This is a genomic window from Liquorilactobacillus sucicola DSM 21376 = JCM 15457 (genome assembly GCF_000612445.1).
Taxonomy (GTDB): domain Bacteria; phylum Bacillota; class Bacilli; order Lactobacillales; family Lactobacillaceae; genus Liquorilactobacillus; species Liquorilactobacillus sucicola.
The window spans coordinates 115,343-166,223 of record NZ_BALC01000005.1 but is presented as its reverse complement, the minus strand read 5'-3'; the positions used below and the strand labels follow the sequence as shown (position 1 = coordinate 166,223).

38 protein-coding genes and 4 pseudogenes (1 of these 42 only partly in view) are annotated in these 50,881 nt (G+C 40.1%); 8 read left to right on the top strand and 34 right to left on the bottom strand.

The genetic code is table 11. The features are described from left to right. Positions 1-189: 189 nt before the first annotated feature. Positions 190-1,065 carry a beta-1,6-N-acetylglucosaminyltransferase gene (locus JCM15457_RS09220; protein ID WP_034989522.1) on the bottom strand — a complete coding sequence of 292 codons (876 nt, stop codon included), beginning with the start codon at positions 1,063-1,065 and terminating at the stop codon, positions 190-192. Positions 1,066-1,176: 111 nt separating this feature from the next. Then, positions 1,177-2,421, bottom strand: a complete 1,245-nt coding sequence (locus tag JCM15457_RS09215) for a nucleotide sugar dehydrogenase (protein WP_034989521.1) — start codon at positions 2,419-2,421, stop codon at positions 1,177-1,179. A gap of 217 nt (positions 2,422-2,638) precedes the next feature. Here JCM15457_RS09215 and JCM15457_RS09210 point away from each other — a divergent pair, with 217 nt between their 5' ends. Continuing rightward, positions 2,639-3,688: a glycosyltransferase family 2 protein gene (locus JCM15457_RS09210; protein ID WP_034989520.1), complete on the top strand. Its 1,050-nt coding sequence runs from the start codon at positions 2,639-2,641 to the stop codon at positions 3,686-3,688. 140 nt (positions 3,689-3,828) lie between these two features. Further along, positions 3,829-4,281 (top strand): Lrp/AsnC family transcriptional regulator, encoded by a 453-nt coding sequence (locus tag JCM15457_RS09205; RefSeq protein WP_034989518.1) that lies wholly within the window; start codon positions 3,829-3,831, stop codon positions 4,279-4,281. Positions 4,282-4,562: 281 nt separating this feature from the next. On the opposite strand, the pseudogene JCM15457_RS09200 reads toward JCM15457_RS09205, so the two are convergent. The 5 genes and pseudogenes from JCM15457_RS09200 to JCM15457_RS09180 all read right to left on the bottom strand — a co-directional run bounded on the left by JCM15457_RS09200 (position 4,563) and on the right by JCM15457_RS09180 (position 10,204). Next, a pseudogene (locus JCM15457_RS09200) lies at positions 4,563-6,523 on the bottom strand (PTS fructose transporter subunit IIABC). A gap of 17 nt (positions 6,524-6,540) precedes the next feature. Beyond that, positions 6,541-7,458 carry a 1-phosphofructokinase gene (gene pfkB, locus JCM15457_RS09195; RefSeq protein ID WP_034989516.1) on the bottom strand — a complete coding sequence of 306 codons (918 nt, stop codon included), beginning with the start codon at positions 7,456-7,458 and terminating at the stop codon, positions 6,541-6,543. Then, entirely contained in the window at positions 7,455-8,210 is a 756-nt protein-coding gene (locus JCM15457_RS09190) for a DeoR/GlpR family DNA-binding transcription regulator (protein WP_034989514.1), read from the bottom strand. Before JCM15457_RS09190 ends, pfkB begins: the two co-directional genes overlap by 4 nt. A 370-nt stretch (positions 8,211-8,580) precedes the next feature. Further along, entirely contained in the window at positions 8,581-9,924 is a 1,344-nt protein-coding gene (locus JCM15457_RS09185) for a PFL family protein (protein ID WP_034989510.1), read from the bottom strand. Positions 9,925-9,934: 10 nt separating this feature from the next. After that, positions 9,935-10,204 carry an ACT domain-containing protein gene (locus tag JCM15457_RS09180; protein ID WP_034989508.1) on the bottom strand — a complete coding sequence of 90 codons (270 nt, stop codon included), beginning with the start codon at positions 10,202-10,204 and terminating at the stop codon, positions 9,935-9,937. 351 nt (positions 10,205-10,555) lie between these two features. Here JCM15457_RS09180 and JCM15457_RS09175 point away from each other — a divergent pair, with 351 nt between their 5' ends. Further along, positions 10,556-11,911: an MFS transporter gene (locus JCM15457_RS09175; RefSeq protein WP_034989506.1), complete on the top strand. Its 1,356-nt coding sequence runs from the start codon at positions 10,556-10,558 to the stop codon at positions 11,909-11,911. 390 nt (positions 11,912-12,301) lie between these two features. On the opposite strand, the gene JCM15457_RS09170 is transcribed toward JCM15457_RS09175, so the two are convergent. The 18 genes and pseudogenes from JCM15457_RS09170 to JCM15457_RS09100 all read right to left on the bottom strand — a co-directional run bounded on the left by JCM15457_RS09170 (position 12,302) and on the right by JCM15457_RS09100 (position 30,407). Continuing rightward, entirely contained in the window at positions 12,302-13,450 is a 1,149-nt protein-coding gene (locus JCM15457_RS09170) for a M20 metallopeptidase family protein (protein WP_034989504.1), read from the bottom strand. 26 nt (positions 13,451-13,476) lie between these two features. Next, positions 13,477-13,860 (bottom strand): uroporphyrinogen decarboxylase/cobalamine-independent methonine synthase family protein, encoded by a 384-nt coding sequence (locus tag JCM15457_RS09165; protein ID WP_051993425.1) that lies wholly within the window; start codon positions 13,858-13,860, stop codon positions 13,477-13,479. 1 nt (position 13,861) lies between these two features. Continuing rightward, positions 13,862-14,011, bottom strand: a complete 150-nt coding sequence (locus tag JCM15457_RS12180) for a hypothetical protein (protein WP_156406574.1) — start codon at positions 14,009-14,011, stop codon at positions 13,862-13,864. Between the two features lie 17 nt (positions 14,012-14,028). Continuing rightward, positions 14,029-14,802 carry a VOC family protein gene (locus JCM15457_RS09160; protein WP_034989502.1) on the bottom strand — a complete coding sequence of 258 codons (774 nt, stop codon included), beginning with the start codon at positions 14,800-14,802 and terminating at the stop codon, positions 14,029-14,031. Continuing rightward, entirely contained in the window at positions 14,802-15,179 is a 378-nt protein-coding gene (locus tag JCM15457_RS12425; RefSeq protein WP_235725661.1) for a pyrroline-5-carboxylate reductase family protein, read from the bottom strand. Before JCM15457_RS12425 ends, JCM15457_RS09160 begins: the two co-directional genes overlap by 1 nt. Then, positions 15,179-15,610: a pyrroline-5-carboxylate reductase family protein gene (locus JCM15457_RS12420; protein WP_235725660.1), complete on the bottom strand. Its 432-nt coding sequence runs from the start codon at positions 15,608-15,610 to the stop codon at positions 15,179-15,181. The genes JCM15457_RS12425 and JCM15457_RS12420 overlap by 1 nt, the downstream gene beginning before the upstream one ends. A 368-nt stretch (positions 15,611-15,978) precedes the next feature. Next, positions 15,979-17,109, bottom strand: a complete 1,131-nt coding sequence (locus JCM15457_RS09150; RefSeq protein ID WP_034989500.1) for a PLP-dependent transferase — start codon at positions 17,107-17,109, stop codon at positions 15,979-15,981. A gap of 62 nt (positions 17,110-17,171) precedes the next feature. Further along, entirely contained in the window at positions 17,172-17,942 is a 771-nt protein-coding gene (locus tag JCM15457_RS09145) for an epoxyqueuosine reductase QueH (RefSeq protein WP_034989498.1), read from the bottom strand. Between the two features lie 171 nt (positions 17,943-18,113). After that, a complete protein-coding gene (lplA, locus tag JCM15457_RS09140; protein WP_034989542.1) occupies positions 18,114-19,130 on the bottom strand; it encodes a lipoate--protein ligase in 1,017 nt (338 codons plus the stop codon). Between the two features lie 22 nt (positions 19,131-19,152). After that, a complete protein-coding gene (locus JCM15457_RS11745; protein ID WP_051993423.1) occupies positions 19,153-19,857 on the bottom strand; it encodes an SGNH/GDSL hydrolase family protein in 705 nt (234 codons plus the stop codon). A 23-nt stretch (positions 19,858-19,880) separates the two neighbouring features. Then, complete coding sequence (locus JCM15457_RS11740) at positions 19,881-20,315, bottom strand: hypothetical protein (RefSeq protein ID WP_152537306.1); 435 nt, start codon at positions 20,313-20,315, stop codon at positions 19,881-19,883. 97 nt (positions 20,316-20,412) lie between these two features. Then, positions 20,413-21,425 (bottom strand): annotated as a pseudogene (lplA, locus tag JCM15457_RS09130) (lipoate--protein ligase). A 21-nt stretch (positions 21,426-21,446) separates the two neighbouring features. Further along, positions 21,447-22,854 (bottom strand): annotated as a pseudogene (gene lpdA, locus JCM15457_RS09125) (dihydrolipoyl dehydrogenase). 7 nt (positions 22,855-22,861) lie between these two features. Then, positions 22,862-24,178, bottom strand: a complete 1,317-nt coding sequence (locus JCM15457_RS09120) for a dihydrolipoamide acetyltransferase family protein (protein ID WP_034989494.1) — start codon at positions 24,176-24,178, stop codon at positions 22,862-22,864. 11 nt (positions 24,179-24,189) lie between these two features. After that, positions 24,190-25,167: an alpha-ketoacid dehydrogenase subunit beta gene (locus JCM15457_RS09115; RefSeq protein WP_034989492.1), complete on the bottom strand. Its 978-nt coding sequence runs from the start codon at positions 25,165-25,167 to the stop codon at positions 24,190-24,192. A gap of 2 nt (positions 25,168-25,169) precedes the next feature. Next, complete coding sequence (pdhA, locus tag JCM15457_RS09110; protein WP_034989490.1) at positions 25,170-26,273, bottom strand: pyruvate dehydrogenase (acetyl-transferring) E1 component subunit alpha; 1,104 nt, start codon at positions 26,271-26,273, stop codon at positions 25,170-25,172. A gap of 476 nt (positions 26,274-26,749) precedes the next feature. Next, a complete protein-coding gene (locus JCM15457_RS09105; RefSeq protein WP_034989488.1) occupies positions 26,750-27,682 on the bottom strand; it encodes a glycosyltransferase family 2 protein in 933 nt (310 codons plus the stop codon). A gap of 13 nt (positions 27,683-27,695) precedes the next feature. Beyond that, positions 27,696-30,407, bottom strand: a complete 2,712-nt coding sequence (locus JCM15457_RS09100; RefSeq protein WP_034989485.1) for a YfhO family protein — start codon at positions 30,405-30,407, stop codon at positions 27,696-27,698. A gap of 227 nt (positions 30,408-30,634) precedes the next feature. Here JCM15457_RS09100 and JCM15457_RS09095 point away from each other — a divergent pair, with 227 nt between their 5' ends. Next, positions 30,635-30,865 (top strand): hypothetical protein, encoded by a 231-nt coding sequence (locus tag JCM15457_RS09095; RefSeq protein WP_034989484.1) that lies wholly within the window; start codon positions 30,635-30,637, stop codon positions 30,863-30,865. 63 nt (positions 30,866-30,928) lie between these two features. Here JCM15457_RS09095 and mnmG read toward each other — a convergent pair. Next, positions 30,929-32,830, bottom strand: a pseudogene (mnmG, locus tag JCM15457_RS09090) (tRNA uridine-5-carboxymethylaminomethyl(34) synthesis enzyme MnmG). A gap of 32 nt (positions 32,831-32,862) precedes the next feature. Further along, complete coding sequence (mnmE, locus tag JCM15457_RS09085; RefSeq protein ID WP_034989483.1) at positions 32,863-34,251, bottom strand: tRNA uridine-5-carboxymethylaminomethyl(34) synthesis GTPase MnmE; 1,389 nt, start codon at positions 34,249-34,251, stop codon at positions 32,863-32,865. Positions 34,252-35,136: 885 nt separating this feature from the next. Between mnmE and JCM15457_RS09080 the strand changes: the two genes are divergently transcribed. Genes JCM15457_RS09080 through JCM15457_RS09070 form a run of 3 tightly spaced genes read left to right on the top strand, consistent with a single transcriptional unit; the run spans position 35,137 to position 38,264 of the window. Next, on the top strand, positions 35,137-36,180 hold the full coding sequence (locus JCM15457_RS09080; RefSeq protein WP_034989481.1) for a branched-chain amino acid aminotransferase: 1,044 nt from the start codon (positions 35,137-35,139) through the stop codon (positions 36,178-36,180). Between the two features lie 30 nt (positions 36,181-36,210). Continuing rightward, positions 36,211-37,293 (top strand): PTS sugar transporter subunit IIC, encoded by a 1,083-nt coding sequence (locus tag JCM15457_RS09075; protein WP_034989478.1) that lies wholly within the window; start codon positions 36,211-36,213, stop codon positions 37,291-37,293. A gap of 53 nt (positions 37,294-37,346) precedes the next feature. Further along, complete coding sequence (locus JCM15457_RS09070) at positions 37,347-38,264, top strand: L-lactate dehydrogenase (RefSeq protein ID WP_034989477.1); 918 nt, start codon at positions 37,347-37,349, stop codon at positions 38,262-38,264. A 446-nt stretch (positions 38,265-38,710) separates the two neighbouring features. Here the strand turns inward: JCM15457_RS09070 and JCM15457_RS09065 are convergent, their stop codons facing one another. From JCM15457_RS09065 to JCM15457_RS09055, 3 genes are all read right to left on the bottom strand, one after another. After that, positions 38,711-40,135 carry a glutamate synthase subunit beta gene (locus JCM15457_RS09065; RefSeq protein WP_034989475.1) on the bottom strand — a complete coding sequence of 475 codons (1,425 nt, stop codon included), beginning with the start codon at positions 40,133-40,135 and terminating at the stop codon, positions 38,711-38,713. An 18-nt stretch (positions 40,136-40,153) separates the two neighbouring features. Next, entirely contained in the window at positions 40,154-44,623 is a 4,470-nt protein-coding gene (gene gltB, locus JCM15457_RS09060; protein ID WP_034989474.1) for a glutamate synthase large subunit, read from the bottom strand. Positions 44,624-45,250: 627 nt separating this feature from the next. Further along, positions 45,251-45,853 (bottom strand): PepSY domain-containing protein, encoded by a 603-nt coding sequence (locus tag JCM15457_RS09055; protein WP_034989472.1) that lies wholly within the window; start codon positions 45,851-45,853, stop codon positions 45,251-45,253. A gap of 165 nt (positions 45,854-46,018) precedes the next feature. On the opposite strand from JCM15457_RS09055, the gene JCM15457_RS09050 reads away from it, so the two are divergent. Beyond that, positions 46,019-46,879: a S66 peptidase family protein gene (locus JCM15457_RS09050; protein WP_034989470.1), complete on the top strand. Its 861-nt coding sequence runs from the start codon at positions 46,019-46,021 to the stop codon at positions 46,877-46,879. Between the two features lie 121 nt (positions 46,880-47,000). On the opposite strand, the gene JCM15457_RS09045 is transcribed toward JCM15457_RS09050, so the two are convergent. From JCM15457_RS09045 to JCM15457_RS09030, 4 genes are all read right to left on the bottom strand, one after another. Continuing rightward, positions 47,001-47,588, bottom strand: a complete 588-nt coding sequence (locus JCM15457_RS09045; RefSeq protein WP_051993418.1) for a methylated-DNA--[protein]-cysteine S-methyltransferase — start codon at positions 47,586-47,588, stop codon at positions 47,001-47,003. 137 nt (positions 47,589-47,725) lie between these two features. Then, positions 47,726-48,883 (bottom strand): baeRF6 domain-containing protein, encoded by a 1,158-nt coding sequence (locus JCM15457_RS09040; RefSeq protein ID WP_034989468.1) that lies wholly within the window; start codon positions 48,881-48,883, stop codon positions 47,726-47,728. Positions 48,884-49,151: 268 nt separating this feature from the next. After that, positions 49,152-50,111: an ABC transporter permease gene (locus JCM15457_RS09035; RefSeq protein ID WP_034989467.1), complete on the bottom strand. Its 960-nt coding sequence runs from the start codon at positions 50,109-50,111 to the stop codon at positions 49,152-49,154. Next, positions 50,108-50,881 carry the 3' portion of an ABC transporter permease gene (locus tag JCM15457_RS09030; RefSeq protein ID WP_034989465.1) on the bottom strand. It continues 312 nt past the right edge of the window, so the window shows 774 of its 1,086 coding nt (coding positions 313-1,086); the start codon falls outside the window, past its right edge — the gene reads right to left on this strand; the stop codon is at positions 50,108-50,110. The genes JCM15457_RS09035 and JCM15457_RS09030 overlap by 4 nt, the downstream gene beginning before the upstream one ends.

The window sequence follows — 50,881 nt, the reverse complement described above, 5'->3', positions numbered from 1 at the left end:
ATACGGAATAAGAAGTAGAGCTAAGTTCAAATTTAATTGACCTAGCTCTATTTGTTTTAAATTAAAATATACGTATTAATATCTTTTAAATAGTCATTTTTTTATTTTACCCTGAAGTTACTCATAGTCAAAAACAAACTATTGCTACACTTTCATCCTAAATTCGATAACAAAAAAACATAGCACATCTTAGCTAGTATATTCATTGTTCAAGAAATCAATTAGTTTTTTTGAATACTTAGCATCAAATTTTCTTGCGAAGTGGCACTCACTATTCACAATATCTTCAAAGTCGCGCTCATCCAACACTGCAGGATAACTTCCATTCTGCTTTTGCCACTTTATATAACGATGACAATTTGCTATTACTCTCTTCTTGAATTCTGGGGAATTTATTAGTATGGTTTGCATCCAAAATTCGTCCGAAAAACATCCTGTTTGAAATACTTTTAATAGTTTAGGATGTACCCGCAAATACTCTAGGCAATATTCAACCGCATCCCTTGGCATATCGACCCAATTAGGCCCATTATATATCTCTAGATTGATATCATACTTTTTAAATTTGTTAACCCTAAGTAATGATTGCCCCAATAGCAAAAACCTATGATAGATTTTTCCAAAATTACTCCGCCTATTTACACGATCATAATTGAAATAATACTTCTGCCATAAAATAACAGGTTCCCCAGACTTTTTCACATCCTTTGAACTTTGATACTCCATGTATATATGATCATCATTTTCATAGAAGTTATATATTTTGTCTAAATTTTCTACAGGCCAGTCTTGTCCAGAAATTACATGGAAATAACTTATCTCTGGATTCTTCAACGCTTCTTTCATTAAGCAAATTGCTGCATGGGCTATGCTCCAACTTCCCCAATGCACCTCAACTTCAGAAATATAATTCACTTCATTCTTTTGCAATTTTTCCTTGTCCTTACTAGTTAGAGACAATCTTGCGTCAAAATGAACAAATACGATAAATCTCTTTTTTAGTAAATTTGACAGCGCAATAACTTGGTCAACATTTTTATGCGCCAACACCAATACAGCCTGCACTACTATTCACCCTTTATATTAGAAGTATCAAACTTAAAAACACTAAAGCCCCGCTAAACTTCAATAGTTGCTCCAAATTAAGATTTAACGTGTAAAGTTGCCTTGATTAGATCAATCTCTTTCAAAAATATCCCGCGTATATACCTTATCGTTTACATCATCCAAACATTCATTATACCGATTCGCTAGAATTGCATCGGAAAGTTGCTTAAACTTATCCAAATCATTAATGACTTCACTGCCTGAAAAAGTTTTTTCATCGCTTAGACTAGGTTCATAAATGATAACATTAACACCCTTAGCCTTAATCCGTTTTATTACTCCTTGAATTGAACTTTGTCGAAAATTATCCGAGTGACTTTTCATAGTTAACCTATATATTCCAATAGTTATCTGTTTGTTTCCGCTCTTGCTCTTGATATCAGAGTCGTTATAATACCCCGCCATATGAAGCACTTGGTTTGCGATGAAGTCTTTACGTGTACTATTAGACTCAACAATAGCTTCAATTAAGTTTTCTGGAATATCTTGATAATTAGCAAGCAACTGTTTTGTATCCTTAGGCAAACAATATCCACCGTACCCAAATGAGGGATTATTATAATGTGATCCTATTCTCGGATCCAGCCCCACACCCTCAATAATCTGTTGAGTATCTAAGCCCTTGACCTCGGCATAAGTGTCCAATTCATTAAAATAAGAAACACGCAATGCCAAATAAGTATTGGCAAACAACTTAACAGCTTCTGCTTCTGTATATCCCATAATCAATGTGTCGATATTCTCTTTTATTGCACTCTCTCGCAATAAGGACGCGAACGTATTCGCTGCTTTGATCAGTCTTTTATTTTTTTTATCTGTACCCACAATAATTCGACTGGGATAAAGATTATCGTAAAGTGCTTTCGATTCACGCAAAAATTCAGGACTAAAAATTATATTCTCACTGCCAGTCTTCTTACGAATATTTTTAGTATATCCAACTGGAACTGTCGATTTAATAACCATGATAGCGTTCGGATTGCACTTAATAACTAATTTTACAACGGCTTCAACAGCCGAAGTATCAAAATGCTGTGTTTTACTATCATAATTTGTCGGTGCGGCTATAATGACAAAATCAGCATTGCTATAGGCTGCTTCTGCGTCAAGCGTAGCTGTTAAGTTCAGATCTTTTTCAGCTAAATACTTCTCAATATAGTCATCCTGAATAGGCGACTTTCTATTGTTGATAAGTTCAACCTTATCTTTGACAATATCAACAGCCGTAACAATATTTTGCTGCGACAGCAATGTTGCGAGTGATAAACCTACGTAACCGGTTCCGGCTACTGCAATTCGATATCGTTTACTCATCAATAAATACCTCTTTTTCTATACACCGTAGTGCTCTAAAAATATTTTTCACTCTTTATGAGAATTCGTATAATTACCTAGTTTTTTTGTTAATTAACGCTAAACACACGTACAATTATAGCATAATAGCCTGAAAAAAAGTTGCAACTTGACCAGCTCCTATATTTATTATACGCTGAATGAAAATATAGAATATTAAATGCTAGGAGTAAACTAAATGAAAAACGAACTAGTTAGTTTGATTCTTCCTATCTTCAATATAAAAAAAGAGTTTCTGGAAAAATGTGTTGCTTCTCTCACTGATCAAACTTACAAAAACATTGAAATCATCCTAGTAGATGATGGCTCAACAAACAATATATACGCACTATGTCAAGACTATGCTAAAAAAGATAAACGGATAAAAACAATTCAGCAAGAAAATGCCGGTGTTTCTGTGGCGCGAAACACTGGTCTTAAAATTTCAAAAGGATCTTACATTTGTTTTATTGACCCAGATGACTGGGTAGCGGAAGATTATGTTTTCAAATTGTTGCAGGCAATAAAAACATCAAAGTCGGATTTTGTTATCTCTGACTGTTTTGTATGCTACGATGACCACGCTAAAGACAATCGTTTTCTCAACATGGATGAAGGCGTTTTAACTGGGGAAAATAAAAATTTGCTCTTATATCAACTAATCAGCAAAAAACTTTGTCCTTACTACCCCCCCGAAATCGCAGCTGGCGTTCCTTGGGCAAAAATGTTCAAAAAAAGTTTTATCGATACTAATGGCCTAGCATTTATTCCTGGCATGAAGAGAATGCAGGATAATATTTTTTGCCTATATGCAATAGAGTATGCTGACAAGATTCACTATCTTCCCGAAAAAATCTATTACTATAGAAAGGAAGAAAATTCAGCTTCGCTTAAGTATTCGACAGGAATTGTAACAAATTTTGAAAAGTATTTCGATGAAACCCGAAAGTTCTTAGACAGTTGTCATAAAGAAAAAATCATGTATGATGCCCTTTCAATGAAAGAATTAACCAGTTTTAACTCCTTCCTTGGCAATCTTTATTTCCACCCCTCTAATACCGCAAGTTATCAAACAAAGAGAAGAGAGCTTATCTCCCTTTTATCTCAAAAAAGGTATCAGACGGCCCTAAACAAGATAAACTATGATATATTAACTAACCAAGAAAAAATTTTTGTTTTTTGTCTGAAACACCGAATGTTTTTCATACTAAAAGTTCTGGTAACGCTCAGAAACAAAGCTCATCGTTAACTCACATAACTGCAGTAGATACTCCTAAGGATATCTACTTTTTTATTACTGTTAAAACTGCTTGCGTCCATTCTTGATTTTACCTAGCTAACCATCTATGTTATATTATATTACATATAGATAAGCTTGGAGGAATTAGAATGGATGAAATTGATTTAAAAATTGTCTCGACTTTACAAAAAGACGCACGCATTTCACTCAAAAAACTTGCAGATATCTGTTTTATTTCTGCACCGGCTGTTTCAACCCGCTTAGCTCACTTGCGGGAACGTGGCATAATAATCGGTTATCATACCGCTATTAACTACAAAATTCTCGGCTTCCCAATAAAAGCTTATGTTAGTTTGCGTTTGTCCCCCAAAGATAAGGACGCTTTCTATCCTTATATAAAATCAGTTGGGAACGTTGTTTCCTGTGATTGTGTTACTGGCAGTTACTCACAAATCATTGTCTGTTACTTTAAAAGTACTAAATCCCTTGATAACTTCATCAATGACATCCAGCGTTTTGGGGAAACAAAAACTCAAATCGTTTTTTCAACCAGTGTTGATCAACGACCCTTAGAATTGAACCCAGGAAAGAACTACTTCTAGTTTAGTTATAGCTTTTACGCGTATCTGAAATCAGTTATAAGCAGCATTACAAATAACTGCTTTTTCTCTAAACTCAACGAAAAACAGCGAAAGTGTGCCATAAGTCGGGAAAATTTGAGTAATAACTCGAACTTACAAACATAGCGAGTACTTTGCTATGAGTAATTCGAAGTTAGACGGAGAATTTTGACTTATGGAACACGTTTATACGGAATAAAAGAGAGGCTGTGCCAAAATTTCACTTTTGGCACAGCCTCGTTGTTTTTTTAATTATTTTTTATTTACTTGCTAGCTTCTTTTTCTTTTTTCCATAATCCTAAGATGACACCTGCAATAACTGTTCCTATTACAACTGCAATGATGTAACCAAACGGATTAGTTGCTAATGGTGTTACCCAGAAGCCACCATGAGGTGCAGGTACTGACACGTGCAAGAACTGTGTCAATCCACCAGCAATCGCAGCACCAATTACACCCGAAGTGATCACACGGAGTGGTCAGCCGTTGCGAATGGAATAGCTCCTTCTGTAATGAATGAGAAGCCTAAAACCCAGTTCGTAATACCAGCTTTACGTTCATCATCTGTAAATTTCTTAGGCCAAATAGCTGTTGCAAGTGCAATTGCGAATGGAGGAACCATACCACCTGCCATAACAGCAGCCATCAAATCGCCGTTGTTAGTTGAAGTAAATGCACCAACCGCGAAGACATAAGCAGCTTTGTTGAAGGGACCACCCATATCAATTGACATCATACCACCTAAGATAATTCCCAAGACAACCGCGTTACCAGTTCCCATGTGTTTCAAGAAAGTTGTAACAACTTCATTGATGACAGAGAAGACTGGGTTAACAATGAAGAACATCAAAAGCGCCATAATCAATAAACCAAAGATTGGGTACAACAACATTGGTTTCATACCTTCAAGTGATTTTGGAAGATGGGAGAACAGTTTCCGCAAAAGAATCGTAAGGTACCCAGCTAGGAAGCCGGCAGCAATACCACCCAAGAAACCAGCTGAGCTTTGAGCATGTGTCATGACATTAGCAGTATATGCACCGCCAAATGACCCACTATAGACCGTTGCCATGAAACCACCAACGAAACCAGGCATCAACGCAGGGCGATCACCAATCGATTCAGCAATAAAACCAGCCAAAACAGGAATCATAAACGCGAAGGCCATGTTGCCAGCATTGTTTAAGAAGATAAATTCAATTGACTTAGGTCCACCAAAGTATTGCTCAATGACGAATGACAAAGCCATTAAAATACCGCCACCAACGACGAATGGCAACATATGTGAGATACCGTTCATTAAGTCTTTGTAAATACGGCTTCCAACTGAACCGCTTGCTGATTCCTCTTCACTTGAAGAATCACTTTGTGAAGCGTGATAAACTGGAGCATCGCCATGTACGGCTTCAGTAATAAGCTCTTCGGACTTCTTAATACCATCAACTACAGGACGGTTTACCAATGGCTTGCCATCAAAACGAGCCATAGCAACTTTCTTATCAGCGGCAACGATAACACCTGCCGCACGTTTGATATCGTCAGCTGTTAAAAGATGCTTAACACCTTCTGAACCGTTTGTTTCAACTTTGATATCCACACCCATTGCTTCAGCTTGCTTGATCAAAGCCTCTTCAGCCATGTAAGTGTGGGCAATCCCAGTCGGGCAGGCTGTGACAGCTACAACATAAGGACGGTCACTCTTCTCAGATGCAGGAGCCTTTGCCTTTTCAGCCTCAGCTTTTGCTTTTTCCGCTTCTTTTGCTTCCTTTGCAGCTTCCGCATCTGCAAATAATTGCTGCACTTCATCCGGTGTCTGAGCTTTTTTCAACTTAGCAACCAAATCCGGATTGATCAGCAAACCTGATAGCGCTGCTAATGCTTGTAAATGCGTATCATTAGCGCCTTCTGGAGCAGCTATCATGAAGAAGAGATGTACGGGGTTGCCATCCAATGCATCATAGTCCACCCCAGCGTTACTCTTAGCGAACAAAACAGTTGCTCGTTGTACAGCCTTGTTCTTAGCATGCGGCATGGCAATTCCATCACCAATACCGGTTGTTGATTGTTCCTCACGCGCGATAATTGCTTTCTTATAAAAGTCTTCATCGTTGATAACGCCATTAACATAATACTTATGAACCATTTCATCAATAGCTTCTTTTTTAGTTGAAGCCTTAAGATCCATGATCATAACATCTTTTAATAACAAATCACGAATATCCACTAAAAACACTTCCTTATCTATTTAGAATATTTTTCAATTTTTATTGCAGGCAAGATCTCATCAATCTTTGCACGATCAGCCAAGTCTTCAGAAAATGCAGTTGCACTTCCGCAAGCAAGACCATAACGAAAACTCTCAACTGGGTCTTTAGTAGCAGCAAATGTTCCTACGAAGCCACCAATCATTGAATCACCGGCCCCAACTGAGTTGATAACTGTTCCCTTAGGTGCCTTACTGTAATAAACCTCATCAGGAGTAATCAACAGTCCACCATCGCCGGCCATTGAAATAAGTACATGTTGTGCACCTAACTCTAACAGCTTTTTGCCATAAGTAACGATGTCATCAATTCCGTTGAATTTGACTCCGAACAGTTCAGCGAGTTCATGGTGATTTGGTTTTACAACAAGTGGGTTTTCTTTAAGAGTCTTCATCAGGCTTTCACCAGTTGTATCAATCACAAATTGTGCACCTTTTGAGCGAACCAGCTTAATTAAATCAAAATAAAAATCCTGTCCTAAACTTGGAACCAAGCTTCCTGATAAAATAACAGCGTCTTCACTTGTCAGATTATCAAATTGCTTTTTAAACGCTGCAATTTCTTCACCTGTTACCTCAGGGCCTTTCCCGTTGATCTCAGTCTCATCTTGTGCTTTGACTTTAACATTGATTCTCGTATCAGCGGCAATATGCGTAAAGTTTGTCTTGAGGTTTTTTTCTTTAAGAGCGTCTTCAACGAATTTCCCCGTGAAACCTCCTAAAAAACCAAGTGCAACGTTATCCTGGCCAAGCTCTTTTAAAATACGCGAAACATTGATTCCTTTACCGCCAGGTAATTTGGTATCGTAGTCCATTCGATTAACTTCACCTAACGTAAGTTTTTCTAATTGGACGATATAATCGATCGAAGGATTAACCGTTACCGTATAAATCATATTGAAACCTCCTGAATTATTGTTTGATTACTGTATTGATCGAGAACTGTTCTAGGCAGCTTGTTAGTAATAATAATTGCTTTCGCGAGTTCTGCAACCTTAACGAATGAAACCTGATCGATCTTCGATTCGTCAGCTAAAATATAACTTCTCTCACTTTGATCAATCGCAGTTTTCTTAACTGCGGCTTCATCTGGATCAGGGGTTGTATAACCGAACCGCGGATGAACTCCATTTATACCCAAAAAAGCCTTGTTAAAGCGATAATGATGTAATGAATTAATTGTTTCAATACCAATGATCGCTTTCGTTGTGGTTTTCAGCTCACCACCAACCAGAATCGTACGGATATTTCGATCCGCCAGAGCTGATGCGTGCATTACCCCATTCGTAACGACTGTTAAATGCTGCCCAGAATGCAAAAACTGGATCATCGCAAGCGTTGACGTTCCTGCATCCAGATATACAACATCTTCATCCTGAATCTGTTCCGCAGCCAGCCTAGCAATTGAGCTCTTCTGCTGTACATTCCTCAAGGATTTTCCAGTCATATCAAGTTCACGCTGCAACGAGTGTTTGGCTTTCGCTCCTCCATGAACTCTGATCAGTAAACCCTTTTCCTCTAATAATTGCAAATCGCGCCTTACGGACGACTCAGAACATTTTACTTCCTTACAAATATCTTGGAGCTTAACAATACTGCTTGTTTTAAGCATAGACAAGATAACTTGTTGCCGTTCTTCTGCAAGCACTTACATTACCCCCAGAAAATATGTTACCACCTAACAAACTAAAAATCAATCATAAAAACGCAAAAAAATTCATTTTTAGCCATATAATTAAGTATATTTGATTGTTTTTGAAAGATTTTGCATCAAAACAATCATTATTTTTTATAAAAACATTATTATAGCTATAGTTACAAGCAAAAATAAATCTCAATTCATGCAACTTTTTTAATAAAACTTGCACCAAAAAAGCACGACAATTGTTGCATTGCCGCACTTTTTTGTATTTATGCTAAATATTCTGTTACTGAGCTACTAAAAATCAGCTTTTAAAAGTCATTCGTGCCTGCTTGTAAGTAAAAATCGTTTACTTTTCCCATGTTCAACTAGATAATTAGTTTTTAAAACTATGAATAGGTGCTGGAATCAAGCCACCGCGATGAATCATATCTGCGGATGAAGCTGAATTTACTGCCATCACGGGTGCATGCCCTAGCAAACCACCAAATTCGACTGTGTCGCCGACACTTTTACCTTGAATCGGCAAAACTCTGACAGCAGTAGTCTTGTTATTGATCATTCCGATTGCTGCTTCATCAGCAATCATAGCTGAAATTGTTTCAGCTGGTGTCTTACCTGGAATCGCAATCATATCAAGTCCTACGGAACAAACTGCTGTCATCGCTTCAAGTTTCTCAATATTCAAAGAACCGCTGTTTACCCCATCAATCATCCCTGCATCTTCAGATACTGGAATAAAGGCGCCTGAAAGTCCGCCAACATGACTGCAAGCCATAATACCGCCCTTTTTGACCGCATCATTCAACAGTGCTAGAGCTGCAGTCGTTCCATGCGTCCCAACTTGCTCTAATCCGATTTCTTCCAGTATTTGGGCAACAGAATCACCCACAGCCGGTGTAGGTGCAAGAGAAAGATCGACAATTCCAAAGGGAACACCCAGTCGTTCAGAAGCTAGCGTTCCAACTAACTGACCCATTCTTGTCACCTTGAATGCTGTCTGCTTGATCGTTTCAGCCACAACATCCATTGGGCTGCCTTTAACTTCTTCAAGAGCATGCTTAACGACACCTGGGCCGCTGACCCCAACATTGATGACTGTATCGCGTTCACCCACACCATGAAAAGCCCCAGCCATAAAAGGATTATCCTCTACTGCATTGCAGAAAACAACAAGTTTAGTATTAGACATAAAAGAAAGTTCAGAAGCTTGCTTAATTACCTTTCCCATCTCAGCAACAGCATCCATATTTATTCCGCTTCGGGTTGAACCGACATTGACTGAGGCACAGACTAAATCAGTTTCAGCCAGCACACGCGGCAACGAACGAATCAATTTGAGATCACCTGTTTGATAGCCCTTTTGAACTAAAGCTGAAAAACCGCCTATGAAGTTAACCCCCAAAGCCTTTGCTGCTTTATCAAGGGTCTGTGCGTACTTGAAGTAGTCCTTATCGTTCGATGCAGCAGCAACAATTGAGATCGGCGTGACCGAAATTCGCTTGTTGATGATAGGAATTCCGTACTCTATCTCAATTTGATGTCCAACTTCCACCAGATTTTTAGCTTTAGTTGTTATTTTTTGATAAATACGTTCACATGCAACATCGCTATCACTATCAATACAATCCAACAGAGAAATTCCCATCGTGATTGTACGCACATCTAGGTTTTCATCAGATATCATATGGATTGTTTCTTTGATTTTTTCTGTCTCCATTTAGTTCCTCCTACAGTTGATGCATCGCATCATATATCTCTTCACGCCGAATCTTGATTTCGACTCCCAACTGTTTTCCAAGTTCATCCAGTTGTTGCGCCAAAATCGCAAAATCCGTTTTATTGTCTTGAATCTCAACCATCATCATCATCGTGAAGTATCCATTCATAATCGTCTGTGACACATCTGAAATGTTAATGTTCTTTTCAGCAAGAAAATGACTTACTCCAGCAATAATTCCGACTTGATCTTTACCGATCGTTGTTAAAATAGCTTTCATGGGTGCCACCTCATTTTTTATTTTCAATTCCATTTAACTTATTTTATAGTATAGCCTTTCCCGAACAAAACCGCAATCACACTTATAGCCTCAGGTTTCATTTTTAAACGTAAAAACCTTTTGTACCATTACTTATAAGCCCTTTTTCACCCGTCCGATATCATTAGACTACCTACTGCATACACGTATATTAGATTTGAATAGTCCAAAAAACATATTATTACCCGAATTATCTTCTTTAGCTAGTTATCTTAATAGGATGCGCTTGAATTTGTTTCAAAATACATATAACATGGATACGCACTAATAATTTTTTCTACCTATTATTTATATTTATGAAAGGAACTAGTCATGTCTTCAGAAATGAGCAAGCATAAGAGAACTATTGTTACGGCACTAGTCCTAATCTCAACTTTCTTTAATCTAGCTAGTCAAACAATGATGGTAACTGCTCTGCCAGTTATTCAGCATACACTGCATGTATCGCTGACCAGTGCCCAATGGCTTACTACCGGCTACATGCTGATTATTGGAATAGTAACACCTTTGTCCTCAAACCTATATGACAAATACACAAACAGACAGGTCTTTTTGACAACGACCGCTGTTTTCATACTTGGAATCTTATTAGGGAGCTTCGCCGCCAATTTTTGGATGCTACTGGCTGCGCGCCTGCTGCAGGCCTGTGCGGGCGGAATTCTAATGTCCTTCCAAATGACAACAATGGTCACGATCTATCCGGCAGAAAAACGCGGGACCGTATTAGGAATGTCAGGTTTGGTAATCTCATCCGGTCCGGCCATTGGTCCTACAATCGCCGGCGTTATTCTTAATTACTTCAACTGGCATTATTTATTCATCCTACTTTTGCCTTTTGCTTTATTGATATGGATTATTGCCTACCTTGTTTTTCCAAATTATTCTGAAAAACGTCAAGTTAAAATTGACCTTCTGTCTGTTTTTCTCTCACTTATTGGATCAGGTCTGGCTTTAGCCAGTTTAACTGTCTTCCAGCAGAACTTCTGGGGTGGTTTAGTGATGTTAGTCGTGGGGGGCGCAATTTTAGCAATTTTTGCCCGCCGTCAGCTTAAACTCTCTGAACCCATGCTGCGGATTGAACTGCTAAAACTTCGTTCTTTTAGAATGCTGACATTCGTTGGAGTACTTGCCTTCATGGTTTTGATAGGTACTGAGCAGATCATTCCGATTTTTGTCGAAAGCGCTGCGGGATTAAGTAGCATGCATGCAGGACTTATCCTGCTACCGGGAGCAATTGCCAACGCTCTTTTTGCTGCACTAGCAGGAAGGTACTATGACGCACATGGTCCCAAACTAATGATCAGCCTTGGAGTTGCTTTGATGCTGATCGCCACAATTCCCTTTATAACAATCAATGTTCAGACACCAATCTGGCTTATCACCTGTGCCTATATGGTGCGTATGATCGGCAACTCACTGGTATTTTCACCCGCCATGTCTGAAGCATTCAAAGATGTCGAAGTATTGCATGTCAGTCATGCTACGGCCTTAAACAACGCATTCAGACAGGTTGCCGCGGCCGTTTCGGTCACAGTTATGATCGTAATCGCTGACATACCAGCATCTTTCGTCACTGGAACACGCCTTGCAATATGGTTTACTGTTTTGCTTTTACTAATAACAGAGATTATCTTTTACCTTTATCTCAAGTCGCCACAAAAAAAATAACACGGATATTTGCTGTACAGACCCGGCATTTCAAAATATCTAATAACATTGTAGTTGTGTATTACGGATAAAAACTGATTTTGAATAACAATTTTGTTGGATTGCCTCCTCTCAATGTATTCACTGAAAATTCTATATTTGTTTTCTCTAAATTTTAGCTTGTAAAGACGGAAATGTATCTTATAGTCGTTAGGATTCGAGCATTAACTGCATTTTAGGATATGAGTAATTCGAGACAGACGAAGCATTTTGACTTATGGAACACGTTTATACAGACGGAATGGGACTGTGCTATAAGACCTTCAAAAAAGAAGAGATTAGCGAAAATTGTTCTTCGATCTTCACTAATCTCTTCTTTATCTGGCTATTCGTAATCAAGGTGCTGCATAACTATCTAAGCTCTTCAAGTAAACGCAATGTGTTATTAACATAGTATGAAACACCTGTCAGAATTGCATTTTCATCTGGTGCAAAATCAGAATGATGCACTTGCCCAGTATCACCTACACCAAGATGAGCATAAACTCCCGGCAGCAATTCTTGATAACAGGAAAAATCATCACTACCAAGTTCTGCGTGACTTTCGAAGACCTTTGTAAACTTCCCCGTTTCATCTTTTACGATCTCCGACAGATCGGGATCATTATAGACTGCCGGATCGCCGACATACCAATCTATCTTGGCATTTACTCGATATGCTGCACTAAGCTGTGAAACAAGCTCTTTAAACCTAGTACGTATAAGTTCACGCTCCTTTTTCCCCAAAACGCGGACCGTCCCGGAAAAAGTTGCTGTTCTGGGAATAATGTTCCAAGCAGTTCCTGCGTGTAATTCTGTCACACTTAAAACTGCACTAGATGTTGGTTCAACATTACGACTAATAATAGTCTGCAATGCTCCTACTATATCTGTTAAAGCCACAATGACATCTGTACCCTGGTCAGGGTGTGCTGCATGGGTTTCGGTTCCTTCAATCGTAACATTGAATTTGTCAATTGATCCCGCCACATAACCAGCCCTAATTCCTATGTTTCCAACTGGTTTCCCCGGTTTAACATGCAGCCCTAAGATGGCATCAACCCCTTTGGCATGTCCAGCATCGATTACCTGAAGTGCACCTTCATTCGCTTCTTCAGATGGCTGAAAAATAAGCCGGATCTTGCCCTTAAAGTCAAGCGGCTGTTGCGTAAAAACATAAGCTGCTCCTAAGAGCGCCGTTATATGTATATCATGGCCACAAGCATGCATAATACCTGCATTTTGTGAAGCAAATGCTAGCTTGGTCGTTTCTTGAATTGGCAAGGCATCAATATCCGCTCGCAAAGCGATAGTAGGCCCCTCTTGACCAGAATTAATTTCTGCAATAACACCTGTTTTAAGCTGGGTCTCGGTAAGAGAAACGCCCCACTCCTTTAACTTTGAACGAATTAATGCGCTAGTCTCAAATTCATGATCTGACAGTTCTGGATGTTGATGCAAATGATGATAAATTTCAACCAAAGACTTCTGAACTTCTGCTGCATTTGTTATCTCAACCATTATCTTTCCCCTTTAGTTTTTACATATTACTTATTATAGGCATACGCAGTCCTATTAATCCATCGCAGCCGCTGATCTGTTGTCTCAAAAGGAATACTGCAGTCAGCTCCTACTAAGTATCCCTCTGTTCCTGTCTCACTGATCAATCGCTGTGTTTCAAGGATCAACTCTTCACGATCGGCTTGAAACAAGGTATCCTTTGCTGTGTTGGAAAAACCGCCTAAAACAGCTCGTCCACCAAAGATTTTCCTACCCTGCGGCAAACTAACATTTTCAACATGTGTTGCCCAATTTACTGCCTTAAAAAGATACTCACGATATGACTTCAAATTATTGCGTTTATTATTAAATCCACAAATATGCAAAATATTGTTGTCTTTAATACTCTTGGCAGTGCTAAGAACCTCCAAGTCACTCGGCCTGACATACTCGTCCCACTGTTCCAAGATAATAGCGGATTGTTGCAGCTGCATCATCAGCTTGTGACACAAGAACTCCGCCTAATGTTGCCCCAAAAGTAAAAGCTATGAGCAAGTTTTTCTTAAATTTACCTAGTTTCATATATCTATCCATCCTTCTCAAAAGTTAAACGTAACTTTATCTATTTTTATGGTCTGACCCTGCAATTCTTGCTCAGCACCTGTGAAGTCCAAGCTAACCAAATGATTCAGCGTTCCTTGTGTGAATTTCAGTTGCCGTTCATTGAACTTGAGCAATGCCGATCCATTATCCTCCGTTATTACAGGAAGTTGAAGTAAGTCGCCCCACTTAGCAGCGATTGCTTGTGGTTCAATAACTTCAAAATTTGCCGCAAAGACTCTTAGATCACCACCGGGGTGCTTGACTATCAAGCCCTGTTTGGATAAATTATCAAAGCGGCTGGCATCATCGCCTTTCCACTGAATAAAAAATGGGTAAGGCAAATCCTGTGCAAGGTGATCATTAACGAAGAATATCTTCCAACTGATCAATTTTCCCTGCGGATCTAAACGTTGCCCCTCCTCAATTGGCCCTACTGCAACACCTTGTTCTTTCAAACGTCGATGTGTTTCTTCTATATCGTCTGACCTGACTGCAATTGTGTTAAGACGCTGGACATCGGCAAAATAATCCTGTATCGCGTCATAGACTGCTGCCCCATCTGTACGTTTGACTGTTCGTGCAACTTTTTCATCTGCAACAGTTATCAACTCAATATAATTTAGTCCGAAGTATCCAAGGGCATTGCCTGTTCCCCAGCGTTTATGTTCACCCCCAGCTTTAAAAGTAATTCCTTTTTCTTTTAAAATTTCAGTTGCCGTTGCTAAATCTTTGATGTTGATCATTGTATGATCCCAATTGAGTTTAGTCATTATTCATCCTTCTTTCCTAATTCAGTTGTCCGTTTTACTGCAGCTAGCACTGCATTTTGAATTCCTGCTGCAAAATCGCTAGCATCTATTGCATGCTGCGCTGCAATTCCAACTCCACCAGCAGAATTGTTGATGTCTAATAACTCATAGGCATGCTTACCGGTCAGTTCGAGGAACTCAGCTGCTCCCTTTAAGTTCTCAAGCGCAACTGCATTTGCCTGTTTGCGTGAAAGCCCACTAAGAACTCCAGCGTTGGTAAGCGCAATGTAAAAGTTGTAAACATAATTGGGGCCACAAACTGCATAGCCTGTATAAATGTCGATTTGCTCCTCTGGAATAAAATCAACTTTGCCAAAACTTTCTAGGAAAGGTGTCACTAACTCTCGGTCAGCTTCCCCCCAAGTGCAGCTCCAGAATAACCATAGCCTGTATCGGTCAAGGTATTAGGGATGATTCGTGTTAATGCCAGTTTTGATTCACTCGCTTTTTGCAGTTGTGCTAATGTGACTCCCGCGATAATCGAGATAACCTGCGCTTTTGTTTGAGTTGCTCCGATTTGAGCAATTGTTTCCTTCCAGTTATCTTGGGGCCGGATCCCCAATAGAATAATGTCGGCCGTGGTCAATTTCTTCTTATCAAGCTCTGCTTGTGTGTCAAAACCATATTTTTCACGTAAATATTCAACTCGTTGTTCTGCAATATCGGTCACTGTCGTGGAAGATGGATCAATAACTTCCTTTTTTAAAGCCGCTCGTAAAATTGCCTCAGCCATTTGGCCTCCGCCAACTGCATAAACTGTAACTGTCATTTGCATGTTCCCCTTTCAATTTCCCCACAAACTGTGTTGTATATAAAACAAAAAGAACCAGCGATCTGCGCAGATCGCCGGTTCTTCACCAAAGATATTAAAATTGCACTAATCCATTAGTCGCATCTCTAAAATCCATTTTGAAGTAATTTCCCGTGCCAATCTACGTTTTTTGATACACCAAAACACATGTTGCACATGGCACAACATAGACTAACATTCATACACATGACTTGTTGGTCTTTCTTTATGTTTTGGTTCAACATAGATTTGCACTCCTTTCAAATGAGATAAATCTTAATTATCTAATTTAGCTTTAATAGTACATGCTGAATTTAATGTTGTCAATAACTTATTTAGAAAAAAAACTAAGCCAAAGCCTGTTTGAGATCCTTGATAAGGTCAGCCGCATTTTCAAGACCGACAGATAGACGTAGCAGCTTAGGAGTTATTCCTAAGCGCAATCTTTCCGCTTCCTCCATATCACGATGCGTCTGAAGATATGGAATAGTTAGCAAACTTTCCACCCCACCCAGACTCTCGGCGAACGAAATAACTTTCAAACTTTTAAACATTTTGTCGATAATTTCTTCATCTTGCACATAAAAACTTATCATTCCACCCTTACCGGGATACATTACTTTTTCAATTTTGGCTTCCTGCTTCAAATACGCCACTATTTCCTGCGCATTAGCAGTGTGCGCGCGCATTCTTAAAGGTAATGTTTTCAGGCTCCTTAACAACAGCCATGAATCGAAAGGATCAAGGGTTGCACCTGTTGTTTTATAATTGAACATCAGTTTCTCACTAAGTTTCTCTCCTTTCGCAACAACTACTCCACCTAGTAGATCGTTATGCCCTGAAAGATACTTGGTTGCGCTGTGGACGACAACATCCGCCCCTTGAGTGAGTGGCAACTGATAAATGGGGGTATAAAAAGTATTATCAACCATCACTAATATCGTTGGATCAACTGCATGAACTGTATCTGCTACAGCCACAATATCGATCTCTTTCATTGTTGGATTAGAAGGCGTTTCGATCCAAACAGCTCGTGTATTTGGACGCAGCAAGCCCTGCAAGGCTCTGATACTCTTTCCATTCCATTTGCTGAAATCCATATCATACTGTTCATGAAGCTGGTCAAAATAGCGGAAGGAGCCGCCATAAAGATCATCTAACGTTACGATGTGATCACCGCTTTTGAAGATACTGAAGGCAAGTTGGATTGCCGCCATACCCGAACTCAGAGCAAAAGCTTGGGTACCATGTTCTAAAGTTGCCAGTGTTTGGGAAAGAACCTTTTTTGTTGGTGTTTCCAACCTCGAATAGGAATATTGCGTCCGCTCATCAAAATTACGAACATCCTCTAAATCTTTATGACGATAATTTGATGACAGATAAATTGGTGTCGAGATCGATCCTCGCGCGTCACCATCATTCCGGTTTCCCGCTTGAGCTAAAATAGTTTCAACTGCATATCGTTCCTTTTTACACATGTTATGTAATCCCCCTAAGTATTTTAAAATGCGCAGCTTGTTATAGATTAAGTCGCCAAGCCCTATTCTTTAACCTCATCATGGTAGACAAACTTAATATCTGGAAATTCCTTAACAGCATCCTTACCTTTCATAAAAGCTCTCGCTTCCTTACGAATCTGCGGCAAGTCAATTCCTTGGGCTTTAGCTGCAAAAATACATCCGCAATAACACTGACGATACACGTCATATTCCTTGCACATTTCAACTGAACGCCTGTAACCATTGTTCTTCTTAAAATCACTTGGTAAATACTTAGTGGTGTAGAAATTCTGTACATCAATCCCTACTTGATTAACAACCTGTGAATCTTTATGCGGACTTATCGTTAATGCACTTCCAAAGTAATCAAATCCTAGTTCGACAGCTTTGGCTGCAACTAGATCCAGTCGATAACTAAAACACGCTTTGCAGCGCTGACCGCCCTCCGGTTCTTTTTCAAGACCTCTAACTGCTTCAAAATATTGCTGTGGTTCATACGGGGCAGCGATAAAACTCACATTGTTGTTTGTTTTTTTATTAAAATCGGTAATGAATTTTTGCTGAACATATTCACGCCGCTTATACTCGTCACGCGGGTGAATGTTGGAATTAGCATAATAAATCGTCACATCTGCGTACTTCGTCAAATATTCCAGTGTGTAAGTGCTGCAAGGAGCACAGCAACTATGCAGCAAAATTTGGGGTCTGATTCCCTGTTTTTGCCAATTTTTAATCATTTTCTGTAGAATTTTATCATAATTGATTCTTTGATTTTGGTTCATTCTATCCAAAATCTCGTGTAGATCGATCATTCTTTCACCTTCGTAGAAACAAGCCATATTTTTTTGTAAATTAGTATACCATACTGATTATACCGCTCAAGTCCCTTTCCAAGCATCACTTCTACTTTTGAAGAGTAGACACAGTGTTCCTGCTTATGCTTAGAGATATTTACAAAATCCAAGCACTTAAACTAGTCATACTTACAAGCCAAATAAAAGCTCTACTATTTGTTGCGAGTTTATCCCTTGAAAGTAACTATTAACGTCTTTTGTTGCAAGAACCTCTCTGATTTTTACAGGATCAAAAGGCTTTCCTACCAGTATTTCTTCCAAATGAGCAACATCTTTAGTTCCAAAATAGTCCCCCAAGAATCTTATATTCTTTACTCTGCCCTGCTCTACCAACACACGGGCATCAATTGTTCCGCTTGTAAAATGCTGCCTTTTCTTAAGTGTGAATTCAGGTGACTGACCGTAGACCCAGTCCCAATTGCGGTAGTACCTTTGCTCTAGCTTTGTAATCTCTGCTTGATCCTTCGGTGTTAAATTATAAGAGAATCTTCTAGCTTCAGCCATCGACTTCACGTCGAGAAGACTCTTGATTATAAAATCACGAAATTCTTCGGTCGTAATGTTTCTATATTCTTCTGCTAAATATGGTCGTAGATTTGTTACGCGATTGCGGACAGACTTAATCCCCTTCGATTTTATCTTATCTTGGGGAACATTCAGTGCCTTAGTAATTTGATTCATGTCCACATCCAGCATTAAAGTTCCATGCGAAAATGTTCTACCACCTTTAGTATACATTGCATTGCCGGAAAACTTCTTGCCCTCAACGACAATATCATTACGCCCCGTAACTTTGGCTCCAGCGACTCCTAATCTATGCAGTGCTTTAACAATTGGAGCAACCATTGTCTTAAAATCTCCAAAACGCTGTCGATCTGCAGGCACAATAAAGCTAAAGCTTAAATTACCCAAATCATCATACATCGCCCCACCACCAGATAAACGACGTGTAACAATAATATTCTGACTTTCACAGTATGATTGATTTATCTCCTCAAGTGTATTTTGATTGCGCCCGATAATCACACATGGTTTTTGGATATAAAACAAAACTAATGGCATTTCGATATCTTCTTTAGCCATTAAATATTGTTCTGTTGCTAAATTGGTTCTGATATCAAATGTTGGCATTGCCACATATTTCATAATTCCACTTTCTTTCTTAAATCTAATTGTATTTCTTATCATGCAGCCTTTTTAAAACAACTTTCTTTTCAATTGTGTTACGGAGCGCCATAGCAATTTTTTGTCCGCCTCGTTTGTTCAAATGAATATGATCGCCAAAATCATACAGTGTCTTCAACTCTTGTGTCGTATCTTCTACTAGGCAACTACAGTCCAGTGTCTCCGGTAAGCTGCGCAGATAACAGTTGATTTCTAGTCGCCTAGCCATTGCATCTGCATACATTTGTGTGTGTGGAACACTGCCATGCCCTAACCTAAATGGCAAAATCGTTCCTAAAATCAAATGGCTGTCATGTTCAGCCATTATTCTTTTCAAATGTTCAATTCCTTGCTGAAATTGTTCAAGAGTAATAATTTGTTTTTTTGCTTCCTCACTAAGCAGTGGAAGGAGTAAATCATTTGCCCCAACAAATGCAATCGTCAATGTCGGCTGTAACTTTCGTACCTCAACTGGTGCTTTTTGCAACAGGCTTTGCCCGAAGGTCCGATAAATTGGTTCATCTGTTGGTGCGTTAGCCAAAAGTCTTTCACCTGACACGCCTGTATTTACAACAACAATTTTTTCAGGATTCATGTAATACAACGCCTCTGTCAAACTAGTTGAAATCTGCCCCATCTCAACTAGTGAATCCCCCGTCACATTTATAAGAACAGGTTCACTATCTGTTAAAATATCAATTTCATTCAAGCAAAACCATCCTCTGCGAGCATTCATTGAGTGATAAAAATGCGGCATGCTACATAACTGCGAACAAAACTGGCGTTGGTCAGCGTTGTATCGTACGTACAACAAAAATCAGCATATGTTTGTGTCACATTGCTGCTGAGCTTTACATAAAGCTGCATTCCTGCCTTAATTTTCAAATATGCCGGATCACTTTTAAGTGTCGTACCCTTAGCAATTCTAGCTTGTGTCATTCCATTAAAAGTTATACTTTGTTTCACGTGAAACTTTTCATCCAATGAAATTTCTACTTTTTGAAAGACAAGCTCACTCACTCCATACTGATTCGATAAACCCAGCCGAAGCTGATCTCCACTAAGATTGACCGTCGCTTGAATAACTTCTGTTATTTCCGTAAAAGTAAAGGGCAAAGCACGATAGTCATCGCAGCTATGATACCATCCCAATTTCCATTCCAACATAATTCCTCCTGTCCATATAACTTTCCAGAAAGCAAAAAGACTGGGACAATCTTTCTATCTCCAGCCTTTCATATCCTAATTTTAAGTTATAAAGAACTTAATCTGTCAGCAGATCAATAATATTCTGTCTAGGAATTCCCTGGAAATACTGGTTAAGATCGACGTCGCTTAAAGCCCTTTCCACTTCATCTCTTTCAAATATGCATCCTGCTAATTTCTTTTCTAACTCTGTCACAATGTTGGTTCCAAAAAAATCACCGAAAAACGTAATAGTCTTTATTTTCCCTTTTTCAACCAGAATACGGGCATCAATAGTCCCATTTGTAAAGTGTTGCCTTTTTTTCACAGTGAACTCCGGCGATTCACCGTAAACCCAGTCCCAATTACTGTAATACTTTTCTTCTAATTTGGTGATTTGCCTTTCATCCTCATTAGTCAGCTTATATTCATACTGATTTATTTGACCGCTATCAGTCAATCCTAAAACATTTTTTATCAATAAATCGCGAAACCCCTCTGTCGTAATGTTTTTGTATTCGGGTGACAGATATGGTCGCAAATTTGTCACGCGGCTGCGCACTGATTTAATCCCCTTCGATTTTATCTTATCCAGCGGAACATTCAATGTTTTAGCTACCTCATCAGTATTCACGTCCAGCATTAATGTTCCATGCGAGAAGGTCTTCCCACCACGTGTATACATTGCATTTCCAGAAAACTTTTTCCCGTCAACGACGATATCATTGCGACCAGTGACTTCGGCTCTGGTGACTCCCATCTGATGCAGCGCGGTAACAATTGGTGCGACCATTGTTTTAAAATCACCGAACTGCGACTGTCAGCATCAACAATAAAACTAAAACAAAGGTTCCCTAAATCTTGATACATTGCCCCGCCGCCAGACAAGCGACGTGTGACCGTAACACCATTTTCACGACAATATTTCTGATTAACCTCTTCTAGTGTGTTCTGATTACGTCCCACAATCACACAAGGTTTTTCAATATAGAATAACATCAATGGCAGTTCTAACTTATCGTTATTCATCAAATACTGTTCAGTTGCCAAGTTCCTTCTGATATCAAACGTCGGCATCGCTACATACTGCATGCTCATACACTTCCTTGTTTGTCAAATATTAATCGGTAAGCCTAAACCCAAATCCGCAACATCCATAATCGCTTCACTAACACTTGGATGTGGATGAATCGTCAAGGCAACATCCTCGACCGTTGCTCCGCTTTCAATTGCCAATGTTAACTCCGTGATCAGGTCGCTGGCATTAGGCCCGACAATTTGTGCGCCGACGATTGCTTTGCTCTGTTTTTCAAACACAATTCGAACAAAACCGTCTGTACTATTCATTGAAATTGCACGCCCATTTGCCGCGAAAGGAAACTGTGCTTTTTTGACATCAAGTCCCTGTGCTTTTGCTTCTTTAATAGTTAGACCTGTTGTAGCAATCTCGCTGTCTGTATAACAAACTGCTGGCATGGCGCGATAGTCAACGGTTCCCTTTGAACCAGAGATAGCTTCTGCAGCTATTTTCCCTTCATAACTGGCTTTATGGGCAAGTGCAGCACCGGCGACAACATCACCAACTGCATAAATATTAGCAACACTTGTTCTTCCTTGAGCATCAACATCGATCAAACCACGCTTATCTATCTTTATCCCTAGATGCTCTAGCCCCATATCGGCTGTATTAGCACGACGGCCGACACAAACAACACAGTAATCAGCCTGTAACTGCTTTTCTTCACCATTGGTCTCGAATGTTACTGTTACCCCATCTTCGGTCTGTTCAGCATTCTTAGCCAGAGCTTTTGTATAAATATCCACGTGTTGTGAACTGAAATGATGTTCAACAACCGAAACAAGATCACGTTCATAATTTGCTAAAATCCCATCGGTACCTTCCAGAATCGAAACATGTGCACCTAGATTGGCATAAGCAGATGCCAGCTCACAACCAATATAACCACCACCGACAACAATCAAGTCCTTAGGTACTCTTTCCAACTCCAATGCACCTGTTGAATCTAAAACTCGTCCTTGAAATTTGAAATTAGGAATTTCTATTGGGTGACTGCCCGTTGCAACAATCAGATTATTAAAAGTATACGTTTGGGCTTGATCATTATTGATAACACGCAAGCTATGCTCATCTTTCAGAAAAGCGCTACCCCATATAACATCTATGTGGTGCTTCTTAAACAGGCTTGCTACTCCTCCTGTCAGCTTATCCACAACCCCCTCTTTTTTCCATCTCTGGGTTTGTTCGAAATCTAAATTTGCTGCGGTAACACGTAACCCCATATCTTGCGAGCTCATTGCAGCTTGGTAACGGTGTGCAGCTTCAATCAGTGCTTTCGATGGAATACAGCCGACATTCAAGCACACTCCTCCAATAAATTCTCGTTCGATCACAGTAACCTTTTTGCCCCTTTTCAGCGGCTCTAATTGCCGCAACGTAACCGCCAGGCCCCGCGCCAACAACAACTGTATCTAGTTCAATCTCAAAATCTCCTACTACCATATTGTCGTCATCCTTCCATTAATAAAAGTTCTGGATTGCTTAATAATTCGTTTAGGCGATTGAGAGCTCTCTGAGCTGTTGCCCCATCAATCACACGGTGGTCAAAGGACAATGACAACTTCATCACATACGCCGCCTTTGCTTCATCGTCCACTATAATTGGTTCTTTTTTGATCCTACCGACACCCAGTATCGCTACCTCCGGCCAGTTAATAATGGGTGTGAAGAATCCGCCGCCAATCGAGCCAATGTTTGTTATTGACATGCTACTGTATTTCATATCATCTGCACTCAGTTTACCTTCCTGGGCTTTATTTGTGTTTGCACTAATCTGACGTGCAAGCGCAAATAAGCTTTTTTCATCCGCGTGTTTGATATTGGGGACAAGCAGACCACGATCCGTGTCTGTTGCAACACCAATGTTGATATAGTCGCGATAGACGATTTCCTGTTTTTCCATATCCACCTTAGAATTGAAGATCGGATATTCATGCAAGATGACAGTCAGTGCTTTCACTATATAAGCTAGGAAAGTTAAACGTACCTCTCTTTTAGCAGCCACTTCTTTATATTTTTTACGGTGTGCCCATAATTTATCAACAACCACGTCGTCAAAGACCGTCACATGCGGAATTTCACTTTTACTACGAACCATAGCTTTGGCTGTTGCCTTACGAATGCCAGACATTTTTTCTCTTGTTTCTGACCACTCACCTGCTGCAGCAGGAACTGATACTGGCTCTTTATCCACCGCTTTTTCTGGTGCAGGCGCAGCAGTTGCTCCCCTCTTAAGGAAAACATCGACATCTGCGCGAGTCACATGTCCGTGGTTACCAGTTCCGTTGATCTGTTTCAGATCAACACCTTGCTGCCGCGCATAAGACCTGACTGCAGGCATTGCTAGAACTGGCAAACTATGATCTGGCTTTTCCAGAACAGCCGCAGCATTTTCTGCTTCTTCGGCATGTACAGGCGCAGTCTTAGAGGCGGGTGCAGCTGGAGTCTGCTCAACCGACTCCTCTGGTGCAGATTCCTCTGTCATTTCAGGGGACTCTTCTTGTACACCAGCAGGCAGTTCATCACCCGCTACTTCAAATTCGACCAGTCCTTGACCAACTTCTGCTGTCTCACCTTCCTCAACTAAAATACGTTTAATCGTTCCTGAAACCGGTGCAGGAATCTCTTCAACAGATTTATCATTTTCGATCTCCAATAGATCATCGTCTTCTTTTAAGGTGTCACCTGGCTTGACATACCATTTAGCAACCGTTCCTTCAGAGATACCTTCACCAATATCAGGCAACTTGAATTGGTATACGCTCATTTTTTTGCCTCCTAAAAATTCATGTTTTCTTTTACCTTATCAATGATATCTTGTTTATTTGGAAGCCAATCACTTTCAGCTTCACTGAAAGGATATGGTGTGTTTGGTGCAGAAACACGGTTGATGGGCGCCTCAAGATAAAGAATCCCCTTTTCTGCAATCAACGACGCAACTTGCGCACCCACACCCGCTTGTCGTTGCGCTTCTTGGACTATGACAACACGTCCCGTTTTCTTGACCGAATTCAGTATTGTTTCTTCATCCAAAGGAGAAACTGTTCGTAGGTCCACAACTTCTGCCTTTACGTCCTGCTTGGCCAGTTCCTCTGCTGCTTTCAAGCTCTCACGAACCATCGCTCCGTAAGAAATGATACTGATGTCGGTTCCTTCCAATACAACCTTGGCCTTATCAAGCGGAACAGTATAGGCTTCATCTGGAACTTCTTCTTTAAAAGACCGGTATAGCTTCATGTGCTCTAAGAAAACAACAGGATCATTCGAGCGAATCGCAGAAATCAATAACCCCTTTGCATCATATGGACTACTTGGGATGACTACACGCAAGCCAGGCATTTGAGCGACAAGGCCTTCAAGGCTGTCGGCATGCAGCTCAGGTGTGTGGACTCCGCCGCCAAAAGGGGCACGAAACGTAACTGGCATTTTACGCGTACCACCTAGGCGAAAGTGCATTCTCGAAATGTGCCCTGCGATCTCATCCATTGCTTCATACACAAACCCAAAAAACTGTATTTCAGGAACCACCCGAAATCCTTGCAGTGCAAGTCCAGCAGCTAAACCACCGATCCCTGATTCCGCTAAAGGCGTATCAAAAACCCGTTCATTTCCGTATTTGTCATGCAACCCCTCTGTTGCCCGGAAAACACCACCATTTTTACCAACATCCTCACCAAAAACTAAGACTTTTTCATCACGTGCCAATTCTTCATCCAGTGCCTCCGTGATGGCCTTAATCATCGTTATTTTAGCCATAGCTATTTGGCCTCCTTTGCTTCATAATATTCAATTGCAGCTTGAATATTAGCAGGTATTTCTTCAAAAGTGTTTTTCAAATATTCACTGATTTTCTGTTTAGGCATGTTTTCAACCTTTGCAACTGCTTCATTGATTTCTGCCTTAACTTCTTCAACGTACTGATCTTCTTTTTTTTGTGACCACAAACCCTTTTCTGTCAAAAATTTCCTCATTCTGACAAGTGGATCCTTTTTAAGCCAGAAATCATCTGTTTCCTTTGTCCGATAACGTTTCGGATCATCCCCTGACAATGTATGTGGTCCATAACGATAAGTCAGAGTTTCAATCAGAACAGGGCCGTTTCCACTGACAGCGAACTCACGCGCAGCTTTTGCAACTTCATACACTGCTAACGCATCCATCCCATCCACTTGTACTCCGGGAATTCCTGCGGCGACAGCTTTTTGTGCCAACGTCTTCGCTGCAGTTTGCTTTTCACGTGGAACTGAAATAGCAAAACCATTATTTTGAACGACAAAAACTGCTGGTGCTTGGAATGCTCCTGCGAAGTTAATTCCTTCATAAAAGTCTCCTTGAGAGGTTCCACCATCGCCAGTGTACGTATAAGCCACATTCTTCTGTCCTTTTAACTTAAAGCCAAGTGCAACTCCTGCAGCTTGAACATACTGTGCTCCAATAATAATCTGCGGAGGTAAAGCGTTAAAATCAGCTGGATACTTATTGCCGTCAACATGTCCCCGTGACCAGAGAAAAGCTTTGTACAGCGGCAACCCGTGCTGAACAAGTTGTGGAACGTCACGATATGCCGGTAATATAAAATCTTCTTTTTCCATTGCAAAATTAGTCGCAATTTGGCTAGCTTCCTCGCCAGCAGTTGGTGCATAAAATCCCAACCGTCCTTGGCGATTCAACTTAGTCGAACGGGTATCCAAAGTCCGCGACCAAACCATTTGTTTAAAGAGTTCAATCAGTTCATCATCACTCAGATCCGACTGCCATTCAGAATCAAGAATTTTACCATCTTCTGATAGTAACTTAACAGTCTTAAATTCAGCACATTGCTCGTCTTTCAACTGTTCAAAATCAATAATTTTTTTAGCCATTCTTAGAACCTCCTTAGTAAAAATCCACTTTAATAACCACCTAATTAGATAACACAACCTTCAAGATAATAAAAGTAATTAGAGCTTCTAACGCGCCTGTTACAAAGTGAACCGCTTACATGTGAATTGTAACGCCTTTTGCTTTAAAATTAAACATTGTTGTTTTTTTAACATGCCTAATTAGAAAACATCTTTGACCCTTCTTGGCCACATTTTAATTATTATTTTCAACTTTACCATCTTTGTGATAAATAAAACAATATTTTGCACAATCAAATAGAGGGCTAGATCAAAAATTAATTCTGATCTAGCCCTCGTATTATTCTGCATAAGGATGTTTCACACAGCAAACCTCACCGTCTAACTTCAAACTACTCATAGAAAAGAACTCACTATGGTTCTTAATTTCCGCTTAATGTTCAAAATCTAACATCTATTGTCACATTCATTTTCCCATTAGCACATACTTATAAAAACTACTTCTTCTCTCTAACAATATAAATTGGACGATGTTTGGCTTCTAGATAGATATTGGCAATATACTTGCCGACAATACCCAAACAAAAGAGCTGCATTCCGCCAACTAAAAGAACAATAGTCACTATCGATGCCCACCCATCAACGCTTCCGCCATAAATAAGTTTGCGAATAATGATGAAAAACATTGCAATACACGAGCCTATAAATGAAAAAAGACCGACAAATGATGCAAGTGAGAGCGGTGCATCCGAAAAGTTAACTATTCCATCCAACGAGTACTTAAACAGTTTCCAAAACGACCAAGACGTATTACCAGCTACCCGATCCCTATTCTGATACTCTAAATATTTGGTCTTAAAACCGACCCAACTGAACAGCCCTTTTGAAAAGCGATTATACTCGCTCAATTTTATGATGGAATCGACAACTTGCCGCGTCATCAACCGATAGTCTCGAACCCCATCAAGAATCGGTGTGTTTGAAATTTTATTAATGATCTTATAGAACATGTTTGAAAAGAACGAACGAATCGGCGGTTCACCACTGCGATCTGTTCGCCGCGTTCCCACAACATCATACCCCTCGTCCTCAATTCCAGCGAGCATTTCTGCTAATTGTTCCGGCGGATCCTGCAGATCAACGTCCATCACTGCAACATAATCGCCCGTTGAATAACTCAGGCCTGCATATAAAGCCGCTTCTTTACCGAAGTTTCTTGAAAAAGAAACATAGTGAACATGTTCAGGATCCTCTTGCTGCAAATCTTTTAATTCTTTCAACGTATCATCTCTTGATCCATCATCAATAAAGATATACTCAAGTTCGTTCCCTCGGAGTTGTGGTTTAACTTTTTCAAGTGCCTTATAAAAAAGTGGCACTGTCTCCTGCTCGTTAAAGCAAGGCACGACAAGTGAAATTAACTTATTCATTAGTAAATATCTCCTATTCGCTAGAACTTTTTGTTGCTATTGTATGCATTATTTTTTTCCTATTTGATCTACTAGATATTATTGAACTGATTATCGCTAATACAAATCCTATTACCGATAAGAAAACAGCTGTTTTCAAACCCTTCACAGAATAACTCAGCTTGATCTCATGTTTTCCTGCAGAAACTCCGATCATTATAAAGTGACCCAGACCCTTACCAATTACTGTTTTCTCCCCATCAACTTCGGAACGCCAGCCCGAATCATAAGGGACAGTTACTAAAATATTGCCTCCCTTAAAATCCTTATCTGTTTCAAAGGTCATATTAGGACCACTAATTCTCTTTATCATAACATTATCTCTTACTATACGTTTACTTCTTACTTCACCCAAGAGTTTATCATTTTCGACATCAATATAGGGCATCAAGTTAGGAATTCCTTTTAGCTGACTCAAACTGATGCTGCTATCAGTCGGTTCCAAGGCTACTTTGAGCATTGTTCCTTTATCAAATCTTCCTAGACAAACTATGCCATTTTCCCCTTCATTGTTTCCAAAAAGCGTTGTAATATTTTTACCGTTACATGACAGCTTTAGTGAAGAAGGCCACATTACCCACTTTTGTGTAGGAACATAAATATACGCTAACCCAGAATGATTTGTCGTAAAAGAAAAAGTGGCCCTGTTATCCTGTACATTCTTTTGGTAACTCTGATTACTGTAGAGCAGACTAGATGTTTTAAACATTTTTGTCCAAAGCTTGTTTTGGATTTTAAAAGGATCAGCAGCTGTATCATAGTTCAACGACAAGTTCTGTGCACCTTTGCTTACTGCAAATGCTAGTGGAAAGAAATATCTATTTTTGTAAACATTAATATTCCCCTCCCCCTTTAAGAAAAGAGTCTTGTATTGAAATGGCTGGCTAGAATTGTCAGCTTTAAGGGGGTTATTTGTCTTGTCCAGCTGCTTGCTAAACTCACTATCAGTTGCAGACAAAATATATTTTACTCCTAAGAAACTATCCATAAATAATGTTGACCCATTATTATAGCGAGTCCAGCGGGTCCAACCATGTTTTTGATAATACCCCAACGCCGACATATAATCTGTATATTCTGTTGGTTGCTGAGAAACGTAGCTTGATATCCCCGCATAATTAAACTGCAACGGATCATTCGGGTTCAATTCAAACGAGCTTCCAATTCGATAAAAATCATTGTCTTTTTTCTTTATTTTACTAATTGTACTGCTAGTTTTTTGAACAACGGCACGATATGCACTTCTTTTGGGTGATGCTTTAGCTTGGCTATCAATCATCGGATAGTTGCTATACGAAATATCGATGAGTACAAAAAGAAAAACACAGATAGCTACCCAGAAAGGCTTACATCCACGCTGAACTAACGCTATGAGAATACTTCCGATAGCGAGGCCTAAAATATTCATTAACACTTCTAATCCGGAAAACGCCTTGACCACTTGCACTAAAACCAGCAAAGTAATTATTAACATCCACAATGGTGTTTTAAAATAAATATTTTGCTGCTTGTAGATCAACCCCAAAGTACTGTACCCGATAACTATCAATGTGAAAGCAACACAGAAAGCCTCACGGTTTATATATCCATTCGGCATAGTGAAACCGTGCCACATCATATAAAAAGTATTCAACCAAGTTGAGATAAACAACACTACCAAGAAAGCCAACAGCAAGTTTTTGTCTTTTTGTTTAATTGAAGTGATTCTAAAATATGTGAATACCAGTAATGTCACTAACAAACACGTATAGATCAACGGGGAGTCTTGAAAATGACTTCTCGTAAACAGTCCCGCCATAAGATGGAAAGGTTGATAAATATAATCAAATTTGAAATTGAAGGGTTCTTTTGCCACACCTTCTTGGCCTAAAATACTTGGTAGCAAAGCAATTGAACTAATCATCAATGATAAAACTGTCATCGAAAATATTTTTAAACCTAAAAGAAAAACATCTTTGCAGTGAGACCGGTTTAGTAATTTATATATTATAAAAAAAACACTAATTATGAATATAAATAAAACGATCATAATTCCTATATAATAGTTCACAAGTATTGTAACCGAGAGCATTACCCAATATAAGGTAGGACCCTTACCTTTGATTAATCTCTCGAATCCTAGAATAACCAATGGCATCAACGCGATAGCATTATACCAAAATATAGATTCCTTATAAGCAAAAATAAAAGACATTAACGCGTAGGCTGTACTGAAAATAGCGGCATACAAACCTCTGATATTCTCGTCATAATTCGTTTTGTAATTAATACAGGAAGAGTTTCTCAAAAGTATAGACATCGTCAAACTTGCAAGTCCAGCATCAAACAGTGTATTCAATTCAAAAAAAAGGGGCATTTGCTCTGTTTTAAAGAAAATTGCTAAAAGATTGAAAGGACTCATCAAATAATATGTCCATACTGAGAAAAAATTGTCGCCTAAAGAAACTTGATAAGAGTATATCAAATTTCCAATATGAAAAACATTACTGCGAAAATACGAAATCAGTGCTAAATATTGATTAATCATATCTCCGCTTGCTATAGTATTGTTGCCAAAGGGTTCAGTTCCCGTTAACCAATACAGGAAAAGAAAAACACAAATTGGTATAAAAAAAGCAAGCATGTATGACATGTATGTATATTTTCTTTTAAATACTTGCTTATACATATTTTGCAGAGACACCATTAAGTTGAACCTCCTGTTTTTATATCTTACTTATCATTAATTTTACCCTCTGATGTTCATTTCATTATACAACATCATATCAGTCAGATATAACTCTCTTTTCAAAAGAAATCATGTTAAACTATATCCAAAGAAGTTCTTGTAGCTATTACTTATTTTTTTGTGTTTAGGTACGCTTTGAGCGCATAATGAAACAAAAATTACCAACTCAGATAGGACGATGTTATTTGGAAAAGATTAAGACCAGATTACAGCTGGCGTTCGTATTGTTGAGTATCCCCTTTATTCCCTTATTTTTAGCGACTATCTGGGCCATTTCAACTGGGCACAAATGGTTTATCCTCGGGATCTTTTTATTTGATTTTTTTTACTTGACAATTGAATCGACATTGCTTTCCGTTTTATTAATTGACACTTTCAAGAAAAAAAGGAAAAATAAGGCGAAAGAAACCAAATAAAATGCACATTGCATTTTGTTCCGCTCTTTAAAGAGCAGCAAAAAGCATGTGCATTTTTTGCTATTAAACTTTCGCAATTCTACCTTGTTCGATATAAACAGCCAAAATAGAGAGATCGGCTGGGTTTACCCCACTGATGCGACTAGCTTGTGCCAGCGTCGCAGGTTGAATTTTTTTAAGTTTTTGCTGTGCTTCGGTTGCGAGCCCTTCAATCGCATCATAGTCAATACGATCTGGTATTTTTTTGGCTTCCATCCGTTTTAGCTTCTCAACTTTTTGGTATGCCTTTTTAATATATCCTTCGTACTTAACCTGAATTTCAACTTGTTCAATGACCCTGCTGTCTAATGGCTGCTCAGGTGCTGGAATAAATTTTAACAAATCTGCATAGTTGATCTCTGGCCGTCGCAAGAATTCATTTGCCAACACTCCGTCTTTCAGCGGGGCATCACCCTTAGCAGCCAGAAAATCATTAACTGCAGTGTTTGGTTTGATTCTAAATTCTTCCAAACGTCTTTTCTCAGTTTCAACAGCCGTCTTCTTGGCCTCAAAGGCTCATAGCGCTCATCTGATATCAGTCCCAGCTTATGACCCAACTCTGTTAATCTTAAGTCAGCATTATCATGTCGCAGAATCAGGCGATACTCTGCACGTGATGTCAGAAGGCGGTATGGTTCATTGGTTCCCTTAGTGACCAGATCATCTACCATAACACCAATATAAGCATCACTTCGCTTTAAAACAATTTCCTCTTTACCCAACGCATGACAGCCAGCGTTGATACCGGCTAACATCCCTTGTCCAGCGGCTTCTTCATACCCAGAAGTCCCGTTAGTCTGTCCAGCCGTATACAATCCGCTGATCAGTTTGGTTTCTAAAGTTGGGCGCAATTGATATGGAGAAACAATATCATATTCGATTGCATAACCGGGGCGCATCATCTCAGCCTTTTCCAAGCCCTTTATCGAATGCACCATTTTCTGCTGGATCTCTTCTGGCATTGAGGTCGAAAGTCCTTGCAAATAATACTCATCTGTGTTGCGCCCTTCCGGCTCAATAAAGAGCTGGTGGCGCGGCTTATCCGCAAAGCGAACTATTTTATCTTCTATGGAAGGGCAATAACGTGGGCCTACCCCCTCTATCACTCCAGAAAACATTGGTGCACGATCAAGATTCGCACGAATTAATTTATGTGTCATCTCATTAGTATATGTCAGCCAACATGATAACTGGTCTTTTACTGCCAGATAATCTGCATCATTTGATTCAAAGCTGAAATGATTTGGCTCTGTATCGCCCTTTTGTTCTTCAGTCTGTCCATAATCGATTGTATTTCCATCCACACGTGGTGGAGTACCGGTCTTGAATCGTCTCAGCTCAAATCCTAGTTTTTCTAAATTGCCCGATAATTTCATTGAGGCTGAGAATTATTTGGCCCAGAAGAATACATTAATTCTCCAATGATGATCTTACCGCGAGCAGCTGTTCCTGTTGTTAAAACAACACTTTTTGCCCCGTAACGAGCTCCAGTGTTGGTGATTACACCTTTAACTGTCCCGTCTTCGACTATCAAGTCATCAACAATCCCTTGCCGCAGAGTCAGATTAGGTTCACGTTCGATCGTATGCTTCATTTCAATAGAATACGCACGCTTATCAGCTTGTGCACGCAACGCCCTCACTGCGGGGCCTTTGCCAGTATTAAGCATCCTCATTTGAACGTACGTTTTATCAATGTTGCGCCCCATTTCTCCACCTAGCGCATCGACTTCACGCACAACGATCCCTTTCGCCGGTCCCCCAATCGAAGGATTACAGGCATAAAGGCCACCATCTCAAGGTTAATCGTCATTAAAAGTGTTTTATTCCCCATTCGTGCTGCTGCCAAGGCGGCCTCACACCCAGCATGCCCGGCACCAACGACTATCACATCATATGTTTTGCTTGCATATTGTTTTACTTCCATTTCAATCTCCCACTATATTAAAAGTCAGTTTATTATTTTCCTAAACAGAATTGACTAAAGAGCTGAGTCAGTAATTCGTCTTGATAACTATCACCAGTGATCTCGCCCAAAAGATCCCAACAATTCGTCATATCAATCTGAACCAAGTCAACAGGCATATTTCCCTCAATGCCATGGAGAACATTGTCTAACGCATCCTCAGCTTGATTCAACAAGGCAATATGCCGTGCATTCGTGACCATAATTGTTGTCTGGCTGTTGTCAATACCGCCAAAAAACAACTTAGCAATTCGCTCTTCAAGCTGGTCAAGCCCCTTATTCTTCAAAACAGATGTTGTCAAGAGTTCATTTACACCAGTTAACTTTTTCAACTCATCGACTTCGATCTGCTGTGGCAGATCCACCTTATTCAAAAGGACAATTCGCTTTTTGGCAGCAGTCAGTTTAATCAAAGAACGATCTTGTTCAGTTAATTTGCGACTGCTGTCCAGAACGAGCATTACTAGGTCAGCCTGTTCAATCGCTTTTCTGGAGCGTTCAACACCAATTTTTTCGACCTTATCAGACGTATCACGAATTCCAGCTGTATCAATAAGTTTCAAGGGCACACCATGAACATTGACATATTCTTCAATCACATCACGCGTTGTTCCAGCTACATCGGTCACAATTGCTTTATCCTCATGTAGCAAATGATTCAACAAACTTGACTTTCCAACATTGGGCCGCCCAACAATAGCTGTTGCTAAGCCTTCCCGCAAGACCTTGCCCTGTCTGGCAGTTTGCAACAGTTGGACAATTCTTTTTTTAACATCGAGCGCCTTTTCCTTAAGAAGACGCGTTGTCATCTCCTCAACTGCATCATATTCAGGATAATCAATATTAACTTCAACTTGTGCTAGGACATCTAGGATATCCTGCCGTAAATTTTTTATAAGATGTGCCAAGTTTCCATCTAATTGATTCAAGGCAACCTTCATTGAACGGTCAGTCTTGGCTCTGATAAGATCCATTACAGCTTCAGCCTGCGACAGATCGATTCGTCCATGCAAAAAAGCTCGTTTAGTAAATTCACCAGGTTCAGCCAGACGGGCACCATTGCTCAATAACAACTGCAGAATACGATTGGTTGCTACTATCCCGCCATGGCAGTTGATTTCAATTATATCTTCGCGTGTAAAAGTTTTAGGCGCGCGCATAACAGAAACCATCACTTCATCTACTTCTTGTTTTGTTTTAGGATCAATAATATGTCCGTAATTAATCGTATGACTTGCAACTTTCGCAAGGTCTTTGCCTGCAAAGACTCTTTCTGCAACAGCCACCGCTTCTTCTCCACTCAAACGGACAATGGAAATTGCCCCTTCTCCTGGTGGAGTTGAGATAGCAGCAATTGTGTCAAACTCTGTCGTTGTCAACAAGTTTTCCTCCTTTTAGACAATAAAAAAAGCGCCACTCCACGCCAAAAAACGTGGACAAAGCACTTTGACTACTTTATCAATTAAGATAAGAATGATTGCTTATAATATACTTTTAAACGTCAAAATTGTCAATAAGTGCCCCCACTTTGAGACAGATAAAAGACACCAGCGACACCACATATCAAAACAACAGCCAGACTAAGAAACGCTTTTAAACGCCCTTATTATTTGCCATCATCGCAAGGGCTGCTGCATGTGATAACCAGACCACAATTAAAAACCCTTCCGATACAGCACAAGTCCAACTGCTGCCTGTAAAGGATACTCAATTGAGGATATCTCATCCGCTGTATCTAAGAAACAACTAAAACTACCGATACCTCTCAGATCGTGATCCTTTACTTCTTTAATTGTAAACGTTTATTATAGTAAGTTCAATCATTATAAAAAGTTTTCGGACTGTTCCTTACAAGTATTTAAAAAATTTATACTTCAGTAAAGTACTAGTACTAAAAAATATTAAAATGATATTTTTATTAAAAAATGCTTGCAATTCTAATTTTGTTGTATATAATTAGGATTATCAATTATGAAGTGGATTTTAACTTGGAAGGGAGTTAAACAACATGTCACGAACTTGTAGGACTATGAGCGAGAGCTTTGCTGTAGTTGCATACCTAGTGAGCCTAGTCATTATTAGCACGCGCGATGTGTTGCTTAATGTCTCGGCTGATTAAACTTGAGAACATTAACGCCATCGCGCTAAGAAGATTCTAGGCGATGGCGTTTTTTGGCACCTATCGCTTAGTTTCAGTGATAGGTGCTTTTTAATTTCAATTTAATCGAACAGCCACTTTGTAATAAATTAGAAGGAGGAGTTTTTTTATGACTATGTCAGAACCGAAAGCACCGCAACCTAAAGAAATCGATTGGAACAACTTGGGCTTTAACTATATGAATCTTCCTTACCGTTATCGCGCCTACTGGCGTGATGGTGAATGGCAGGACACTGGTCTGACTGAAGATGCAAATGTAACCATTAGTGAAGGATCAACTTGCCTACACTATGGTCAAGAGGTTTTCGAAGGTTTAAAAGCATATCGGTGTAAAGACGGTAGTGTTAACCTCTTCCGCCCTGATCAGAATGCTAAACGAATGCAAAAAAGCTGTGAACGTTTGATGATGCCTAAAGTCCCAACTGATATGTTCATTGCGGCCCTAAAAGAAGTTGTTCGTGCAAATGAAGCATACATTCCTCCATATGGTTCAGGCGGTACACTTTATCTTCGTCCATACCTTATTGGGGTTGGTGGAAATATTGGGGTTCATCCGGCGCAAGAATATATTTTCTCAATCTTTGCAATGCCTGTTGGCAACTACTTCAAAGGCGGCTTAACTCCGACAAACTTCGTTGCTTCTGAATATGATCGTGCTGCACACAAGGGGACTGGTGCAAGCAAAGTTGGCGGTAACTACGCTGCTAGTCTTTTCCCAGGACAAATCGCTCATGATGATGGCTTTTCAGATTGTATCTATCTCGATCCAATTGAACATAAAAAAATCGAAGAAGTGGGTTCAGCTAACTTCTTTGGAATCACAAAAGACGGTAAATTTGTTACACCCAAGTCACCATCAATTCTGCCTAGTGTAACTAAGTATTCCTTACTTTATTTAGCAGAACACCGTTTTGGGATGAAAACTGAACAAGGTGATATCTACATTGACCAGCTGGATCACTTTGCAGAGGCCGGCGCTTGTGGAACTGCCGCTGTTATTTCTCCTATCGGCGGTTTCAAATATGGCGACAATTTCCATGTCTTTTATAGTGAAACCGAAGTTGGTCCTGTAACACGTAAATTGTATGATGAATTAACTGGCATTCAATTTGGTGACGTTGAAGCACCCGAAGGCTGGGTTGAAAAAGCCTAGTCGGCTTAAAATTTTGAAGGAGTGTTAATTATGGAAAATGCTGAGGCACAAACAAACCCAACTGTTAAAGAATATGCATATCGTATTACTGCCGCAATTGCTAATGCAGTTTTGGTAACATTAGGAATTGGACTTTTACTACAGACATTTGCTTCTTTTGTCCATTGGAATGCACTTTACCAAGTTGGTTTAATAGCAAATAGCTTGCTTGCCCCAGCACTTGGTGTTGCAGTTGCTTCCCAACTGGGAACAAATTCTTTGGTCATCTTTAGTGCTATGATCTCATCAACTATCGGTGCAAACGCTGTTCACTTTACAACAAGTGCTGTCAACGGAACCACTGCTACTGGCGCTAATTTGATGCAAGCTGCTGGTTCGATCACCCTTTCAACGGGACAACCAATAAGTGCTGTTTTAGCCGGTTTAATCGCCGCTTTGGTTGGTAAATATCTGACGGGTAAAACCCCGTTAGACATGATGTTGGTTCCACTTGCAGCTACCTTTATTGGCGGAGTTGCCGGTTTGGGATTAGCCGCTGTAACTACTCCATTCTTACTGGGAGTCAGTGCTTATATTGCAGAAACAATGCAGGTGAACCCATTAATCGGTTCAATTTGTGTTTCTGTAGTCTGGGCATTGTTCTTAATGACTCCCGCTTCTTCTGCGGCTTTAGCAATTGCCTTGACGCTTGACCCTATCTCTTCTGCCGCTGCTTTGATTGGAACAACATCTCAATTTGTTGCCTTTACTGTGATGTCTTTCCGGCAAAACAACGTTGGAGCGAATATTGCACAGGGTCTTATCACACCTAAGGTTCAATTCCCTAATCTGCTGATCAACCCATATCTTTTATTACCATCTATACTTTCCGCCACTGTATGCGCACCGATTGCAACGATCCTGTTTGGGTTCCGTTCGACCTATAAATTGGCAGGCCTGGGACTTAATTCCCTCATTGCACCTTTAGCATACGCTGCACAAGGATGGGGAGATTTCGCAGTTTATATGTTAACTGGGGTTGTCTTACCTGCTGCTATTTCCTTAGTTGCTTATGGCATGATGAAAAAAGCAGGTCTTATTCAAGATAACCAGTTGCACTTGGAAATTGTTTAACCATTATCGAATAAAAATAAATATTACTAATTCTAGAGAGGAACTTGTTTTTTATGGGAAGAAAATACGCAATTATCGGCGTTGGTCACGTCGGCGCAACAATTGCTTTTGCACTTGTTACTAAGGGCGATGCAGATGAATTGATTTTGATTGATAAAAATGAAAAGAAGGCTCGTGCAGAACAGCTAGATTTGAAAGATGCAACAGCACGACTGGAAACACGTCCGAAGATTAAGATCCAAGACTATTCTGAACTTGCTGACACAGACATTCTGTTTGTCACCGCGGGGAATATCCACGCACTTGATCACGCTAGTGGCAACCGCTGGGCAGAGTTTGAATATACTCGCGAAATCGTGAAAGATATTGCACCTAAAATCAAGGAAAGCGGCTTTCACGGTGTCTTGATCGACACAATGAATCCTTGTGATGCGATTTCCCAGTATCTCCAAAAAGAGATCGGTTTGCCAGGCTCTCAAGTTCTTGGAACAGGGACCTTCTTAGATACAGCACGGATGCAGCGTGTTGTCGCAGAACAATTCGATGTTGACCCTAAGAACGTTACCGGCTTTGTTTATGGTGAACACGGTGAATCACAATTCGTTGCTTGGTCAACAGTAAAAGTTAACGGGCTCGATGTTATTCCACTTGCTAAAGCGCGCAATATCAACCTAACGGAGCTTGAGTCACAATCAAGATCTGGTGGCTGGGCAATTCATTCCGGTAAAGGTTACACTAGTTATGCAATTGCGACATGCGCTGTCAAGCTTAGTCGAGCGGTCTTAGATGATGCACGCCTCATGTGCCCATGTTCTTCCTATAATAAAAAATATGACTCCTATGTCGGACAGCCCGGAATTATTGGGAAAAATGGTGTCGAAGAATTAATCGAAATTCCATTACCTGATGATGAAGAGGCAAAATTAGCTAATTCTGCTGCTACAATTCGTGAGAAATTTGCGACAATGTAACTGTTAGATATAACATCTACTTATTTTCTGACAATTTTTTCCTTCTAATTCTAATATGAACGTCATCAATGGGAGTATATCAACAGGCGGTAAGTTTTGAACTAGACCAGGCTGGTTCGTATACTTCAACTAAGAACAAACAAATGGAGCTGTGCCAAAAGTTAACTTTTGGCACAGCTCCTCTTTTTATTCCGTATAAACGTGTTCCATAAACCAAAATTATTCGTCTAACTTCGAATTACTCATAGCAAAGTACTCGCTACGTTCATAATTTCGAGTTATTACTCAATATCAAACTCTCATTTTTTATTATACGCATTAATGTGTTATATCTTCTCATTTGCTTGTAAATTATTTATGGTCAAATCTTGAGTTTACAACCCCTATTAGAGCTTAAGAACTGTTGGCACTCTTATCCTAACAAAGAAACGTGCAGCATAGGCTTATTAGACATGAACTCGGCAGGATTGATCCACCACGTCTGCTACCATTCTCCCCTCATGAATGCCCCAGATAACAAGACTTGGCCCGCGGCGTGCATCACCCGCTACGTAAACTTGTTCTTGATCAGTTGTATAGTCGTCATTAACTTGGGTAACATCAAAAGAATCCAGCACACTTTGCTGTGCCCCTGTGAAGCCCATTGCGAGTAAAACGAGATCAACTGGTTGTTCCTGTTCCGTACCAGCGATCGGTTTAAACAAACGAACTTTGCTTGTAGTCATACTTGTGACTGTACCTTTTTTACCCTTGAAGCCAACAGCTGTCATTTCATAGGATGTAAGCTCGCCACCAAATAGTTTCTGTGCTTCTTTTTGCCCGTATCCCTGTTTGGAGACCAATGGCCATTGTGGCCATGGATTACTGGCCGGACGTTTTTTCGGTGCCTGCCGGGTAATCTCAAGCTGCTGAACATTCGCTGCACCCTGACGCACAGCAGTTGCGATACAGTCATTTCCCGTGTCTCCGCCACCAATAACAACAACATTTTTACCCGCCAAGGCCTTGTTGGCCTTAGTTCCATCCTCAATAACCTGTTTTGTAGCCAAGGTCAAATAGTCGACGGCTTGCATAATACCCTTCAATTGACGCCCTGGAACATTGATATCACGTGCTGAACGTGCACCGATAGTCAGTATAACCCGCTGAAACTCTTTTTTCAGTTCAGCAGCCGTGATATCAACCCCAACCTCAGTGTTTACCTTAAACTCAATTCCCAATTCCTTCATGACTTGAATTCGACGACGCACAATTTCTTTAGGAAGCTTCATATTAGGGATACCATACATGACTAAGCCCCCAGGATGATCGTCTCTTTCAAAAACTGTTACTGTATAACCTAGTTTATTTAACTCCCAAGCCGCAGACAAACCGGCTGGTCCACTGCCAACAACAGCCACCTTAATTCCATTTCTACGCAACGGTGTTCCACTATCTTTAACCCAGTCGAACTTAAAAGCCTGTTCGATGATGAACCGCTCATTGTCTTTGATAGTAACTCCTTTACCATGCAAAGCCTCATTACAGGCAACCTCACAAGGAGCTGGACAGACACGTCCTGTAAACTCAGGCAAAGGATTCGTCTTTGTCAGCCGCTCAAAAGCACGCTTGTCCTCATTTCGATAGATGAGATCATTCCATTCCGGAATCAAGTTGTCATTCGGACAGCCGCTGACAGCGCGTCCGCCAGTGTAAAAGAAACCTGCGTGGCAATGAGGTACCCCACAGTTCATACATCGTGCAGCTTGTTTACGTCTCTCCTTGTCGCTCAGAGCATTCTGCATTTCTTCAAAGTCTTTGATTCTTTCTTCCACTGGTCTGATGGGATTATCGACACGTGCATATTTCATAAAACCAAACGGATCTGCCATTTCCCTTCCTCCCCTTCTTTATTTTATTATCGTCGGCTGTGACCCGACTACAGTATCAAAAGCTTTTTGTTCCAGTTGATCGGCTGCAACACCTTCACTTGCAAACTGTGCTATGATCTCATTCACATGTCGATATTCCTTTGGATAAACTTTAACAAAATTAGCTTGTTCAGCATTCCAGCTATCTAAGATATATTTGGCTTTTCGTGATCCTGTGTATTTGAAATGTTTCTGCAGTAATTCTAAGACCACGCTGTCATCACCCTTTTCATTCAACCTAAACAGTTCAATCATTTCTAAATTACATTTTTGCCTAAAATTATCTGCTGGATCATAGATATAAGCAACTCCACCAGACATCCCTGCACCAAAATTGCGCCCGGTTGTACCTAAGATCAAAGCAATGCCGTCTGTCATGTATTCACAACCATGGTCGCCGATTCCTTCTGCAACAACTCGTGCTCCTGAATTTCGGACACAGAATCGTTCACCCGCTCGACCATTGAAGTATGCTTCTCCACGTGTTGCGCCGAAACAAGCAACATTTCCTACGATTGGCGCATTACTATAAAGTTCTTGTGCTTTCTCAGGTGCTTTGACAATCAGTCGACCACCACTTAGCCCTTTGCCGACATAGTCATTTGCTTCCCCTGTCAATTCAAGTTCAAGACCTTGAGTGATGAATGCACCAAAACTCTGACCAGCTACCCCAGTATACTTATATTTCAATTGTCCTTCAGACAGCGTATCGTTTCCGAATCGTTGGGCGATCCACCCGCCCATTCTTGCTCCGACAGTACGCATTCTATTATTGATGTCATTTTTGATAACAACATCTTGCTTACTTGCAATTGCTGCTTCAGCAAAATCATTTAAATCTGGCCACTGATATTTTGGTACAAATGGGTCAGCTGACTTACGTTCAATGCCTAATGGCGTACTCAAAATTCGCGAAAAATCTAGTGATTTTGCTTTTCCTTTGGCAATAAACCGCGGTCGTAAGTTCTCCGTGTGCCCGACTAATTCATCAATCGTGCGGTATCCTAACTCCGCCATTTCCTCACGTAGATCTTCCGCAATAAACCTCATACAATTCTTAACATGCTCAGGTTTACCTATGAAGAAGTTGCGTAGTCCAGGATTCTGGGTTGCAATTCCTGTTGGACAAGTATTCTTACTGCAGACTCGCATCATAATACAGCCAATTGAGACAAGTACTAAAGAAGCAAAACTATACTCTTCTGCTCCAAGCATTGTTGCGATTAAAACATCTCTTCCAGTCATTAGTTTTCCATCTGTTTCCAATGTCGTCCTTTGGCGTAGATTATTCAGTGCCAGTGTCTGGTGAGCTTCTGCCAAACCCATTTCCCAGGGAAGGCCAGCATCTCGAACCGAATTTCGTGGAGCAGCACCTGTTCCACCGTCATATCCACTGATAACAACTTTGTCTGCTCCTGACTTAACAACACCCGCAGCAATCGTTCCCACTCCAGTACTTGAAACCAATTTGACCGTGACTTTAGCAAAAGGATTGACCTGTTTTAAGTCGTATATCAGCTGTTTTAAATCTTCGATTGAATAAATATCATGATGCGGTGGTGGTGAAATCAAACGGACTCCTGGTACAGAACCCCGAATTTCCGCGACCCACGGGAAGTTCTTAGTCCCTGGTAGTTGTCCGCCTTCACCGGGTTTAGCACCTTGCGCGACCTTTATCTGAATCTCTTCCGCACTCATCAGATATTCAGCGTTAACACCAAAACGTCCCGATGCAACTTGTTTGATTTTACTATTCAGATTTCGCCCATCAGCTTTCTTCTTATAGCGCGCACGATTCTCACCACCTTCACCGCTATTACTCTTAGCTTCCAAGTCATTCATTGCCTCTGCAATACATTCGTGCGCTTCCTTGGAAAGAGAGCCAAAACTCATCGCACCTGCTTTAAAACGCTTGACAATCTGACTGACTGGTTCAACCTCACTCAACGGTATTTTATCTTTCTTCTCTTGTATTTCCCAAAGCGAACGGAGTGTTGTTGGAGTAGTTAGTTCTTCTTCATGCATTTCACGGACATACTCTTTGTATACATCATAGTCGCCTGTTCGAACTGCCTGTTGAAATTTGTACATAATCAACGGATTGTATAAATGATGTTCCCCTTCATGTCTGAATTTAAAGCTACCTCCTGACGGAAGATCCTCGACCGCCTTAGACCCGAATGCCCGTTCATAACGTGCAAGATACTCAGCTTCGATCTGATCCAACGACAAACCGCCAATCCTGCTCTCAGTTCCAGTAAAGTATTCATCAACAACTGCTTGTGAAAGCCCTACAGCTTCAAACAACTGTGCTCCTTGGTAACCAATAATCGTCGAAATACCCATGCGGCTCATGATTTTTACAATTCCCTTTTCAGAAGCTTTGCGGTAGTTTTCTACCTTATCCCCAAGATCATAAGCTATTAAAGTAGCGTAGGCTCCGTAAGGATGAATCGCAGATGCGCCATATCCTAATAAAGTCGCAAAATGATGGATTTCACATGCTTCACCTGTATCTACAATGATTGAGGCTAATTCACGTTTGCCTTTGCGTACAAGATAATTATTTAAGCCCGCAACAGCTAATAGCACTGGAATAATCAACTTTTCTCGTGTCGCGTTGCGATCGGTCAAAATAACAAGATTTGCACCGCTATCAATTTTGCTCTCAGCATCTTTGAACATATCATCAAGTGCTTGTTCCAAACGATTGGGACGTTGCGCTTTATCGTAACACAACGAGGTCTCGGCAACTTTAAAACCGTTTTTTCCATTCAAATGGCGCAAGCGTTCATATGCTGCTGAATTTAAAATAGGGGAATCAACTTTTATTTTTTTAGCATTTAAGGGACTATCACTTGTGATATCACCATCCGCACCCAGAAACATTTCCGTGCCGATAACAAGTTTCTCACGAATCGCGTCGATTGGAGGATTAGTAACCTGCGCAAATTGCTGTTTAAAGTACGTGAACAAAGATTGAGGTTTTTTGCTCAGAACAGACAGTGGAGAATCATACCCCATCGAAATAACTGGTTCCTCACCGTTTTGAGCCATTGGGATGATTGCATCACGAATCACATCTTCTGTATAACCATGACGGCGCCACAATGTGCGTAAAGCATTGGATGATATATTTTCATCCACATCTGCTTCTGACAAGTCTGCAAGCGTCAACTGTTCCTTGGATAGCCATTTTTTATAGGGATGTTGATTTGCATAATGTTCTTTTATTTCTTCAGTTCGATAGAACTTTCCCTTGGCGGTATCAACCAAAATCATATCCGCAGGACCAAGGATACCCTTCTCTATAATATTTTCCGGCTCCACATCGTACACACCTGACTCCGAAGCAACTATTAGAAAATTACCTTTCACAAGGTTATAACGTGAAGGCCTTAATCCGTTCCGATCTAACATAGCCCCCACCTGAACCCCATCAGTAAAACATAAGGCAGCTGGTCCATCCCATGGAGCAACAAAACTTGAATTGTATTCATCAAAAGCAGCTTGTTCTGCAGATAAATGAGCCTCTTTACCCCAAGCTTCAGGGACCATCATTAACAGTATCTGTGGTATATCACGCCCATTTCGATAAAGATATTCCATACAATTTTCTAGTTTTGCAGAATCCGAATCGTCTTCGTTATAAATCTCAATATTATGACTAACCATCCAATTCTCGGCACGTTTTAATGTATTAATCTCACCATTGTGCGCAATGAATCTAAAGGGTTGGGCACGCTCCCAGCTCGGAAAAGTGTTAGTTGAAAAACGCGAATGGATTAGGGCAATTGAGGATTTCATTTCGGGATGATGTAAATCTGGGTAGAATTCCCCCACCTGATAAGCATGCAGCATTCCCTTGTAACAAAGCGTGCGACTTGAAAAACTAACGATAGCGAACTCGTCAGCTGAAAATGTCTTCTCTAAGTGGCGGCGCAGGTGATACAGCGTATCTTCAAACGATCTGCCTGCCTCAATATCAGCAGGTTTTCTAACAATTACTTGAACAAACCCCGGCAGCGCTTTTTGTGCTGTAGGTCCACAATTTTCATAAACATACGGCACATCACGTGTTCCGATGACCTGAAAACCATAACGTGAGATTTCGTCACTTACTGATCTTAACATTGCATCTTTTTCATACTTTTCCTGCGGCAAAAAGAACATCCCGACGGCATATTCGCCCAAGGCAGGTAAGCTCAATTCTTTTTCTTCAGCATATGCCCTGAAAAAAGTATCGGGCATCGCAAGCAGAATGCCCGCTCCATCGCCAGTATCCGGCTCAGAACCAGTTCCCCCACGGTGATTCATTCTTTTCAACATAATCAAAGCACGTTCAACTAGTTCGTGACTAGTTTTACCGTCAACCTGCGTAATGAATCCCATTCCACAGGCATCATGTTCAAAGGTCGGGGTATACATCGTTTTATTTTTATCAATCATTTATAATTTTCCCACCTTATTTTAACAAGTCATTTTCAACAGACATTAGTTTTGTTATTTAGAAAAAATACTACTTTTTATTTTAAAAAAATCTAATGTTCTTTTAATTTTAATGAGAAAAGCACAAAAACACAAGTATATTATTGTAATTGTTTGCAAACAAAGGAAAAAGCAATTTTAAACCTTGTTATATTATGTCAAAAAAAGAACTGGGTCAAAATTTAAATCTTGACTCAGTTCTCTTATTTATTCAAGCTGGATATGTTTCGCAAATCAGAATTCTTCATCTAATTTTGACTACTCATAACAAAGAACTCATTATGTTCACAAATTAAATTAGCAGCTAATTTTACCAACCTATTCCACTATCGGATGAACGCACTAAAATCACTTTAATTCACCCTCCCGCCATCTAGCCACCGAAACTAGCGAAGAGCATTAAAATAGGTCGATTCAATTACAGTATATCAATTTTTTGAAAACCTAAGGTCCTTGTTTGCTACTTGGAACTACACACATGTTATTCTTTATACACTAAGAAATTGTTGCATTCTTTTCCTATAACCACCATAAACGAGTCTATATACATTTTCGAACCGAAAACCTGAATGAAAAGCATCGCAGAAACTAATCATCTGTTTCTTTCTCCAAAACTTTCCCTGTCTGTGCGTTGACCTTGACCTCAACCTGTTTGCTGCCGTTTTTTACCTTGACCTCCCAATAGGTCGTACCCATATCTTTGTCCATAGACCACTCAAATGCTTGGCCTGCTCCCACGGACTTTTCAGCTATAGCGGCTGCTCTTTTCACAGAAATCAGGTTATCCAGGTTCAATTTATCTTCATTACGCTTACTGCCATTTCTTTCATCATTATCAAGTTGTTCCTGTCTTTTTTGACTGACGTCTTTGTTAAGTGCATCAACTTTGAGGGAATACTCCTTGTCATCATCAACACCCTCAACCTCATAGTAATATTTGCCAAAGGTTGCGTCTAATTCAATCGAAGTGATATCTGTATTCGGATATGCATCTTGATAAATCGCAATTGCATCGCTGGCAGAAACCCTTACCTTTTTGTCAAAGACACTTTTTTGGTTTGACTTTCTTTCACTCGAACTAGTCGATTCTGAGCTGCTAGTTGCTGCTTTGTCGTCTTGATTGCTTGAAGAACAGCCTGCCAGTAATCCTAAAATGGTTATTCCAAAAATCACAGTACTTAGCTTTTTCAAAAAAATCCTCCTTTTATAACTAATATTTTTTAAAATGCTTGTTACTACCTCTTGCCCTAAGCTTAACTTGACCCGTTCTTCATTGTCTATGAATATGCACCCTGACCGCTATACAAAAAACATGTACAATGGGGATGTAAAGTAAAATAATAAAGAGGTACATTTATGTTAAATACAACGTTATTACAAGGTGATACTGTTGCCTTGATTGGAAGCTCTGACCCATTAAAAATTTCCGATGCATCAGTCATTGATTCTCTGCTAGAAATTCTCACTTCATGGAATTTAAAAGTGAAAGTCAGTCCCTTACTTTTCGATAATGATCTTGGAAACTTCATTCAAAAGGCTGCTGTTATTAATCACTATTTTGCTGATAAAAAAATCAAAGCTATTTTTGATGTCAGCGGCGGTAATATGTCTAATAGCCTTATTCCCTACCTTGATTACAACTTGATCGAGAAAAACCCTAAATTATTCTTCGGTTACAGTGATCTAACTGCAATTTTAAATGCTATTGGAACGCACTCCAAACTGCCAGTTGTTCTATTCCAGTTAAAAACGATCGTGTGGGACAAGTCCGGTGAACAAAAACGGCTGCTTTACAACTCCCTCTTTAAGGAAATGAAAGAGCTCTACCATTTCAATTATTCCTTCGTTAAGGGAAATGAGATGGTGGGGCCTGTGATCGGTGGAAACATTCGTTGCTTTTTAAAACTCGCAGGTACCGCGTATTTTCCAGATTTAAACAATAAAATTCTCTTTCTAGAAAGTTATAGTGGAGAAAGGGAGCTACTCTTTTCAAGTTTCCATCAACTATCGCAGCTGCCAGCTTTCTCTGGATTGGCAGGCGTCATTTTAGGAACATTCACAAAGTACGAGCAAACAAAACCTGCACGAAATGCGGCTACTCTTTTTTTGGACTCACTTCCGCAATACAAAGCACCTTTAGTGAAAACTAATCAGATCGGTCATTCCCAAACTTCGAAAGCTCTGTTTCTTGGAGTACCATTAGATCTGAGAAGATAAAGGTCAGAAAATCCACGTTAAATTCAAATAACTTGTGCTGACTGTCATAGTCTCAATTAATTTTTAACTAATTTCCCAGGAAATATTTATAATAGAATGTTTTGTCACCAGTCTGATAGTTTTACTTGCCGCCCCTTTCTAGTTGAAGTAGTTTTAGTTTACGCTCCACCCCGCCAGCATAACCTCCAAGTTCCCCATTCGCACGGATCACACGATGGCACGGGATCACAAGCGCCAACTTATTCGATCTGTTCGCACTCCCTACAGCCCTAACTAGCTTTGCATTCCCTAATCTTGCTGCCACTTCCTGATATGACAGTGTTTCTCCGGCAGGAATCTTTTGTAGAACGGCCCATACGCTCTTTTGAAAAGGTGTGCCGCTTTTGCACAGTGGTAATGAAAAAGACTTTCTTTCCCCTGAAAAATACTCACGCAACTGTTTGCGCACCCTTTGATTGATGCTAGTATCTCCCAAAACAACAAATGCAGACTGTCTTCGAGCAGTTTCTTTAATCTCCTCAACAAGATTTTTCTTATCTGCAAATTCTAATAAATATAAAAAACATTGATCAGATAAACTGAGCATCTCTCCCAGTGGGGTTGCAATTAAGTTGAGATTGAGTTTTTTGCTACTGTGTTTGAAGTTTTCATTTACTTGTTTTAAATATGCTTTTACTGTTTTTGAACTATATCCTTTGTTCTTCTGCATTTTTGACCTCTCTAAAATTAATTATCTTTGAATTCTTGCATTTTACCAAAATTAATAAAAAATAGTGAAGAACCACCAAGAGTCCTTCACCAATCAATTCATTTCTTATTTTCAGTAGTTGTGCCTTTTACAAATACTTAACCCGCAGCGACTGAGCTTCTTAAAATAGCTGTTGCATCAGCCTCAACTGGGATCTGTTCTGCAGGAAGAACATGCACTTCTCCTCCATGGCTTATTGTCAACAACGCTAAGTCATTGTAAACATTATTATCGTGGCTCAATACTGATGTTGTATCGATTTGCAGTTGATCTGAAATCCTTCCAGGGGAGCTCGCACCCGCACGGACGAAAAGGATTTCAATTTGCCCTGCAATTGCTCCTTCCATTAAAACACTCAGGTCAGTTGTGGTCCTTTTAGATCCTGCAGCTTTTTCATATTTATGCTCAAAAGTCTCCATCTCTGCTTTTTTAAACTTATCTGTTATGCTTGTTGTCAAAAGCTGCAATTCCTTAACCGAACCATTCAAATTGGCTACTTGTGCCAGCTGCACATCTTTGCTCAGATAAGGATTTTGAGAAAGCTTTCGGAAATTACCTTGATTTTTTGCATCTGTTACTAGAACTAGTGGCTGCCGATCAAGATTGGAATAGTTCTTAAACACATACTCGTCTACTACCATAAAGAAATTGCGCCGATCTGCATTCTCAGCAGTATCCAAAGAACCTGTGCCACTATACTGTGTCCCGCCATTATCACCACCAGTTGATCTTTGCCAGTGCCCACGGCTACCCAGCTCAGATCCTAGAGCATCCTGCAAAGTCTTAGGAGCGTCATCTGGGAGTTCTACAAGCTCAGGCTTATTGTCTACGACCTTAACCAAATGAAAGACATCTTTTCCTAATAACAAAATATCGTACGAGAAAGTCAGCTCACGCGCCGCAATTAAAGGCAAAATTTCCGGTTTATCTGCAATACTTATCCTGCTGGACAATGGTTGTGCTACTCTAAAATGCAGACCACCCTTTGGCCCCACAAAGATTGCCAACCCACGCGCTGTGCCATTCCCCAGCGGGTCATGCGCAAACTTCTCTAACTCGCGTGCATACAGGGACCAATCGCTTGCGGTATAGTTTTGTGTTAGTTCACGTTTGGCTTCAGTAACTAGACTGTTGAATTGTGTACGGTCAGCCGAAACATCATGAAGTGATGAACTAAGCGGCATGAAAAGTGAGATAAATGGGCCGGGACTATCTTTCAATTTTAAAATATCTTTTAATTCTTCAGTAAGCGCCATAGCGAATCCCTCCAATATTAAAGTAACATCAAACCTGTAACAGTTAAGTGCCAATTCCTTGCCCTAATGCTAACATATTAAAAAAATTGCTTCATCTAAAACGCTTGCTCAATGTAGGCTAAAGATCTCTTATCAGTTTTATTTGCAACCCCAAAAAGCTGAAACAAAATAAATATATGCCCTACAGCTGCATTTTTTGTCAGGCAGCCAAATATGTCATATATACCTTGGTTCAGCTTCTTAATCTTTTGAAAAAACAAAGTTATTATTATCTTCCCTTAATATAATTCTGACCATCCGCTGCAGGAGCAACTGATTTGCCAAGAAAAATAACAAGAACAACAATCGTAATGGCATATGGTGCAATCTGGAACCATACAGAATCCATATTATCTAGGATAGGGACATAACCGCCAATAATGGGCAGGCTTTGTGCCAAACCAAAGAAGATTGCTGCTCCTGTAGCCCCCAACGGATTCCATTTGCCAAAAATCATCGCGGCTAGCGCCATAAAACCTTGACCTGAAATAGTGCTGGCTGAAAAATTCAATGTAATTGATTGTGCCATAACACCTCCACCGACTCCACCCAAGGCGCCAGAAATCAGTACTCCCAAATAGCGATATTGTGCTACATTTATTCCCAACGTATCAGCCGCCATTGGATTCTCACCTACAGAGCGCAAGCGCAAACCGATGTTCGTCCGATAGAGGAAAAACCAGCTAACTCCGCCAATAAAGACAGCTACATAAGCGGCTAGTGACGTCTTGGTGAATAAAATTTTACCAATAAAGGGAATATCTGCTAACCCGGGAAATGTAAAAGTTCCCATACTTTGATTGATTACGGGTGTCTGCCCCTTCCCATTATAGAAAACACGTGTTAAAAAAATACATAGCGCTGGGGCCATCAGGTTTAAAACTGTTCCACTGATAATATGATTCGCACGACAATTGATAGTTGCGACAGCATGAAGAATTGAAAAAAGTAATCCAAAAACTCCACCAATCAAAAGCGACAGCCACGGAGTTGCATTTCCAAAAATATTTCCACAAGACAGGTTAAAAACAGTGCTGGAAAAAGCACCGACAATCATCATACCTTCAAGTCCAACATTAACAACTCCACTTCGTTCAGAAAATGTTCCACCAAGCGCGGTAAAAATAAGCGGAGCAGCATAAATTAAAGTCGTTGAAAAAACTGTCATTAAAATTGTCGAAAAACTCATTTATTTGCACCTCCATTTGTTACTTTGTGCTGCTTTTTGCCCCATTTTCTAGTTAAAATAACTTCAAAAATATACTTAATTCCAACAAAGAAGATAATAGATGCAATGACAATATCAACGATTTCACTAGGCGTATTGGAATAAACCGAAATGCTTAGCCCACCAATTTGTAAGGCAGAAAACAGCAACGCAGCAAAAATGATTCCAATCGGATTCTCTGCCGCCAACAAAGCGACTGCCATCCCATTAAATCCAACACTTGGAAGATTATTGGATACGGAAATATTTTGAAAATTACCTATTCCATCAATTGCACCACCCAAGCCAGCCAATAATCCTGAAAGCAGCATTGCAATCACGATTGTTTTTTTCACATTGATACCTGCGTACGTTGAGGCAGCCTCATTCAGTCCAACTGAACGGACTTCAAATCCTGAGCGTGTTTTATTAAAATACATCCAAATCACAAAAACTGTGATAATTGCAATAAAGAAACCCCAATTAAAAGTCGAATTGTTGGTTATTTTTTGCAGAAAGTCTGTGTTTAAACTAGCTCTCTGTACGATATTAGGAGACGAGTCACTCCCCTTTTTAGCCAACCAATTTTTAACAGCAAAGTTAACAAAATACAATGCAATATAATTTAACATAATGGTCGTAATGACCTCGCTGGTTCCAAAATAAGCTCTTAGAAAACCTGCAATAAACGACCAGATTCCGCCTAAAAGTGCGCCGCACACCATAGAGCCGCTGATCAAGGCCCATGTTGG

Coding starts and splice junctions, on each gene's coding strand:
- JCM15457_RS09160 (WP_034989502.1), bottom strand. CDS start 14,802: ATGACTAAACTCAATTGGGATCATACAATGATCAACATCAAAGATTTA.
- JCM15457_RS09075 (WP_034989478.1), top strand. CDS start 36,211: ATGGAAAATGCTGAGGCACAAACAAACCCAACTGTTAAAGAATATGCA.
- JCM15457_RS09050 (WP_034989470.1), top strand. CDS start 46,019: ATGTTAAATACAACGTTATTACAAGGTGATACTGTTGCCTTGATTGGA.
- JCM15457_RS09175 (WP_034989506.1), top strand. CDS start 10,556: ATGTCTTCAGAAATGAGCAAGCATAAGAGAACTATTGTTACGGCACTA.
- JCM15457_RS09150 (WP_034989500.1), bottom strand. CDS start 17,109: ATGTGTAAAAAGGAACGATATGCAGTTGAAACTATTTTAGCTCAAGCG.
- pfkB (WP_034989516.1), bottom strand. CDS start 7,458: ATGATTTATACGGTAACGGTTAATCCTTCGATCGATTATATCGTCCAA.
- JCM15457_RS09170 (WP_034989504.1), bottom strand. CDS start 13,450: ATGGTTGAGATAACAAATGCAGCAGAAGTTCAGAAGTCTTTGGTTGAA.
- JCM15457_RS09185 (WP_034989510.1), bottom strand. CDS start 9,924: ATGGAGACAGAAAAAATCAAAGAAACAATCCATATGATATCTGATGAA.
- JCM15457_RS09205 (WP_034989518.1), top strand. CDS start 3,829: ATGGATGAAATTGATTTAAAAATTGTCTCGACTTTACAAAAAGACGCA.
- JCM15457_RS12180 (WP_156406574.1), bottom strand. CDS start 14,011: ATGAAACTAGGTAAATTTAAGAAAAACTTGCTCATAGCTTTTACTTTT.
- JCM15457_RS11740 (WP_152537306.1), bottom strand. CDS start 20,315: ATGTTGGAATGGAAATTGGGATGGTATCATAGCTGCGATGACTATCGT.
- JCM15457_RS09120 (WP_034989494.1), bottom strand. CDS start 24,178: ATGAGCGTATACCAATTCAAGTTGCCTGATATTGGTGAAGGTATCTCT.
- JCM15457_RS09145 (WP_034989498.1), bottom strand. CDS start 17,942: ATGATCGATCTACACGAGATTTTGGATAGAATGAACCAAAATCAAAGA.
- JCM15457_RS09210 (WP_034989520.1), top strand. CDS start 2,639: ATGAAAAACGAACTAGTTAGTTTGATTCTTCCTATCTTCAATATAAAA.
- JCM15457_RS09080 (WP_034989481.1), top strand. CDS start 35,137: ATGACTATGTCAGAACCGAAAGCACCGCAACCTAAAGAAATCGATTGG.
- pdhA (WP_034989490.1), bottom strand. CDS start 26,273: ATGGCTAAAAAAATTATTGATTTTGAACAGTTGAAAGACGAGCAATGT.
- JCM15457_RS09035 (WP_034989467.1), bottom strand. CDS start 50,111: ATGAGTTTTTCGACAATTTTAATGACAGTTTTTTCAACGACTTTAATT.
- lplA (WP_034989542.1), bottom strand. CDS start 19,130: ATGAAATATGTGGCAATGCCAACATTTGATATCAGAACCAATTTAGCA.
- JCM15457_RS09180 (WP_034989508.1), bottom strand. CDS start 10,204: ATGAAAGCTATTTTAACAACGATCGGTAAAGATCAAGTCGGAATTATT.
- JCM15457_RS09215 (WP_034989521.1), bottom strand. CDS start 2,421: ATGAGTAAACGATATCGAATTGCAGTAGCCGGAACCGGTTACGTAGGT.
- JCM15457_RS09070 (WP_034989477.1), top strand. CDS start 37,347: ATGGGAAGAAAATACGCAATTATCGGCGTTGGTCACGTCGGCGCAACA.
- JCM15457_RS09115 (WP_034989492.1), bottom strand. CDS start 25,167: ATGGCTAAAATAACGATGATTAAGGCCATCACGGAGGCACTGGATGAA.
- JCM15457_RS09040 (WP_034989468.1), bottom strand. CDS start 48,883: ATGGCGCTTACTGAAGAATTAAAAGATATTTTAAAATTGAAAGATAGT.
- gltB (WP_034989474.1), bottom strand. CDS start 44,623: ATGATTGATAAAAATAAAACGATGTATACCCCGACCTTTGAACATGAT.
- JCM15457_RS09065 (WP_034989475.1), bottom strand. CDS start 40,135: ATGGCAGATCCGTTTGGTTTTATGAAATATGCACGTGTCGATAATCCC.
- JCM15457_RS09100 (WP_034989485.1), bottom strand. CDS start 30,407: ATGGTGTCTCTGCAAAATATGTATAAGCAAGTATTTAAAAGAAAATAT.
- JCM15457_RS09045 (WP_051993418.1), bottom strand. CDS start 47,588: ATGCAGAAGAACAAAGGATATAGTTCAAAAACAGTAAAAGCATATTTA.
- JCM15457_RS09105 (WP_034989488.1), bottom strand. CDS start 27,682: ATGAATAAGTTAATTTCACTTGTCGTGCCTTGCTTTAACGAGCAGGAG.
- JCM15457_RS12420 (WP_235725660.1), bottom strand. CDS start 15,610: ATGACAGTTACAGTTTATGCAGTTGGCGGAGGCCAAATGGCTGAGGCA.